Here is a 55,878-nt window from a genome sequence, read left to right on the forward strand (position 1 = left end):
CTCAGCTGCTCGTTCGCCGTGTCCTCGGCACCTGCCGGCGCAGCATCCGACACCGGCGCTGCATCCGATGACGCATCCGCAGCCGACGTTGACGCCGCGGCCTCATCGCCGGCGGCTGCCGCGTCCCCAGTCTCGGATGCGGTCTCAGTCTCCGAGGACGTCTCAGCCTCCGAGGACGTCTCGATGGCGTGCACCTGGGAATCGGCCCCATGGTCGTCGTTCGGCGCGACGTCGTCGCTCACGACGATGATCCCTGCGTCGGACTCGATCACGGTCTCGCCGTCATCCCCGGCCGCGTCAGCGGCCTCGGCCGCGTCAGAGCGCCCCACCGGTTCGGTGGGGTCCGCGTCTGCGTCGTCGCCAGGTCCACCGAACGCCGGAAGTGCCGTGTGGTCGCCAAACAGCTCCCCATCGGCCCCGGCGGGCAGTCCGTGCTGCTTGTCGTTCTCTCCGGAATCGGAGGTACGGTCGTTCTCGCTCTTCGTCTCTGCCATTTCTGGCACACTCCCTGCGGGCAACACCGCGCGTCGCCCGGCGAAATTCTCGTGCGGCGCCGCGCCTGGCGGTGCCGCGAACTCACTCGGTCTGCGACCGGCTCAGCGGCTCTGGTCGCGGAGGCCGTCTTGGCCTCGAAGTCTTCTTCACTGCGTTCACCGGCGCGGCCGGTGGGTGCAACGACCTTCATTATCGCACTATCGACCGGAAATGGGCCAGTAGCGGTTCATACGCATGTCGGCATATCACCGCTCCCAGGTTTTCTCCGGCCTCGTCGCATGACCCTGCGGGCATACTGAGGACATGATCGAAACCCGCAAGCGTCCCGTCGGCGTGGCCATCTGGCTGATCGTCAGTGGCATCATCGGCTGGTACGCCGCGTTCGCCCTCACGATCGAGAAGTTCGAGAAACTCGAGAACCCGGACTCGATCGCATCCTGCGACATCAGCCCGCTGGTGCAGTGCAGCACCAACCTCAACTCCTGGCAGGGCAGCGTCTTCGGTTTCCCCAACCCGCTGATCGGCATCGCCGCGTGGGTGGCGCCCATCGTGGTGGGCTTCGCCATTCTGGCCGGAGCGCGTTTCGCGCGGTGGTTCTGGACTTTCTTCTGGCTCGGCTACGTCTTCGCGATCGGCTTCGTCTTCTGGCTCGTGTTCCAGAGCATCTTCGCCCTGAACGTGCTGTGCCCGTGGTGCATGGTGACCTGGCTCATGGTGATCCCGTCGTTCTTCGTGGTCACCTTCACCGCCATGAAACAGGGTGCCTTCGGCTCTGGCGGCATCGCGCTGGGCGAGCGTCTGATGGGCTGGACGCCCGTCTTCGCCGTCGTGGTCCTCGCCATCATCGCCGTGCTCGCCGAGACCCGCCTGCACGTGTTGACCACCCTGTTCTGACACCGGCGCGTACAAAACGAGGCGTCCTCCCGCTCGGGAGGACGCCTCGTTTCCGTCTGGGATCAGCTGAACCAGATGCCGAGCTCGCGCTCGGCGGACTCCACGCTGTCCGAGCCGTGAACCAGGTTCTGCTGCACCTTCAGGCCCCAGTCGCGACCGAAGTCGCCACGGATGGTGCCCGGCGCCGCGGTGGTGGGGTCGGTGGTCCCGGCCAGCGAACGGAAGCCCTCGATGACACGGTTGCCGGCAAGGCGAATCGCCACCGACGGCCCCGACATCATGAACTCGAGCAGCGGCTCGTAGAAGGGCTTGCCCTCGTGCTCGGCGTAGTGCTGCTCCAGCAGCGTGCGATCCGGCTGCACGAGCTTGAGATCGACGAGCGCATAGCCCTTCGCCTCGATGCGCGCGAGGATCGCGCCGGTGAGTCCGCGAGCCACGCCGTCGGGCTTGACCAGGACGAGCGTTTCTTCGGTTGCCATGTCAGTCACTTTCTGTCGTGGAGGTGGCGGCCGGGCCCTTGCGGACCAAACGAGCCGACGTGATCATCGCATACGCCCACATCCCGCCGAAGACGAGAAAGACGAATACGAAGGCGAGGTTCAGGAATGCGGCGGCGAGGATGACGAACTGCAGCAGCCAACCCGCGATGATTCCCCAGCGGAAACGCGTGCATCCGGCAACGACCACCATGAGCAGCGCGACCGCGGCGCCGCCGACGATCCCCCACCAGGGAGCGATCGTCTCCGGCAGCGCCCGCAGTCCGTAGACCACCAGTCCGCCGAGGAAAGCGACGAAGGCCTCGAAGATGAGCACGATCGAGCCCAGCCGCGCCATCAGGGACGGAGTACGTGAGGAGGCGCTCATCGGGCGGTGTTCCCCTTCCAGTCCTCGTCCTCAGCAAGACGGATCGCCTCGCCGGCGAGCACCACCGATCCGACGATGATCACCGCGCGACGCGGCGCTTCCGCCGCCCAGTCGCGCGCGGATTCGGCGGCGTCATCGAGGTTGGGGTGAACGCTCGCGCGCAGTCCCGCAGCCTCGACGAGATCGGCCAGCACATCGGCTTCCAGAGCGCGATCCGATTCCGGCTCGGTAACGAAGACGTGCGCAGGGATCTCGCGCAGGGCGTCGATGATCCCGGCAGCGTCCTTGTCTCCCAGCACCCCGAGCACGAGACCCCACTCATCGAAGTCGAAGGACTCGCGCAACGCAGACGCCAAAGCACGCGCGCCGTGCGGGTTATGCCCGGCATCCACGAGCACGGTCGGCTCGATGCCGATGAGCTGCAACCGACCGGGAGAGGTGGCTTCGGCGAGCCCTTCGGTCAGGATGTCGTCGGCGATGGACTGTCCGCCGCCGCCGATCAGCGATTCCACAGCAGCGATCGCCAGCGCGGCGTTCTGGCCCTGATGGGCACCGTAGAGCGGCAGATAGACATCGTCGTAGGAACCGGAGATACCGCGCACGGTGACCTGTTGACCGCCCACAGCCAGCTGCTGACTGACCAGCGCGAACTCCGCGCCCTCGAACGCGAGACTCGCGCCGTGGGCGGCAGCGGCGGCCCGCAGCACCGCTTCGGCTTCGGGCGTCTGGCGGGCAGAGACCACAGCGGCGCCGTCCTTGATGATGCCGGCCTTGACTGTGGCGATCTTCTCGATCGTGTCGCCCAGCCGGTCCGCATGATCCAGGTCGATCGGAGTGAACACGGCGACGTCGCCATCCGCGGTGTTGGTGGAATCCCACGAACCGCCCATGCCGACTTCGAGCACGAGCACATCGATCGGGGCATCGGCGAACGCGACGAAGGCCAGCACGGTCAGCAGCTCGAAGAAGGTCAGCGCCGCGTCGCCCTTCGCGGCGAGCTCAGCGTCCACGATCCCGACGAACGGCGCGATCTCGTCCCACGCATCCGCGACGGCTGCGTCGGCGATCGGCTCCCCGTCCACCAGCATGCGCTCGGTGAAGCGCACCAGGTGCGGACTGGTGAACAGACCCGTGCGCAAGCCGTGGGCCCGCAGCAGCGACTCGATCGTGCGAGCCGTGGAGGTCTTGCCGTTCGTTCCTGTGATGTGGATCACCCGATACGTGCGCTGCGGATCATCCAGCAGCTCCAGCACACGGGCGGTGCGCTCAACGCGCGGCTGCACCCACTGCTCACCCTGGCGGGTGAGCAGCTCGGCGTAAACGGCGTCGGCCCTGTCGCGATCGCTCATCAGCGCTCTCCTCGCTCACCCGTGCGGGCCACCGAGACGGTGAACGCCGCGGTGTTCGCGTATGTGCCCGCGATGATGTCGGCAGTGTGCTCGAAGGAGGTGCCGGCCTCCCCCGATGCCAGCACCGCGGCGCCGTCGCCGAGCACGGTGTAGCTCGTCGCCAGCGTCTCGCCCGCGACATCCGCCACGTCGAACGCCCCAGCAACAGCCGCGGCCTCTTCGGCGCTCGCGAACGCAAGCTGCAGGCGGATGCGGTCGCTGACGTCGAAGTCCGCTGCACGGCGGGTGTCCTGCACCGCACGGATCACGTCGCGGGCGAGACCCTCGGCTTCCAGCTGAGGCGTGGTCGCGGTGTCGAGCAGCACGAACCCGCCGCCCGGGAGGAGCGCCAGCGCGGTGCCCTCGGCTCCACCGGCGACCTCCAGCGCGAGGTCGTACTCGTTCGGCTGCAGCGCGATGCCGCCGGCCGTCACGACGCCGTCCGCCTCAAACCAGTCGCCGCCCTTGGCCGCGCCGATGGCCTGCTGCACCTGCTTGCCGATGCGCGGGCCGGCGGCGCGGGCGTTCACAACCAGCCGTCGGCTGATGCCGTAGCGCTCCCCGATGCCCTCCTCGGCCTCCACGAGTTCGACGGCCTTCACGTTCAGCTCGTCGCGGAGGATGCCCTCGAACTGGGCGAGACCGGCCGAATCGGCTGCGACCACCGTGAGCTTGGCGAGGGGCAGCCGCACACGCAGACCGTGCTGCTTGCGCAGCGCGTTGGCGGTCGAGGAGATCTCGCGCACGGCATCCATGGCCGCACGGATATCGTCCGCCGGTGCGAACGCGGATGCGTCGGGGAAGTCCTGCAGGTGCACGCTTCGTCCCCCCGTGAGGCCCTGCCACACGCGCTCGGAGACGAGCGGGATCAGCGGCGCGGCCACACGGGTGAGCACCTCGAGCACCGTGTACAGCGTGTCGAAGGCCTCACGCGAGCTCTCGTCCTCGGTGACGCCGACCCAGAACCGGTCCCGCGAACGACGGATGTACCAGTTGGTCAGCGCCTCGGCGAAGTCGCGGAGCTTCTCGGTGGCGCTGGTCGAATCCAGGCCCTCGAGGTCCGCGGTCACGCCGGTGACCAGGTCTCCGAGCAGCGCCAGGATGTAGCGATCGAGCACGTTGGTCGAGTCCGTGCGCCACGTCGCCTGATAGCCGCCCGGCTGGGCGGCGTTGGCGTAGGTGGCGAAGAAGTACCACGAGTTCCACAGCGGCAGCAGGAACTCACGGACGCCGCCGCGGATACCCTCCTCGGTGACCGAGAGGTTGCCGCCGCGCAGCACCGAGCTGGACATGAGGAACCAGCGCATGGCGTCAGAGCCGTCACGGTCCAGGACCTCGGACACGTCGGGATAGTTGCGCAGCGACTTCGACATCTTCTGGCCGTCGGAGCCCAGCACGATGCCGTGGCAGGACACACCGGTGAACGCCGGCCGGTCGAACAGCGCGGTGGAAAGCACGTGCAGCAGATAGAACCAGCCGCGCGTCTGTCCGATGTACTCCACGATGAAATCGGCGGGCGAGTGCGAATCGAACCACTCGCGGTTCTCGAACGGATAGTGCACCTGCGCGAAGGGCATCGAACCCGAGTCGAACCAGACATCCAGCACGTCCTCGATGCGGCGCATCGTGGACTTCCCGGTGGGGTCGTCCGGGTTCGGCCGCGTGAGCTCGTCGATGTAGGGACGGTGCAGGTCCGGCTCGCCCCTCTCGTTGCGCGGCAGGCGCCCGAAGTCGCGCTCCAGCTCCTCGAACGAGCCGTACGCGTCTACACGCGGGTACTCGGGGTCATCGCTCTTCCACACCGGGATGGGTGATCCCCAATAGCGGTTGCGGCTGATCGACCAGTCGCGTGCGCCCTCCAGCCACTTGCCGAACTGACCGTCCTTGACGTTCTCCGGCACCCAGGTGATCTCCTGATTGAGATCCAGCATGCGGTCCTTGAAATCCGTGACGCGCACGAACCAGCTCGATACGGCCTTGTAGATGAGGGGGTTCCGGCAGCGCCAGCAGTGCGGGTAGGAGTGCAGGTAGGACGCCTCGCGCAGCAGGCGACCGTTCGTCTTGAGCAGGCGGATCAGGGGCCGGTTGGCATCCATCCACAGCTCGCCCGCGACATCGGTGACGGCGGGCAGGAAGCGGCCGCCGTCATCCAGCGACAGGATCGTGGGCAGGCCCGCGGCGTCCGCGAGGCGCTTGTCGTCCTCGCCGTAGGCGGGAGCCTGGTGCACGATGCCGGTACCATCGCCGGTTGACACGTAGTCGTCCACCAGGATGCGCCAGGCGGTGGCAGTGCCGTGCGCTTCCGCGTCGGCGTAGTAGTCGAACAGACGGTCGTAGTGCACGTCGGCGAGCTCGGCACCGCGCACCGTGCGCTCCACCGCTGCCTGCGCCTCATCGGCGGATGCGTAACCGAGGTCCTTGGCATAGCCGCCGAGCAGGGCGCCGGCCAGCAGATAGCGGTGTGCCACCGCGGATTCGGCGTCGTCTCCCCCGGCGACATCGGCGGCACCCGCAGGGCCACCCGGAACTACGACGTAGCCGATCTCCGGACCGACGGCGAGGGCGAGGTTCGTCGGCAGCGTCCACGGGGTGGTCGTCCACGCGAGAGCCCGAACGCCCGTGAGCCCGAGCGCCTCCGCCTTGGCGCCGACGAGCGGGAAGCTCACCGTCACCGACGGATCCTGGCGTTCCTTGTAGACGTCGTCGTCCATCCGCAGCTCGTGCGCCGACAGCGGCGTCTCATCCCGCCAGCAGTAGGGCAGCACACGGTAGCCCTCATAGGCCAGACCCTTGTCGTAGAGGGTCTTGAACGCCCACAGCACGCTCTCCATGTACGAGGTGTCGAGCGTCTTGTAGCCGCGCTCGAAGTCCACCCAGCGCGCCTGACGGGTGACATAGTCGCGCCACTCCTGCGTGTAGGTGAGCACCGACTCACGAGCCTTCGCGTTGAACGTGTCGATGCCCATGGCCTCGATCTCGCTCTTCTCGGTGATGCCGAGCTGCTTCATCGCCTCCAGCTCAGCCGGCAGGCCGTGCGTGTCCCATCCGAACACGCGGTCCACCTTCTTGCCGCGCATCGTCTGGAACCGCGGGAACAGGTCCTTGGCGTAGCCGGTGAGGAGGTGGCCGTAGTGCGGCAGGCCGTTCGCGAACGGCGGGCCGTCGTAGAACACCCACTCATCGGCATCGTCGCGCTGGGCGATGGACGCGCGGAAGGTGTCGTCGCTCTCCCAGAAGTCGAGGATGTCGCGCTCGATCTCCGGGAACCGCGGGCTCGGCATAACGGACGCTGCCTGATCGGCAGCGGGTCCGAAGGAGGATCGTGGGTAGGTCATCTCATCTCGCAGGTGCTCGTGATTCGCTCCTGCGGGGACGATCTCTCGACCGCGGTACCACCCCGCGTTGCCCTCCGCCCGGCGGGCGATGGACCACTTCGTACTTCGGCTGTGACGGGCCTGCCCCGTTCGGTTCTACTGGGGCCGCGGCCCGTTCTTCCGAATGCTCCCCGGTGATGCCGGATCGATGCGTGTTCCTCGATCATACCGTGCGCCTGTTCAGGACGCGCCGTCGTCCGCGGACGGAGGCAACGCGGCGCGCGATGCCAGAAGTTCCCGCGTGAACGCGTGGGTCGGTCTGGCAAAGATCTCCGTCGCCGCGCCCTCCTCCACGATGCGCCCGCCCTGCATCACCAGGATTCGATCGGCGAGTTCGCCGACGACCGCGAGATCGTGCGAAACCAGCACCATCGCGACGCCCTCGTCTCGGAGCCGACGCAGCAGCGCCAGAATTCGCGAGCCCACCGAGACATCGAGCGCCGACAATGGCTCGTCGAGCAGGAGCACGTCGGGCTCGGTCGCCAGCGCCCGAGCAATCGCCGCACGTTGCAGCTGTCCGCCCGAGAGGGTGCCCGGGCGACGCGCCGCAAAGGCAGGGTCCAACTCGACCCGCGCGAAAAGCTGCGCGACGCGATCGGGGCGCTGCGCACGCGGTACCCCAGCAGCCTCAAGTGCCTCAGCGATGGTCCGACCGATCGACCAGGTCGGCAGAAAAGCCGCGCGCGGGTCCTGCGCCACCAGCTGAATCCGGGTACGCCGCGCCCGACGCTGCGACTCCGCGAGCGGAGACCAGGGCGCGCCGTCGAGGGTCACCTCGCCCTCATCAGGATCTTCTGCCCCCAGCAGCATGCGGATCAGGGTGGATTTGCCGGAACCGGACTCGCCCACCACCCCCGCCACCTCGCCGCTGTGCAGCGTCAGCGAGACGTCGTGCACCGCGAGTGTCTTGGCGAAACGACGCGTTACGTTGCGCGCCTCGAGCAGCACCCGATCGCCCGTCGCACGGTGAGCGGGAGCCGCCCGCCGCGCCGCCGCGAGAAGTTCGCGCGTGTACGGGTGCGCCGGGGCCGAGAGGACCTCGCCCGTCGTCCCGCTTTCGACCACGCGGCCATCACGCATCACAACAACGCGGTCGGCGACGCTGGCGACGGCGGCGATGTCGTGGCTGATCAGAATCACCGCTCGCCCGTCATCGGCCAGGGAGCGCACCAGTTCGAGCACACGGCGCTGCACCGTGGCGTCCAGCGCCGTGGTCGGCTCATCGAGCGCGAGCACGGGAGGATCCGCGGCCAGGGCGGACGCGATCAGACTCCGTTGACGCATGCCACCGGACAGCTCATGCGGATACTGCTCGGCCCGCAGTGCCGGTCGATCGACCGCGACGTCGGTCAGCAGCTCGACGGCCCGCTGTCGACGCGCCGATCGGGGCAGGTCGGTATGGATCGCCAGTGGCTCGGCGACCTCGGCGCCCACGCGCCGCATCGGATCCAGTGCGACCAGTGCGTCCTGACTGACCAGCGCGATCTGTGCCCCGCGCAGTCGACGCAGATCTCGTCCCGAGGCCGCGGTCAGGTCCGTGCCGTCCACGTCGAGCCGCGTCGCCGTGGCACGCAGCGGTCGCGGCACGAGGCCCAGCAGCGCGCGCAGCAGCAGGGACTTGCCCGCACCGGACTCGCCGACGACCGCCACACACTCACCCGGAGTAACCAGCAGTCTCTCGACCCGAACGAGTTCGCGGGCGTTCGGTCCGGTGCCGTCGGTGATCACGAGGTCTCGCAGATCGATGCCGCTCATCGGACGCGCTCCCCCTCGACCAGATCACGCAACGCCCGACCGATCAGGCTGGCGCACACCACCGTGAGGGTGATCGCCAGGCCAGGAAACAGCGTCACCCACCACGCTCGCGCCAGCACATTGCGTCCGCCGGCGAGCATGAGTCCCCACTCCGGCGCGGGCTCCCCCGCGCCGAGGCCGAGGAAGCCGAGACCCGAAACGGCCAGAATCGTGCTGCCGATGCCGATCGTCGCGAGCACGGTGAGCCGCCGGGCGACCGCCGGCAGCACGTGCCGCAGCGACACCGTCACCGTCGAGAGGCCGAGCATGCGCGCCGCCTCCACGTGCTCCTCCGCCGCGATGGCCCGGGTGTGCCCGCGCGCGTAGCGAATGTAGATGGGAATCACGGCCAGGGTAACCGCGATGGCGACGTTTCCGGCACCGGGACCGAGGAGGGCCACCACGACGAGGGCGACCAGGAACTCGGGAACGGCCAGGGCGAGGTCGACGACGCGAATCACCACAGCGTCCACCGGCCGGGGTGCGCTGCCGATGAGCCATCCGAGCACGGTCCCGGCGAGCAGGGCGATGAGCACGGCGGACACGCCCACCCCGAGCGAAGCACGGGCACCGTGGACGACGCGCGCGAAGACGTCACGTCCGCTCTGGTCCGTGCCGAAGAGGTGCTCGGCACTCGGCGGCTGCAGGCGGGCCGACACGTCAGCCACAAGCGGATCGGCCGTTGTGAAGACCTGGGGGGCCACCGCCATGGCGATAAGCACCAGGAGCAGGGCGCCGGCGAGAGCGAGCAGCACGCGGCGCATCATGCCGACTCCTCGCCGTCCGGAACCGAAGCCGCGACGCGTGCCCGCCGTCGCGGATCCAGCAGCGGAATCGCGAGATCAGACAGCAGCGAGACCACGACGAACACCGCGCAACTGAGCAGGAGCACGCCACTCAGCACCGGCGCATCCCGATCGGTGATCGCGGCCAGGGTCACGCGCCCCAGGCCCGGACGCGCGAAGACGGTCTCGACGAGCACCGCACCACCCAGCAGCGAGCCGATGAGATACGCGAGCATCGGCAGGACCCCCACCGTTGCGTGCCTCAGGTTGTGATGCGCGAGCAGGCGGATATCGCCCGCGCCACGCGCGCGCACCGTCTCGGCGAAGTTCGAGCGCTCGGCCTGTTCCAACCCGTCACGAAGCAGCTGCCCGAGCAGCGCAGCGGTAGGCAGGGCCAGGGTGACAGCCGGCAGAACGAGCGAGCCGGGCCGTGATCCCGAGACCGGTAACCACCCGAGCCCGAACGCGAAGACGGAGAGCAGGATCAGTCCGATCCAGAACACCGGCATCCCGAGCACGACCTGCTCGATCGTGGCCGCCAACGCACGAGCGCGACGCGTGCGAGCCACGATCGCGACGACCAGCACCAGTGCCAGTGCGATGGCGAGCGCCGCGAGCGTGAGCTGGAGGGTCGCCCCGAGTTGACGCCCAATCACCTCGGTGACGGGAAGGCGCAGCTGGAACGATTCCCCGAAGTCGCCACGCAGCAGGCCGCCGAGATAGTCGGCGTACTGCTGCAGCACGGGTCGATCAAGCCCCAGCTGTTCTTGCAAGCGCTGCTTGACGTCCTCGGACACGTTCGCCTGTGGGCCGAGCATGACCGCGACCGGGTCGCCCGGAATCACCCGCATCAGCAGAAACGACGCGGTCGCTGCCGCCCACAGCAGGAGCACTCCCCCGGACACGCCGAGGGCGGCGCGACGGATCACTCCGTCGCGCCGCCGGGACGCGGTCGCTCGGACCAACTCAGTCGATCGAGGCGTCGTAGAAGAGCGGGCGACCATAGAGGTCGAAGGCGAGTCCGCTCACCTCGGGAGCGCTGGCGCTGATGAGGGCCGGAACGTAGAGCGGGACGATCGCGACATGCTCAGCGTTCCACTGCTGCAACTCGGTGTACGCGGCCGCGCGCTCGGTCGGATCCACCGTCTGCGCACCCGTGGTGACGAGAGCGTCGACGGTGGGGTCGGACACCTGCGAGGCGTTCTGGAAACCATCGGTCGCCAGGTGCGAGCGCAGGTAGTCCGGATCCACGCCAGAGAAGCCCCAGTCGGTGATGTCGTAGGTCTTCGGACCGTACTGCTCGTTGTAGGCGCCGGGCTCCAGAGCCTCACGGACCACCTCGAAGCCGATCTTCTTCAGATCCGACTGGATGGCGTTGCCGAGGGCCGTGCGGTCATCGGGAATCGGGGTCCACGCGATCCAGCGGGCGCTGAGTCGCTTTCCGTCCTTGGTGCGGTATCCGTCGGCGTCCCGGCCGGTCCAGCCGGCCTCGTCGAGGAGGGCTTCCGCCTTCTTCGGGTCGAACGCCCAGGTGCCCTCGATCGCCGCGTCATACATCGGAGTGGTGGGTCCGAGGACGCTCCAGGCGCGCTCGAACTGGCCGTCGAAGATCGAGGTGACGGCGCTGTCGACGTCGATTCCCAGTTCGAACGCCTGGCGTACCTTCTGATCGGCGAAGACACCGTACTTCTCGTTGAGGAACAGCGAGTACGGCATGCCCGGGTAGGCCTTCGTATCCACGGTGAGGTCCGGGTTCAGCTCCACGACGGAACTCGGCGGCAGTTCGCTGACCAGCTGTGCCTCGCCCGAGTTCGCCATTCCGGTTCGCACCGAGGGCTCCGGAACGAGGGCGACACGCAACGTCTGGATCGACGGGGTCTTCTGGCCCTGCGGTCCCCACGCGTAGTCGGGGTTCGCCGTGTAGACGATCTCCTGATCGGCGGTGTACTCGCTCAGGATGTACGGTCCGGTGCCGACCGTCACGTCCGGTCCACCGGCCTTCAGCTTGTCGAGGGATTCGTCGAGCACGCGCGGCGAGTAGAAGCCGAGCAGCGGAGTGCTGGCTGCCTGCAGGAACGGCGCGTATGGCTCGTGGAAGTCGACGCGCACGGTGGTGTCATCGACCACGGTGGTGCCGGCGTAGTTATCCCCGCCCAGCATGCTCGCGGCCTGCGCCGACGCAGTGTCGGGGGCGATGATCCGATCGAAGTTCGCCTTCACGGCCTCGGCGTTGAACTCCTCGCCGTCGGTGAAGGTGACATCGTCGCGGAGGGTGAACGTGTAGCTGCGGCCATCCGCGGAGACATCCCACTTGGTCGCCAACCAGGGCGAGAACGATCCATCCGCGTTCTGGAACACGAGCGAGTCGAACACGACCCGCTGAACCATCGCGGTGACGTCCATCTGGCTCGTCTGGGGGTCCATGTGACCTTCGGAGAGCGTCGCGCCGGCGATCGCCCAGGTGAGCTCGCCCGAGGACGTGCCGGAGGCGTCGCCGCCACCTGCGGTGGGAGCATCCGTTCCGGCACAACCGGCGAGGACGATCGTCGCAGCGACGGTCAGAGAGAGAGCGGCCAGCATTCGGCGGCCGACGGAACGAGCAGACATGCGGGATCCTCGGAGGTGCGGGTCAGGGATGACCCCAACCTACCGCATCTTCTAGGGTTGTTGGACGCGGTGCAATTACCGCACCGGTCCTCGAGTGGCCGGAGGTCGCGATGAGATCCTCCCGCGACCTGGTGCCGCGCCCGTTCGGGTCGGGCGCGGCACCCCTCTCCTCGTCCTCCTCCTTGGTGTCACCCGTTGGAGAGCCATTCGCGGCGGGCGGTGGCGAAAGAGGGCGATGTCCGACCCCGTCCCTAGACTTCCGACATGGCCCGCACCTCCCGCTCCCTCCGTCCGCCTCAGGCAGCCGCCCCCGACCTCCCCGATGAGTTCTCGACGGGACCCGAGCCTCGGCGCGGTGTGACGGCAGAGGACGCCGAATGGGCCGATGCCCGCGGATCCTTTGACGCGTCGTACGCGGACCTTGCCGGGTGCCGCTTCGTCGGCGGCGTGCTCGATCGCATCGACGCTGCGCACGGCAGTCTGCGTGACATCGAGTTCGACACGGTCCAGATCGCCTCCCTCTCGTTGCGGGGCGCGCACCTGCGGCGCGTGCGCATTCACTCCAGCCGCATCGGCAGTCTCGATCTCGCCGAGGCCGAGATCTCCGAGTTGATCATCGAGGATTCGCGTGTCGACTACCTCAGCGCCGGACGCGCTTCCGCCGCAGACGTCGAGGTAGCGCGCACCACGTTCGGTTCGCTCGACGCGCCCGCCGCCTCCCTCACCCGTGTTCGCTTCGCGTCCTCGCGGGTCGACGAACTGGACCTGCGCGAGGCCCGCAACACGGATGTCGATCTGCGTGGCCTGGACATCGCCCACCATCTCGATCCGCGCGGTCTCGCCGGTGCGACGATCACGTCACTGCAGGCTCAGCTGGCCGCGGCGGCGCTCGCGACGGCACTCGGGGTGCACGTCTCGGACTGAACGGGGCGCGCATTCGGAGAGCACGTAGACTGGTCTCTCCCAAACACTCAGGCACGCTCACACGGTGCCGCACATATCGCCTCTGGAGACCCCATGGCCGACGCGCAGATTCCCGACAAGCCCGCCCTCGAAGGTCTCGAGGCCAAGTGGTCCGAGCAGTGGGAGCAGACCGGTGTCTTCCGCTTCGATCGCGCCGCCGCGTCCGCGCAGGGTCGCGGATCCGTGTACTCGATCGACACCCCGCCGCCCACCGCCTCCGGCAGCCTCCACATCGGTCACGCGTTCTCGTTCACCCACACCGACATCAAGGCGCGCTTCGAGCGCATGCGCGGGAAGAGCGTGTTCTACCCGATGGGCTGGGACGATAACGGACTGCCCACCGAGCGCCGCGTGCAGAACTACTACGGTGTGCGATGCGATCCGTCGCTGCCGTATGACCCGGACTTCACTCCCCCGTTCCGCGGCGGCGACAACAAGTCGTCCAAGGCGGCCGATCAGAAGCCGATCTCGCGACGCAACTTCATCGAGCTGTGCGAGGAGCTCACCGTCGAGGACGAGAAGCAGTTCGAGGCCGTGTTCCGCCAGCTCGGGCTATCGGTGGACTGGACCCAGACGTACCGGACGATCTCCGACGACACGATCCGCACCAGCCAGCTCGCGTTCCTGCGCAACCTGGAGCGCGGCGAGGCCTACCAGGATCTGGCCCCCACGCTCTGGGACGTCGACTTCCGCTCGGCCATCGCGCAGGCGGAGCTCGAGGACCGCGAGCAGCCGTCCGCCTACCACACCCTCGTGTTCCATGGCCCGAGCGGTGATGTGGAGATCGACACCACGCGCCCGGAGCTGCTCGCGGCGTGCGTCGCCTTGGTTGCCCACCCCGACGATGAGCGGTACCAGCCGCTGTTCGGCACCACTGTCACCAGCCCGGTGTTCGGCGTGGAGGTGCCGGTGCTCGCGCATCACCTGGCTCAGCCGGACAAGGGCAAGGGCATCGCGATGGTCTGCACCTTCGGCGATGTGACCGACATCATCTGGTGGCGTGAACTGGACCTCCCCAACCGCACGATCATCGGCAAGGACGGACGCATCGTCGCCGAGCGTCCCGACGCGATCACCTCCGAGACGGGCATCGCCGCGTACGGCGAGCTCGCCGGCAAGACGGTGTTCAGCGCCAAGAAGCAGATGGTGGACCTGCTGCAGGCCTCCGGTGAGATGATCGGCGACCCACGTCCGTTCACCCACCCGGTGAAGTTCTTCGAGAAGGGCGACCGGCCGCTGGAGATTGTCTCCACGCGCCAGTGGTACGTCCGAAACGGCGCCCGCGACTCGCAGTTGCGCGATCGTCTCGTGGAGCTCGGTCGTGAGCTGGACTGGCACCCGGACTTCATGCGCGTGCGCTACGAGAACTGGGTAGGCGGGCTCACCGGTGACTGGCTGGTGTCGCGTCAGCGATTCTTCGGCGTGCCGATTCCGGTCTGGTACGGCCTGGATGAGAACGGTGAGCGCGACTACGACCGCGTGCTGATCCCGGAGATCGCACGACTCCCGATCGATCCGACCAGCGATGTGCCGACGGGGTACACCGAGGACCAGCGCGGCCAGGCCGGCGGCTTCGACGGCGAGATGGACATCTTCGACACCTGGGCCACATCCTCGCTGACCCCGCAGCTCGCGGGCGGCTGGGAGCGCGACCCTGAGCTGTGGGATCTGGTGTCGCCCTTCGACCTGCGTCCGCAGGGTCAGGACATCATCCGCACCTGGCTGTTCGCCACCATGCTGCGCAGCGCCCTGGAAGACAACCGCTCCCCTTGGACCGACGCCGCCATCTCCGGTTTCATCGTGGACCCGGACCGCAAGAAGATGTCGAAGTCCAAGGGCAACGTCGTCACGCCGGCCGACATCCTGACCCAGCACGGAACGGACGCCGTCCGCTACTGGGCCGCCTCCAGCCGTCTGGGTGCCGATGCCGCGTTCGACCCGCAGAACCCGACGCAGGTGAAGATCGGCCGTCGCCTCGCCATCAAGGTGCTCAACGCCGCCAAGTTCGTGCTCTCCTTCGGCGACCCGGGCGATGCCCCCGTCACCGAGGCGCTCGACCTCAGCATGCTGGCGACGCTGGACACGGTCATCGCCGACGCAACGCGCGCCCTCGATCAGTACGACCACGCCCGCGCCCTGGAAGTGACCGAGTCGTTCTTCTGGACCTTCTGCGACGACTACCTCGAGCTGGTGAAGGAGCGCGCGTACGCGGGCGGCGCGGCTGGCGCCTCGGCCGTCGCGGCGCTGCGCACGGCGCTGTCGGTGCTGCTGCGCCTGCTGGCTCCGGTGATCGCGTTCGCCACGGAGGAGTCCTGGTCCTGGTTCAACGAGGGCTCGATCCACACGTCCGCCTGGCCCGTGCCGGGTGGGCGCGCCGGCGATCCCGCGGTGCTCACCGCGACCAGCGCGGCACTGATCGGAATCCGCCGGGCGAAGACGGAGGCGAAGGCTTCGCAGAAGACGCCCGTGGCGCGCGCCGTCGTGGCGGCCCCCGCTGAGGTGCGCGCCGCCCTCGCCGGTGCCGCGGCGGACCTCGCGGCCGTGGGCCGCATCGATGACCTGCAGTTCGTCGATGGCGCGGACCTCGCCGTCGTGCAGATCGAGCTCGCTCCTGCCCCGGAGGCATGATGCAGCTCGGTACACGCTGGGCGGCGGGCACGGTCCCGCCGCCCAGCGTGCCCGCACACCTGCGGGGCGCGATCGCCCAGGCCGACGCCGACGCTCCCGCGGGCTCGTACTGGACCCTCACCTGGCTTGAGGGCCGTGCGCTCGCTGAACTCGACGCCGGCATCGAGGTGGTCGAACTCCCCGACGGCTCCGTCACCGCCCGCCCCTGGCAGGACTAACCCACAACACGCGAGACTTCCGCCTGTGGGCGACAATCACCGCGTTGCATGGATTCTCACCCACAGACGGAAGTCTCGCGGTGAGTGGGGTGGCCTTGGCGTCGGGCTGGGGTAGGTAGCGGCGGGGCTGGGGTGGATAGGGTGGGCAGATGACTGCTGGCGCCAATCCTCTGCTCGTTCCGTCGTCACTGCCCTATGGTGTTCCGCCGTACGACCAGATCCGGCCGGAGCACTATCTCCCGGCCTTCGAGGCGGCGTTTGCTGAGCATCGGGCCGAGGTCTCCGCTCTTACGCGAGTCCGCTCCGCGCCGACGTTCGAGAACACGCTTGTCGCGTTGGAGCGCAGCGGATCGGCGTTGCGTCGCGTGGCCCACGCGTTCTTCACGGTCAGCTCCGCGGACGCGACCGATGAGATCCAGACCATCGAGGAGACGCTGGCGCCGCAGCTGTCCGCCCACCTCGACGCGATCACCCTGGACACGCACCTGTACCAGCGCATCAGCGCGCTCTGGGATCAGCGCGAGGGTCTCGGCCTCGAGGGCGAAGACGCTTACCTGCTCGAGCGGCGCTATCGCACCATGACTCACGCCGGTGCCGCGCTCGACGACGAGGCGAAGGCGACCCTCACGGCCCTCAACGCCCGCCTCTCCGTTCTGACCACGCAGTTCGAGAAGAACCTGCTCGCAGACACGAACGACCTTGCTGTTCGCTTCGCGGATGCCACGGAACTGGCCGGACTCACCGACGCCGAGATCACTGCGGCGAAGGCAGCGGCGGAAGAACGCGGTGTGTCAGGCTACCTGCTCAGCCTCATGAACTTCACTGGCCACCCGGCGCTGGCTGTGCTCACCGACCCGAACACGCGTCGACGCATCATGGCCGCCTCGCGCTCGCGCGGACATCGCGGCAATGAGTGGGACAACGCCGCCATCGTGCTGGAGATCGTCCGGCTTCGTGCGCGCCGCGCGGAGCTTCTCGGCTACGCCAGCCACGCGGCCTACGTCACCGCCGATGAGACCGCCGGCTCCCCCGAGGCTGTCACCGCCATGCTTCGGCGACTCGCCCCGGCGGCGGCACGCAACGCGCGTGCCGAGCAGGCTCGGCTGCAGCAGATGCTGGACGCGACGGAATCACCTCGTCCTCTGGAGGCGTCCGACTGGGCGTACTACACGGAGAAGGTCCGCGCGGCCGAGTACGACGTCGATACCGCCGCACTGCGCCCGTGGTTCGAGGCGACCCGCGTGCTGCACGACGGTGTGTTCTACGCCGCGACCCGCGCGTACGGCGTCACGTTCCACCGTCGCACTGACCTCCCGACCTACCACCCCGACGTCGAGGTCTACGAGGTCCGAGACGATGACGGCACCGCGGTGGGCGTGTACGCGCTCGATCTCTACACCCGCGATACCAAGCGCGGTGGGGCGTGGATGAACCCGATCGTGGAGCAGAGCGACCTCGAGGAGACGCTTCCGGTTGTGATGAACAACCTCAACGTCCCGAAGCCCACCAGCGGACCGACGCTGCTCACCTTCGACGAGGTGTCGACGCTGTTTCACGAGTTCGGCCATGCGCTGCACGGTCTGTTCGCGCGCACCCGCTACCCGATGTTCTCCGGAACCAACGTGTTCCGCGACTTCGTCGAGTTCCCGAGCCAGGTGAACGAGATGTGGATGCTGTGGCCCGAGGTGCTGGACAACTACGCCCGTCACGTCGACACCGGTGAACCGATCGATCCCGAGGTGGTCACGCGCCTGAATGCGGCCGAGACGTTCAACCAGGGGTTCCAGACCTCCGAGTACCTCGCCGCGGCGTGGCTTGACTTCGCCTGGCATTCGCTGACCTCTGCCGAGGCGGAGCGTGTGGAGGACATCGATGCGTTCGAGGCGGCGGCCCTCGCGGATATCGGCTTGGCCTCCGACGCCGTGCCGACCCGATACTCCACCGCGTACTTCTCCCACGTGTTCGCCGGCGGCTATTCGGCCGGCTACTACTCCTACATCTGGTCCGAGGTGATGGACGCCGACACAGTGCAGTGGTTCACGGAAAACGGCGGCCTCAGCCGCGCCGGCGGTGATCGCTTCCGCCGACGACTGCTGGGCGTCGGCGGTGCGCAGGATCCGCGCGAGGCCTACCGCGACTTCCGCGGCCGCGACCCGGAGATCGGCCCCCTGCTCGCCCGTCGCGGGCTCGCGGACTGAGGCTTCCCCCTCGCTCCGCTATCGCGTAGGGTCAGGCGCTGAGAGAGGACGATGATGACCCTGCTGCCTGCCGCCCACGAACCCTTCACAGCTCCGACGATCCTGGAGGTGTCCGAGATCGCCACTGCCGTCGTGCGCTTTCGCGGTATCACGATGGCGTCGCTCTCCTCGGTCTACGATCGCGCGTTTGGAGCACTTCGCCAGGCGATCGCGGAGGGCGCGATCACACCGAACGGCGCTCCGTTCGGCCGCTATCTTGGCGATCCGCAGGGCGAGTTCGATCTCGAAGTCGGCTTCCCCGTGGAAGGCATGCCGACGACGTACACGGCGGGCGACCTCACCGTCACGACCGGCTCGATCCCGGCCGCGCGCACGGCGGTCCTCTCGGCGGTGGGACCGTTCGATCGCCTGCCGTCGGCGTGGACGGCCCTGGCCGACTTCGCGGCATCCCAGGGCCAGTCCCGTGGGGACTGGACGGAGGTGTACGTGAGTGATCCCTCGTCGACCTCAGCGGAGCAACTGCGCACGGATCTCATGATGCCGTTGCGCTCATGATGCGTTGGGCTGAGACGAAACCACGCACGGGGCAGCCATCGCTGGCAGAGTGCCCGCGACGGGCCACGGCGCGTCATTCACGAGGAACCGGCCGGCGCATGCGATCAGCCGTTGCGGGCGAAGTACGCGAAGAGTGAGTCGAGAAGGTGCTCGTCGGCACACCCGAAGACCACCGATGAGCTGTCACGGAAGTATGCGAGCACCACGCCGGGACCGCCAAAGAACTCCACGCCGCCGTACAGGTCAGAGGTGACCTCGCGCGCGGGCAGGAAGTCTCGCAGTCGCGCCAGCGCCTCGTCGTCGATCGACAGGAACTCCTCGCTCCAGTCCTCATACGCGTAGAGGCGCTGCAGGTGCGCCTGAGCTATGAGAAAGGAACTCACAGTGTCAGCCGTGGGCTCCCACTCCTCATCGACAAGGATCTGAACCGTCGGATCATTCGCACCGCAGTCGGCGGCGAGAACGCCCCACTGCAACGCCAGCTGGTTCTCGACGTAGAACGCGAGAACGTCGGTCGCGTCGTCGCCATCCATTCGGTAGACGGTCCCCGGGGTGTCCGCCGGTGCGACCAGCTGGTCCTGAGTGTGGTTCAGCTCGGTGTGCGCGCCGAGGGTGGTGTAATACTCGCGGAGCGCCGCCGGCACATCGCCGAATCGCTGCCGCCAGTTGTCGAGCACCTCATCGGCATAGCCGATACGCGTGCCGGGATCGATCTCCCAGAGCGCTCGAATCGCCGCGTACCGATCGCTCATGCGCTCTTGCGGTTCTCCTTGAGGATGACCGTGGGAGCGTCGCCCTCCTCAACCGAGGCGCGGGTGACGATGACCTTCGCCACATCGTCCGCGGAGGGGATCTCGAACATGATGGGTCCGAGCACGTCTTCGAGGATGGCCCGCAACCCGCGCGCCCCGGTCTTGCGCTCCACCGCAAGGTCAGCGATGGCGCGCAGCGCGTCCTCGTCGAAGTCGAGCTCGACGCCGTCCAGCTCGAACATGCGCTGATATTGCTTCACCAGCGCGTTGCGCGGCACCGTAAGGATCTCCATCAGCGCCTGCTGGTCCAGCGGCGACACCGAGGCCACCACCGGCAGACGACCGATGAACTCCGGGATCAGGCCGAACTTGTGGAGGTCTTCCGGGAGGACGTCGGCGAAGATGTCCTGTGTCGCGCTCTTGTCTTGCAGCGGGGCGCCGAATCCGACGCCGTGCTTGCCCACGCGAGAGGACACGATGTCCTCCAGCCCGGCAAAGGCGCCCGCCACGATGAACAGCACGTTCGTGGTGTCGATCTGGATGAACTCCTGGTGCGGGTGCTTGCGGCCGCCCTGCGGCGGCACGGAAGCCACCGTGCCCTCCAGGATCTTCAGCAGCGCCTGCTGGACTCCCTCACCGGAGACGTCACGGGTGATGGACGGGTTCTCCGCCTTGCGCGCGATCTTGTCGACCTCGTCGATGTAGATGATGCCCGTCTCGGCCCGCTTGACGTCATAGTCGGCGGCCTGGATGAGCTTCAGCAGGATGTTCTCGACATCCTCGCCCACATAGCCTGCCTCGGTGAGCGCCGTGGCGTCGGCCACGGCGAACGGCACATTGAGCCGCTTGGCGAGGGTCTGCGCAAGATACGTCTTGCCACAGCCCGTTGGACCGATCATCAGGATGTTGCTCTTGGCGATCTCGATATCGTCGGCCTTCTGCTCGGCCGGCTGCAGCGCGCTGCGTGCGCGAACGCGCTTGTAGTGGTTGTACACCGCTACCGACAGCGCCCGCTTAGCCTGCAGCTGACCGATGACGTACTCGTCCAAGAACGAGAAGATCTCGCGAGGCTTGGGCAGGTCGAACTCGGCCACCGTGCCGGAGGCGGACTCCGCCATCCGCTCCTCGATGATCTCGTTGCACAGCTCCACGCATTCGTCGCAGATGTACACGCCGGGACCGGCGATCAGCTGTTGCACCTGCTTCTGACTCTTTCCACAGAACGAGCACTTGAAGACATCGGCGCTTTCACCGATCCGTGCCATGTCGCCTCCCTGATAACGATTGTTTCGAGCCTAACCGCACCCTCGGACATCCGACGGGATATCCGACACGAAACGACAGATGCCCGGCCACACGGGCCGGGCATCTGTCGGAACTCACCGGGTGAGTGCGGGCGTCGTGCGCTTGCGCGACGTGAGGACCTGGTCCACGATGCCGTACTCCAGCGCCTGCTGCGCGGAGAGGATCTTGTCGCGGTCGATGTCCTTGTGCACCTCAGCGGCCGGACGACCGGTGTGGCGTGCCATGGTCTCCTCGAGCCAGGTACGCATGCGGAGGATCTCCGCCGCCTGGATCTCGATGTCGGACGCCTGGCCGTGTCCGGCCTCGCCGACAGCGGGCTGGTGCATCAGCACGCGGGCGTTCGGCAGCGCCAGACGCTTGCCGGGCGTTCCCGCCGCCAGCAGCACGGAGGCCGCGGAAGCCGCCTGACCCAGCACGACGGTCTGGATGTCGGGCGCGACGTACTGCATGGTGTCGTAGATCGCCGTCATCGCCGTGAACGAGCCGCCGGGCGAGTTGATGTACATGGTGATGTCGCGGTCCGCGTCCTGGCTCTCCAGGACGAGCAGCTGCGCCATCACATCGTCGGCGGATGCGTCGTCGACCTGCACGCCGAGGAAGATCACGCGATCTTCGAACAGCTTGTTGTAGGGGTCCTGACGCTTGTAGCCGTAGGCCGTGCGCTCCTCGTACTGCGGGAGGATGTAACGCGAGGACGGCATGGCCACGCCCTGCGGGAGGCCGAAGGTCGGCATGTTCATAGGAGTGTTCCTTCTCTCGGTCTCAGGCCTGGGTTCCGCCGCCGCCGTGCACGTCGGTGGCGTGCTCGCGCATGTGATCGACGAATCCGTACTCCAGCGCCTCGTCGGCGGTGAACCAGCGGTCGCGGTCACCGTCCTCGTTGATCTGCTCAACCGACTTACCCGTCTGCGCCGCGGTGATCTCGGCGAGGCGGTTCTTCATCGACATGATCAACTGCGCCTGCGTCTGGATGTCGCTCGAGGTGCCGCCGAAGCCACCGTGCGGCTGGTGCAGCAGCACGCGGGCATTCGGGGTGATGTACCGCTTGCCCTTGGTGCCACTGGTCAGCAGTAGCTGGCCCATCGAAGCCGCCATGCCGATGCCGACGGTGACGATGTCGTTCGGCACGAACTGCATCGTGTCGTAGATCGCCATGCCGGCGGTGATCGAGCCACCGGGCGAGTTGATGTAGAGGTAGATGTCCTTGTTCGGGTCCTCGGCCGCGAGCAGCAGGATCTTGGCGCAGATCTCGTTGGCGTTCTCGTCGCGGACTTCGGCGCCGAGCCAGATGATGCGGTCCTTCAGCAGCCGGTCGAAGACGCTGGTCGCCATGAGGGGTTCAGCCATGAGTGCTCCCGTTTCGTGTTGGTGATAACGAATCTACCGGCGCGCTCGGGCGGCACCGGCCGTGTTCGCCGTCGGCAGACGTGCGTGGCGCGGTCAGTCGCTCGAGCCCTCCCGCAGCTCCGTCGCGTAGCCGGTGACCGAGCGCCGGTAGAGCTCGAGATGCGGCGCGAGCGCCGACAGAGCGACGGCGAGCGCGTCGGTGGGCTGTCCGGCGGAGGCGAGGGCCAGCGCATAGAACGCCGACGCCTCATCGTGAAGGTCACCACCGCGCGTGAGGTCGTGCTCGGCTGCCAGCAGCGCCAGCGCCTCATCGATCTTCCCCAGGTTGCGGATCGTGCTCGCGAGCTGGATGACGGCACGCGTGCGGCGGCGAGGATCGAGCCCGGCGGCGAGCGCGGCGCGGTAGAGCGGCTCCGCATCGCCCTCGTGACCGGCGCTGTCTCGAGCCCCGGCACGCTCGAAGAGGGCGACCGGGTGATCGTCACCCAGTTCCGACGCGAGCTGATCGATCCGCTCGATGCGCTCCTCGTCCGACCGCGAGCGATCCTGCCACACGCCGTCCACGCGCGCCTGCCATGCGGCGAACTCCGCCGAATCGATGTCGATCATCGTCTCCTCCTCCAGATACGACGAGGGGTGGATGACGATGTCATCCACCCCTCGATCACTCGTTCGTGATTACTCGGCGTCCTTCTTGGGCGCCGCCTTCTTGGCCGGAGCCTTCTTGGCGGGAGCCTTCTTCGCGGGCTCCGCGTCGGCAGCATCTTCCGCTGCCGCGGCCTTCTTGGCCGGAGCCTTCTTGGCCGGAGCCTTCTTCGCGGGCTTCTCCTCGGCCGCTGCCTCCTCAGCCGGAGCCTCCTCCGCGACATCCGCGTCGTCCTCGGTGTCGTCCTCGACAGCGACGAAGTCGCTCAGGTCGACGGCCTTGCCGTCGGAATCGACGACCGTGACCTTGCCGAGCGCGACGGCCAGAGCCTTGTTGCGCGCGACCTCACCCACGAGCGAGGGCAGCTGGTTGCCCTGCTGGAGGACCTCGACGAACTCCTGCGGAGCCATGCCGTACTGAGCGGCGGACTGCACCAGGTACTGGGTCAGCTCGTCCTGCGAAACCTGGACCTTGGACTGCTCGGCGATGCGGTCGAGGATGACCTGCGTGCGGAACTGCTTCTCGCTCGCCTCCGTCACCTCGGCGCGGTGCTCGTCGTCCTCCAGGCGTCCCTCCTGCTCCAGGTGCTGGTGCACCTGGTCCTCGACGAGGGAAGCGGGAACGGGGATGTCGATGGCCTCGATGAGCGCCTCGACCAGCTTGTCGCGAGCGGCGGAGCCCTGCGAGAACGCACCCTGGGACGCAACGCGCTCCTTCAGGCTGTCGCGCAGCTCGGCGATCGTGTCGAACTCGCTGGCGATCTGGGCGAAGTCATCGTCAGCCTCGGGCAGCTCGCGCTCCTTGACAGCCTTGACCGTGAGGGACACCTCGGCCTCGGAGCCGGCGTGCTCGCCACCGATGAGCTTCGAGCGGAACGTGGTGTCCTCGCCCGCGGTCAGCGACTCGACAGCCTCGTCGGTGCCCTCGAGCAGCTCACCGGAGCCGACCTCGTAAGACACGCCCTCGGCGCGGTCGATCTCGTTGCCATCGATGGTGGCGACCAGGTCCAGCTCGACGAAGTCACCCGACTTCGCGGGACGGTCCACCGTCACCAGCGTGCCGAAGCGGCTGCGCAGGCGATCCAGTTCCTCGGAGACGGCGCTCTCGTCAACCTCGACAGCGTCCACCGTCAGGGTGATGCCGGACAGCTCCGGCAGCTCGAAGTCGGGGACGACGTCCACCTCGACGTCGACGATCAGGTCGCCGGAGAAGTCCTTCTCCGCCGGCCACTCGATGATCTCGGCAGCCGGGCGACCGACGATGCGCACCTCGTGGGCAGTCACGGCCTCACGGTAGAAGGTGTCGAGGCCCTCGTTGACAGCGTGCTCGATGACGGCGCCGCGACCGATGCGCTGGTCGATGATCGGAGCGGGCACCTTGCCCTTGCGGAAGCCGGGGATCTGCACGTCCTGGGCGATGTGCTCATAGGCGTGCTTGATCGAGGGCTGGAGCTCCTCGGGCGTGACCGTGATGTGCAGCTTCACCCGGGTCGGGCTGAGCTTCTCGACGGTGCTCTTCACCATGCTTGTGCGTCTCTTCCTTGTAGCGTTCCCGCACGCGTGGACGTGCGGGTTCTTCGTGCTGAGTCTTGAGGGGGCCGTTGGTCGGGGCGACAGGATTTGAACCTGCGACCTCCCGCTCCCAAAGCGGGCGCTCTACCAAGCTGAGCTACGCCCCGGGATTCCACGCCTACGCGTGGGCACGAAACGGCCTCCAAAAGTCTAGCCGACGAGGTGGCTTCCAGCTCACACCCCCTCAACCGGGCGATTCGCACCCGACGCGCCCGGCCGTCGGCCGCGTGCGAGAGCATTCATCGGGATCGGGTAGAGTGGTCCCGCTGCTCATGCAGTGCGGGGATGTAGCTCAATGGTAGAGCCCCAGTCTTCCAAACTGGCCACGCGGGTTCGATTCCCGTCATCCCCTCTCGTCCCGATCCGGCTCCACCTGGATCGGGACGTTTTCGTTTCATCACGAAGAATGACGACACACGGCGAACCGGCGGCGTAGCGACGCTAGCGTCGAGACATGCCGGCCCTCAGCGACATCGACCCCACGCATCCGCTCGCCATCGTCACGGGAGCGTCCTCCGGCATCGGCGCGGAGATCGCCGTGGACCTCGCACGCGATCGCACCGTGATCGCGATCGGACGCGACCATGAGCGCCTCACCGAGGTCGCCGCACGCGCCGCGGACGGCACGATCATCCCCCTCGTGCTCGACCTGAGCGATCCGACCCGCATCGAGACCGCGCTGGCGGACCTCCACCGCGTGGACGCTCTCGTGCACGGTGCAGCGCTCCTCCCCCACAGCACGGCGGCGACCGCCACGGTGAGTCTGTGGCGCGAGATGCTCGATGTGAACGTGGTCGCCCCCGCGGAACTGACGCGCGTCCTCCTGCCCCGCCTTCGTGAGAAGCGCGGCACGGTGGTGTTCATCGGATCCGGCGCTTCGCGACGCGCGGCCGCCGGTCACGTCGTCTACGGCGCGACCAAACACGCGCTCCAGGCTCTCGCGGATGCGCTGCGCCAGGAGCTCGAGCCCGACGGCGTACGCGTCAGCACCGTCTCACCTGGGCCTACGGCCACCGCGGGCGCACTCGCCGCGGAGGGCCTGACGCGGGATGAGGACAACCGGCGCATCCTGCCCACCACGGTCGCGCGATCAGTGCGTCACGTGATCGACGCGCCGGCTGACACGCAGATCACGGAGGTGTGGGTGCGCCCTCGCGCAGAACTTCGCTGAATCACGACGGTCACGGTGGACCGAAACCGGATCGAGACACGCGCGTAACGCGTGTGGGCGATGGGTGCCGCTATGCTCAGGCAACAAATCTCCCGATGATCACCCAAGAGGTACACCATGAAGTTGCGTCAGTCCCTTCTCGCGATCGCCGTGCTCACCGCAGCTGGCTCGCTCGCACTCACCGGCTGCAGCACCGGCAGCACCGACGCCGGTGGCGACACCGGATCCACCGCATCGTCCGGCACTGACTCGGGCACCGACACCGGCCTGAAGACCGTCGTGGATGGCAAGCTCACGGTCTGCTCGGACATCCCGTACGAGCCCTTCGAGTTCATGAAGGACGGCAAGGCGGTCGGCTTCGACATCGACATCACCGCGGCCATCGCGAAGGACCTCGGTCTGGAGCTCAACGTGGTGGACTCCTCGTTCGATGCCATCACCTCGGGCCTGTTCAAGACCGACTGCGACATCGCGGCATCGTCGATCTCCATCACCGACGAGCGCAAGCAGAACGTCGACTTCTCCGACCCCTACTACGACGACGACCTGGTCCTCATCGCCAAGAAGGGCTCCGGCATCACGTCGATCGACACGGCCAAGGGCAAGGACATCGGCGTGCAGACGGCGACGACCGGTGAGGCTTACGGCAAGGACAACGGCCTGTCCACGATCGGCTACGAGGACTCGGGTCTGCAGATCCAGTCGCTGAAGTCCGGCGCCACGGCGGGTTCGCTCGGCAACCAGTCGGTGCTGAAGTTCGCCATCAAGGACGAGAGCGACTTCGAGGTCGTCCAGGAGATCAAGACGGGCGAGCAGCTCGGAATCGCTGTCCCCAAGGGCAACGCGGACATGCTGGCAGCGGTCAACAAGACGCTTGGCGAGCTGAAGAGCTCGGGCGACTTGGACAAGTTCGAAGCCGAGTGGTTCGGCAACTGACCGCATGACGGGCCGGTCCGCAATGGCGCGGACCGGCCCTCTTTCAGAAAGGCACAGCCGTATGGCTATGACAGCCCGTCAGCGGCGCACGGTCAGTCGATGGATCCAGATCCTCGTCTTCGTGCTCGCGATCGTCCTGCTCGCATTCCTGGTCAACTGGAAGCTCGTCGCGGACTCGTTCTTCCAGTTCAACAAGACGCTGCCGATGTTCCCGGACATCATCCTCGTCGGCCTTCGCAACACCCTGCTGTATACGATCACGTCGTTCATCTTCGGTCTCGCGCTGGGCCTCGTGCTCGCGCTGATGAAGACCGCGTCCTTCGCCCCCTACCGGTGGGTCGCGACGATCTACATCGAGTTTTTCCGTGGCATCCCCGCTCTGCTGGTGCTGCTCGCACTCGGCTACGGCCTCCCGCTGGCGTTCTCCGGGCTCAAGTGGGAGTTCTGGGTGACCGTCATGGTGTCGCTCGGACTCGTCTCGGCCGCCTACATGGCCGAGACACTGCGTGCGGGCCTGCAGGCGGTGCCGAAGGGCCAGATGGAGGCCGCACGCTCACTCGGCATGCCGCAGTGGCGCGCGATGATCTCGATCATCATCCCGCAGGCGTTCCGCATCGTCCTCCCGCCGCTCACGAACGAGCTCATCCTGCTGACCAAGGACACCTCCCTGGTGCAGGTGCTCGGCATGACGGCGCTGGTTGTGGACCTGACCAAGATGGGACGCGACGGGATGCTCTCCCTCGGCGGCGGCATGACGCCGCTGCTGGTGTCCGGTCTGTTCTACCTCTGCATCACGATCCCGCTGACGTTCCTCGCCCGCTGGTTCGAGAAGCGAACCGCACAGGTGTCCCGACCGAAGCGACAGAAGAAGGAGGTCGCAGCATGAGCGCGCCGATCACCGCCCCGATCGCCACCGCCGCCGGTGTGACGATCACGGATCTGCGGAAGTCCTACGGTTCCAACGAGGTCCTGAAGGGCATCTCCCTGGACGTCGCGCCGGGTCAGGTCGTCTGCCTGATCGGGCCGTCCGGTTCGGGTAAGTCCACCCTGCTGCGCTGCGTGAACCTCCTCGAGACCCCCAACGCGGGCTTCATCGAGGTGGGTGGTTTCGTCACGACCGATCCCGACGTGGATGTCGATGACATGCGTCGCCACGTCGGCATGGTCTTCCAGCAGTTCAATCTGTTCCCGCACCTCACCGTGCTGGAGAACTGCGCGGTCGCGCAGCGCACCGTGCTGAAGCGTGATCGCGCCGAGGCGAACCGGATCGCGCACGGGCACCTCACCTCCGTGGGCCTCGCCGACCTCAGCCACCGCTACCCCGGCGAGCTCTCCGGCGGGCAGCAGCAGCGCGTGGCGATCGCACGGGCGCTGTCGATGGACCCGGGACTCATGCTGTTCGATGAGCCCACCTCCGCCCTCGACCCGGAGACCGTCGGCGACGTCCTCGCGATCATGCGCAAGCTCGCCCGCAAGGGCATGACGATGATCGTGGTGACCCACGAGATGGGCTTCGCCCGCGAGGTGGCTGACCGCGTCGTGTTCATGGACGGCGGCGTGGTCGTCGAGGAAGGGCCGGCGGAGAGCGTCATCGGCGCTCCGCAGCACGAGCGCACGAAGAACTTCCTGCGCCGGGTGCTCGATCCCACCAATGTCGATCTCGCCGATGAGGACTGACACTCACGAGGATTGACACTCACGAGGTTTGACGCCTCCGAGGTTTGACGCCGACAGAAGCGGCGCCCGGCGTCAGCCGGGCGCCGCTTCTGTCGGTTCAGTGAGCGTCGGCGTGCTCCGCGGAGAGTTCGAGATACACCGCGGCGTTGCGCAGCAGTCCGGCGGCCTCTTCGTCGGTGAGGGAACGACGCACCTTCGCCGGGACACCCGCCACCAGAGAGCCGGGAGGAATCACGTCACCGGCGAGGACCATCGCTCCGGCAGCAACGAGGCTGCCGGCGCCGATCACCGCGCCGCTCAGCACCACGGCACCCATGCCGATGAGCGATCCGCTCTCGATCGTGCAGCCGTGCACGACCGCATTGTGACCGATGGACACGTCCTCGCCGATGGTGACCGGGGAGCCCTCGTCGACGTGGATGGAGACGTTGTCCTGCACGTTGCTGCGCGCGCCGATGCGGATCTCCGCACGATCGCCCCGCACCACCGCGTTGTACCAGACGCTGCCCCGCTCCGCGATGGTGACGTTGCCGATGATGCGAGCGCCGCCGGCGACGAACACGCTGTCGTCGAGCCGAGGCGTTCCGCTGGCTGTACTGAGGGTCTGAGCTGCTTGGCTGACGGTCATGGCCCTCACCCTAACGCCCGGTAAGCCGAGCCTCAGCTTGCTTGCGCGGGAATGTCAGATGAGTAGCGTGGGTTCTACACGACGAACCCCAACGGAGGCAACCATGAGCAAGACCACCACCGTCACCGCCACTGCCAGCGACCCGACCGTCGCCGCTGCCGCCGCGCAGTTCCTCTCGCCGCTGGTGATCGGCCTGCAGGCCCTCACCCTGAACGGCAAGCAGGCGCACTGGCACGTCCGCGGCGCCAACTTCATTGGCGTGCACGAACTTCTCGACACCGTCGTGGCTCACGCCAGCGAGTGGGCCGACACCGCCGCAGAGCGCATCGTCGCCCTCGGCCTGCCCGTCGATGCCCGCGCCGCCACCGTGGCTGCCAAGGCCGCCAACACCCAGGTGGGCGACGGCTTCGCCCAGTCCGACGAGATGATCGCGGCCATCGTCGCCGACATCGACGCCGTCCTCGCCCACACGCAGGAGGCGATCGACGGCCTGGACGAGATCGACCTCACCAGCCAGGACGTAGCCATCGAGATCCGTCGTGGCCTGGAGAAGGACCGCTGGTTCCTCACCGCGCACGTCGCGCACTGAGCATCACGCAGAACACGCGAAAGGGCGGGCCGGATGGCCCGCCCTTTCGCATTCGGTGAGGCTCACACGTGAGTGAAACGGCCGCCGAGCATCGTGGCACCCACCGTCATCGCGCGCAGCCCCTCCACATCCGCAGCGAACGGATCCGCGTCGCAGAAGGCGATGTCGGAGCGAGATCCCGGCAACAGCTCGGCCGCCGCGCGCGAGCCGCGTTCGGTGGATGCACCCAGCGCCGTCGTGACATCGATGCCTTCTGCGTCCTGGGGGCCCGGCTCGCCCGCGCGAGAGCGGCCCACCGCGGTCGCGACCGTACCCCATGGATCGAGGGCCGCCACGGGCGCGTCCGATCCGAGGGTGAGGTTGGCACCGGCATCGGAGAGGGAGCGCAGGGGGTAGGCCGCGGCGTGCTGAGCGGCCCATTCGTGGCGAGCGAGCTCGCGATCGTCCACGGCGTGCTGCGGCTGCACACTGGCCGTGACATCAAGCCGGGCGAAGCGCGGGAGATCGGTGCGACCGACGAGCTGAGCGTGCTCCAGAGAACCATGCGCGCCACTCAGCGCGAAGGCGTCCAGCGCGCGCGTGTTGGCGACGTCACCGATCGCATGCACGGCGACGGAGAACCCGGCGCCGGTGGCCCGCGTGAGCAGTTCGACGAGCGCTTCGAGCTGGACGGTCAGCTCACCGTGTCCGCCCGACGGGTACGCCACCGAGCAGGCGGCAGTGCGGGTTCCCAGCGACCCATCTGTGATCACCTTCAATGACCCCACTTCGAGCAGGCCCGAATCGTGCAGCAGATCGCCGCTCACCCGTCCCTCCGCGATCGCGCGATCAAGGTACTGCGGGTACACCCCGGCGCGAACACGCCAGGTGTCGAATCCCGCCGCACCCCTCCGCTGCCAGGCGCCGAGGTTCCACGCCATGTCGAAGTCCACAACGCCGACGATGCCCTGGCGCACCGCTCGCGTCGCCGCCGCCGACACCGCGGCGTCCAGCTCGTCATCGCTGATCGCGTCCAGCGATGCGTGGACACGGAAGGCCGGCGCTTCACGCAGCATGCCGTCCACGGGCACCGTGATTCCCTCGCGTCGCGCGGCGGCGGAGTTGAGCAGCACGCAGTGCAGGTCGGCACCGATCACATACGTCGGAATGTCACCCGTGACCTCGTCCAGTTCGGCCAGCGTTGGCGGACTCTGCCAGAGGCCGTCTCTCATCCCGACTCCGACGCGCACGCCGCGACTGTCCGGCGCGACCGCCGCCATCCGAGCCGCGACCTCGCGCGCACTCGTCGCGTCGTGGACGTTCTCCCGCACCGCGAACAGAGCCCACGGACTGACGTGAACGTGGTGGTCCCAGAGGCCCGGGATTGCCCAGCGCCCCTCGGCGTCCCAGATCGGACCTGTCGTGCGCAGCGCACCGGCGGGCGCGATGTCGGCGATCCGATCCCCCTCAAGCAGCAGGTCGAGCGGCCCGCTGACGGGGATGAACCGCGCGCTCGGCCCGCTGATCCGCACGTTCCGCACCAGCGTCGGCCGAAAGGCCGCGTCGGCGCTCACGGGTTTCCCGTCGCGGCGCGGCGCGCGGCCTCGCTGCGCCGCATCTCGGCCGCGAGCTCCGCGTTCGCGTACGGTCCGTCGGCTTCGAGCCCGGTGAGGATCGTCTCCATGATCTCCGGTGTGCGGTTCTGGCTCAGCTTGCGCTTGGCTGTCACCGAGGTCGGAGTCAGGCGAATGCCGACCGTCCCGCGCTCGAGCCGGCGCACGAACGCCTCGTCGTTCGGCGCCTGCCACATGCCACGGGGATCGGGATCGGCCCCCTCGAAGTGCGCGACCAGACGATCCAGCACGGCGAGGTTCTCCTCGGTGCTGAGGATCTCCGGGACGCCGCGCAGATGAACAGCGACGTAGTTCCAGGTCGGAACCGCCGGCGTGTCTCCGTACCAGCGCGGGGTGATGTAGCCGTGCGGGCCCTGAAACACCAGGAGCAATTCGCGCTCCCCCAGCCCGTGCAGCAGGTCATCCGGTCGGCCGACATGGGTGACGACCGTCAGATCGTCGCGCGCGTCGTCGAGCAGCACGGGATAGTGCGATGCGATCAGTCCGTCGGGACCGTCACTCATCAGCGTCGCCCACGGGTTGCGCGCGATCACACGACGCAGTTCGGCGACGTCCGTCATCGCGAAACTCGGATTCTGTCTCATCGACGTTCCTTTCGTGTGATCAGGTCTGGCAGGTAGGGCACCAGTAGAGCTTGCGCCCGACCATGTCCTCCATCACGATGTTGGTGCCGCAGGTGCGGCAGGGCAGCCCCTCGCGGTGGTAGACCCAGTGGCGATCGTCCCGACTGGCCATGGCGCGTCGGTAGGCCTCCGGATCCAGATCATCCATCGTCATCATCTGACCGGTCTCGACCCCGACGTCCAGCAGCTCCACCCAGTCGCGCCAGAGCGCTCGGAGATTCTCCGCCGGGATCGACTTGCCGGGCTTGTGAGGGTTGAGCCCGGCACGATACAGCAGCTCGGCGCGGTAGACATTGCCGATGCCGCTCACCACCGCCTGGTCCATCAGCAGCTGCCCGATCGAGACGTTGCGACGTCGCACGGACGTGACGAAGCGCTCTTCGCCCTCGGTGGTGTCTCCCACCAGCGGGTCGGGTCCGAGCTTGGCGATGGTGGCGAGCATCTCATCCGGTGTCTGGATCTGACATGCGGTCGGCCCGCGCAGATCCGCGCAGGTCAGCTCGGTGAGCAGCCGAAGACGCACCGCGCCCACGGGCGGTGGCGGCCACTCGGTGAGCTCGGAGGCGAGCCCCTTGGTCTGTTCCGACATGCGAACATTGACCCGAGAGCGGCGCGGAGCCCCGATCGAATTCAGCGAGTTCTCCCCGGCGTCATCGAGGATCGTGTCATCGTCGAGGTCGGTGCCCCGCTGGTTGGTCTGGCCCATACGTCCGTTCGCGGACGCAATGGTCGGGTCCACGAGGATCTCGCCGGCGAAGTCCCAGGCACCGTAGAGGCCGAGATGCACCCGCAACCACAGGTCACCCTCGAACTCGGTGAACATCTGCTTGCCCACCGCCTGCACACCGACCAGCTCACGGCCGCTCAGCAGTGCGGCGCCCTCGGCGAAGCGTCCCTGCGGGGAGGATGCCGTGATGGCGTGCCCCACGAAGTTGCGGTCGATCTGGCGGGCGATGCGGTGGACAGAGTGCCCTTCGGGCATCAGTTCTCCCGTGCCGCGCGAGGGTCAGGCAGCAGCGAGCCGTCGCGCTCGAAGTCCGCGATCTGCGCGATACGACGGATGTGGCGTTCCTCATCGCTGAAGGGCGTCGCGATGAAGGTGTCGATGAGGAAGACGACCTCCTCGAACGTGTGCTGGCGGGCGCCGATCGAGATCACGTTGGCGTCATTGTGCTCGCGGGCGAGCTTCGCCGTCGCCTCGTTCCAGGCCAGAGCCGCGCGAATGCCAGCCACCTTGTTCGCCGCGATCTGCTCGCCGTTGCCCGATCCGCCGAACACGATGCCCAGCGCCTCGACGCCTGCGCTCTGATCGGCCACGACGGCCTGGGCTGCACGAATGCAGAAGGCGGGGTAGTCGTCGACGGCGTCGTACTCGATCGGGCCGTGGTCCACGACGTCGTGACCTGCCGTGCGCAGGTGATCCTGGAGGCGGGTGGAGAACTCGAGACCGGCGTGATCGGTGGCGATGTGGATGCGCATGGCTCAATCCTAGAGAGGCCGCGGGGCGTAGGCTGGTTTTCGTCTCCGCCCGCGCCACCGCGCCGGGCGCATCCGAGCGGCGCTCGCCGCAGAACCCCACAACACGGGAGTAACCCAGTGCCTGGAGAGAACCTCACACGCATCGAGGCGCAGGAGCGTCGCGCGATCGTCGACACGCAGACGTACGACATCGTCCTTGACCTCACCACCGGAGCGGAGGTGTTCCGTTCCCGCTCGACGGTGCGCTTCACCGCGACAGAAGGTGCCTCGACCTTCATCGATCTCATTGCGCAGACGGTGCACTCGATCACGCTGAACGGCCGCACGATCGACCCCGCCACCGCATTCGCGGATTCCCGCATCACCCTCGACGCTCTCGCCGCCGAGAACGAGCTCGTGATCGACGCCGACTGCCTCTACACCAACACGGGTGAGGGTCTGCACCGCTTCGTCGACCCGGTCGATGGCGAGGTCTATCTGTACTCGCAGTTCGAGGTCCCCGACTCCCGGCGCGTGTTCGCCGTGTTCGAGCAGCCCGACCTCAAGGCGGAGTTCACCTTCACCATCACGGCGCCCGCGGCATGGAAGGTCATCTCCAACTCCCCCAGCGCTGAGCCCGTGCCCGCGGGCGACGGCATCGCCACCTGGAGCTTCGAGCCCACCCCGAAGATGTCCTCGTACATCACCGCGATCATCGCCGGTCCGTACGAGTCGACGCACTCCGAGCTGCTCAACGGCGACGGACGCACCATCCCCCTCGGCATCTATGCGCGCAAGAGCCTGTGGGAGTACATGGACGCGGACTACATCTTCGACAAGACGCGCGAGGGCTTCGCCTACTACGGCGAGAAGTTCGACTATCCGTACCCCTTCGCGAAGTACGACCAGCTCTTCGTGCCGGAGTTCAACGCCGGCGCGATGGAGAACATCGGCGCGGTCACCTTCACCGAGGTGTACGTCTTCCGCAGCAAGCAGACCGATGCCGTCAAGGAGCGTCGCGTCGTCACGATCCTGCACGAGCTCGCCCACATGTGGTTCGGCGATCTCGTGACCATGAAGTGGTGGAACGACCTGTGGCTGAACGAGTCGTTCGCCGAGTGGGCATCCACCATCGCGACCGCCGAGGCCACGGAGTGGAAGGAGGCCTGGACCACCTTCAACGCGATGGAGAAGACCTGGGCCTACCTGCAGGACCAGCTCCCCTCCACGCACCCGGTGGTCGCCGAGATCAACGATCTCGAGGACGTCCAGGTGAACTTCGACGGCATCACCTATGCCAAGGGCGGATCGGTGCTCAAGCAGCTCGCCGCCTGGGTGGGAATCGAACAGTTCTTCGCCGGTGTCGCCGCCTACTTCAAGAAGCACGCGTACTCCAACACCGAGGTCGGCGACCTGCTCGTCGAGCTGGAGGCCACCAGCGGCCGTGACCTGTCGACGTGGGCGAAGAAGTGGCTGGAGACGGCCGGCGTCAACACGCTCGCGCCGGTCATCGACACCGACGTCGACGGCAAGATCACGCGCTTCGCGATCACGCAAACCGCCCCCGCGGACTACCCCACCATCCGTCCGCACCGCCTCGGTGTCGGCTTCTACGACGTCGTGGACGGCGAACTGCGCCGCACGCATCACGTGGAGCTGGACGTCGACGGCGACCGCACGGACGTCGCGGAGCTGAAGGGTCTCACGCAGCCCGATCTCGTGCTGCTCAACGACGAGGACCTCGCCTACGCGAAGATCCGTCTCGACGACCGCTCGCTGCGCACCGCCATCGAGCACCTCGGTGACATCGCCGACCCGCTGGCGCGCTCGCTGGTGTGGGGTGCCGCCTGGGACCAGACCCGTGACGCCGAGTCCAGTGCCACCGACTACATCGAACTGGTGCTTGGCAACATCGGCCGCGAGACCGAGTCCACCACGGTGCGCACGACCCTCGCGCAACTGCGTCTGGCCGCAAACTCCTACGTGGATCCCACGACTCGCTCCGCGGCACGCAGCCGCGTGGGCGAAGGCCTGTGGGAGCTCGCCCAGGCCGCCGAGGCCGGCAGCGACAGCCAGCTGCAGTTCGTGCAGGCTCTCGCCGCCAACGCCGCGACACCCGAGCAGGTCGAGCGCGTGCGTGCGATCCGCGACGGTGAGATCGTGTTCGAGGGCCTGAGCATCGATACCGACCTGTCGTGGCAGCTTCTCGTGGCCCTTGCCGCGGCCGGGGCGGTCACCACCGCCGAGATCGACGTGGCGCTGGCCGCCGACAACACCGCGAAGGGCGGCGAGTTCGCCGCGCAGGCCAAGGCCGCGCTGCCCGGCGAGGAGGCCAAGCGCGCCGCGTGGACCTCGCTGATCGACAACGCCGATCTGCCCAACACCATCGTCCGCTCCGCCGCACTCGGCTTCGTGAACCCGACGACCCGCGACGACCTCGCCGCCTTCGTTCCGGCGTACTTCGAGATGCTGCTGCCGATCTGGGAATCGCGCACCTACCAGATCGCCAACTACCTCATCACGGGGCTGTATCCGGCATCGCTCGCCAGCCGCGAGCTGCGTGACGCCACGCGCGCGTGGCTGGCCGCGAACGCCGAGGCTCCGGCCGCGCTTCGCCGCCTGGTGAACGAGAACCTGGCCGTCGTCGAGCGTGCGCTCGCCGTTCAGGAACGCGACGCCGAGTAACTCCGCGAGAAACCCATCCAAGTCCGAGAAACCCCGCATTGCGGGGTTTCTCGGACTTGTTTGGGTTTTTCGGAGGTGAGTCATCCTCTGGGATGACGCCGGGGCCGGGAACCCATACCTCGGAGGGATTCGGCGCCATACAGGCGGTTCATAGCCTGGGTACATGATCGTCGCAGAAAACCTCACGAAGCGGTATGGCACGCGCACCGCGGTGTCCGACGCCTCCTTCGCTGTCCGTCCCGGTATGGTGACCGGCTTCCTCGGCCCCAACGGCGCCGGCAAGTCCACCACCATGCGCATGATCGTGGGGCTGGACCGCCCCACGTCGGGTCGCGCAACCGTGAACGGCCGCGCCTATGCCACCTCACCTTCGCCACTGACCGAGGTGGGAACGCTGCTGGACGCGAAAGCCGTCCACACCGGACGCTCCGCCCGCAATCACCTCCGTGCGATGGCCGCCACCCATGGCATCCCGCTGTCGCGCGTGGACGAGGTCCTGGAAATCACTGGCATCGCGAGTGTGGCTCGCAAGCGGGCGGGCGGATTCTCCCTCGGCATGGGGCAGCGGCTCGGCATCGCCAGCGCGATCCTGGGCGATCCCACCACGCTCATTCTCGACGAACCCGTCAACGGCCTCGACCCCGAGGGCGTGCGGTGGGTGCGCGACTTCGTGCGCAGCTACGCGGCCGCCGGCCGCACGGTGCTGCTGTCCAGCCACCTGATGAGCGAGATGGCACTGACCGCCGATCACCTCATCGTGCTGGGTCGTGGACGGGTGCTCGCCGATGCGTCGGTCGCCCAGCTCGTCGCCGCGTGGACGAAGGAGGACGTCGCGGTCGAGACTCCGAATCCCGACGCGCTGGCGTCCGCTCTCGCGAGCGACAGCGTCGCGGTCCAGCGCACCGGCACGAACGCGCTGGCCGTGAGCGGCGCTCCGGCAGCCTGGATCGGTGACCGTGCGGCCGCGGCCGGTATCGCGATCCACCAGCTCACCACCCGCACCGGTTCGCTGGAAGAGGCCTACATGGCCCTCACCGGCGACGCCGTCGAGTACAAGACCAAGGAGCTCGCATGACCCTCACCGCCACGCAGCAGGCACCAGCCGCTGCCCCTGTCGTCCGGCCTTCCGCCTACCAGCTCAGCATCGGCCGCGTGATCCGCAGCGAGGGGATCAAGCTGATCTCGCTGCGCTCCCCGTGGATCTCCGGGGCGCTGACCATCGCGATCTCCCTGGGTATCACCACGCTCATGGCCATCTCCATGCGCAACTTCCTGGACCAGGTCCCCGCCTCCGGCGGCGGCAACGAGATGATCGCCCAGGCGGTCACCATGCCCCTCGCGTTCACGGCGCTGCTGGTGACCATCACGGGTTCGATGCTCATCACCGGTGAGTACTCCACCGGCATGATTCGCTCCACGCTGACCGCCGCACCGGATCGTCTGCGGACCCTCTTCGCGAAGGCGATCGTGCTCGTCGGCTACACCGTGCTGGTCTCGGTGGTGACCAGCATTCTCGGCGTGGCGCTCGTGAGCGCGCTGTTCGCCGGGACCGACGTCGCGCTGGACTTCGGCGACCTCTCCGGAGCGGTTCTGCCCTACGTGTACTCCGCTGTCTATCTCGTGGCTGCGGCCCTGCTCGGACTCGGCTTCGGATACCTGCTGCGCAGCGGTGCCGGAGCGATTGCTGTCGCCGTGGGCATCCTGTTCATCCTGCCGATCGTCCCGCAGGTTCTCGCCATGGCACCCGGAATGGAGTGGGTCGCCGAAGCGGCGCGTTATCTTCCGAGCAACGCCGGCAGCGCGCTGGTCCAGGGCAGCGGCGATGAGGTATGGCAGGGTGCTCTCATCCTCGGCGGCTGGGTCGTGGCGGTGCTCGGCCTCGGTGCCGTGGCACTGAAGGCCCGCGACGCCTGAAGCCTCGCAGTATCGACGCGATCGGCTCCCGCCATTCGGCGGGGGCCGATCGCGTCCTCATGCTCTGCCGAGATTCGGCTCGTAGGATCGAAGGGTGACTCCCCTCGCCGAGACAACCCCGCCCCCATGGGCAGACTGGTTCCCCACCTGGGACAAGGTTCTGCTGTTCCTCGGGGACGCCGGCTGGAACATCGTGCAGGTCCTCATCACGATCGTCGTGTGCGGGGTCATCGGCTACCTGCTGAAGTTCGTGATCCGACGTGTCGTCTCGCGCATCGTCAACGGCGCGAAGAGCAAGGCCAACGTCGACGACACGCAGGCACTCGATCGCTCGCCGTTGGCGGCGGTCCGGCTCGTGCAGCGCACCCGCACTCTCGGCTCCATCCTGCAGAACATCGTCAACATCACCCTCGTGATCATCGCGATCGTCCTGACCGTGCAGATCCTGGCTCCGAACATCCTCGGCTCCCTGACGCTGCTGACGGCGGCGATCGGTGCCGGCCTCGGTTTTGGCGCGCAGAACATCGTCAAGGATGTACTCAATGGCATCTTCATCGTGGTGGAGGACCAGGTGGGCATCGGCGACGTCGTCGACCTCGGACTCGCCACGGGCATCGTGGAGTACGTCAGCGTGCGCGTCACCCACGTGCGCGACGTGAACGGCACACTCTGGTACGTCCGCAACGGTGAGATCACCCGCATCGGCAACATGTCCCAGGGATGGTCGCGCGTCATCATCGACGTCTCCGTGCCCCGCGGTGTCGACCTCGAGCCGGCCGAGGACGTGCTGCACGAAGCCGCGACTCTCCTGGCCAAAGAGCCGCGTTGGCGCTCGCGCATCGTCGGCAAGCCCGAGACCTGGGGTCTCGAGGCTGTCACCGCCGACGCACTGATCATCCGCGTGGTGATGCGAACGCGCTCCGCATCCCGCGACGATGTGGCCCAGGAGCTGCGCGCGCGACTGCTCGCCGCCGCCGACGGCCTCGACGTGCCGGAGAACGAGGACGGAGTCGTCCGCCCGGCTCTCGCATCGGTCGTCCTGACCGGCAGCGAGGGCGCGTTCCGAGTACGTGGCGCAAACCCCCCGAAGACGAAGCCCCAGCCGGTTCAGGACTCCGAGCCGAGCCGTCCGTCCTGGAAGCCGCGCAAGCGCCCCAAGACAATCCCCGAGGAGACACCGTGACCGATGCACCCCTGAGCTTCTACCAGGAGATCGGCGGGCACGAGACGTTCGTGAAGCTGGTCGACGTGTTCTACGCGGGCGTCGCCGAAGACGAGGTCCTGAAGCCGATGTACCCGGAGGAGGACCTCGGACCGGCCGCCGAGCGACTCACGCTGTTCCTCGAGCAGTACTGGGGAGGTCCGGGCACGTACTCCGAGCGTCGCGGTCATCCGCGCCTGCGGATGCGGCACATGCCGTTCCACGTCAATCCCGATGCGCGCGATCGCTGGCTGATGCACATGCGTACGGCTGTCGATGCCCTCGAGCTGGCACCGATCCACGAGGCCGCGCTGTGGGACTATCTCGAACGCGCGGCCCACGCGATGGTCAACACCTTCGAGCCGACGGGTGTCGGTCCGGCAGCTCAGGGCCGCACCGACCTGGGGCTCACGCACTGACGGTGGGGCACCGCCGCCGCAGTGCCCCACACCATCACGCCGAGCGGAGGGCTTCGCGCGCCGCGGCGAACGCGGCGACACAGCGCCGGATCTCGTCGTCCGTATGCGCGGCGGAGAGCTGCACGCGGATGCGCGCCTGCTCTCGCGGCACCACCGGGAAACTGAACGCGGTCACATACACACCGCGACGCTGCAGTTCATCAGCCATGTCGGCCGTGAGCCGGGCGTCACCGAACATCACGGGAACGATGGCGTGCTCCCCCGGCAGCAGCTCGAACCCCTCCGCCGCCATCAACTCGCGGAACAGTGCGGCGTTGCGTCGCAGCGTCACGCGCAGATCGTCAGATTCGGTGAGCAGCTCCAGTGTGCGCAGCGTGCCCGCCACGATCGACGGTGCCAGGGTGTTGGAGAACAGGTACGGGCGCGCTCGCTGACGCAGCAGCGCGATGATCTCGGCGTGACCACTCACGTAGCCGCCCGATGCACCGCCGAGCGCTTTGCCGAACGTGCCGGTGGTGATGTCCACGCGGCCCTCGACGCCGCACAGCTCTGGCGTGCCCCGCCCCTTGTCGCCGACGAAGCCGACCGCGTGCGAGTCATCGACGAACACGAGCGCGTCGTAGCGCTCCGCGAGGTCGCAGATCTCCTGCAGCGGCGCGATGTAGCCGTCCATGGAGAACACCCCATCGGTGACGATGACGCGGCGGCGGGCGTCTGCAGCCTCCTGCAGCTTCGTCTCCAGATCGGCCATGTCGCGGTTGCGGTAGCGCAGGCGGGCCGCTTTCGACAGTCGAATGCCGTCGATGATCGACGCGTGATTCAATTCGTCCGAGATGATCGCGTCCTGCGGACCGAACAGCACCTCGAACACGCCGCCGTTCGCGTCGAAGCACGACGAGAACAGGATGGTGTCGTCGTAGCCGAGGAAGTCCGACAGCGAACGCTCCAAACGCAGGTGCTGCTCCTGAGTTCCGCAGATGAACCGGACGCTCGCGAGGCCGTAACCCCAGTCGTCGAGGCCCTCCTTGGCCGCCGCGACGATGCGCGGATCGTCGGCGAGACCGAGATAGTTGTTGGCGCAGAAGTTCAGCACCTCGGTGCCGCCCACCTCCACGAGAGCGCCCTGCGGCCCGCGGATCCCGCGCTCCCGCTTGGTGAGGCCCGCCTGTTCGATGCCGTCCAGTTCTTCCTGAAGCTGTGCTCGCATGCTCGTGTACACGTCAGATCTCCGTCCAATCGATGATGACCTTGCCCACGCCGCCCGTCGCGGCCACGTCGAATGCGTCGCGCCACCGCGACGCCGGATAGCGGTCCGAGATGATGGACGCCAGGCGTTCGCGCAGCTGCGGACTCGACTGGAGCATCGCGCTCATCGAGTTCCAGGTCTCGAACATCTCGCGCCCGTAGATGCCGGACAGGGTGAGCATGTGGGTGACCACCTTGCTCCAGTCGATCGGGAAGGGCTCCGCGGGCAGTCCCAGCATGGCGATTCGCCCGCCGTGATTCATGTTCTCGATCATCTCGCCGAGGGCCGCGGGCGAACCCGACATCTCGAAGCCGACGTCGAAGCCCTCCTTCATCCCCAGTGAGCGCTGCACGTCGGCCACCCGCTCCCGCGACACGTCCACGGCAGCATCGGCACCCATGCGCAGCGCCATCTCCAGACGTGGCCGGGAGATGTCGGTGGCCACGACGAAACGCGCGCCCACGTGACGAGCCACGGCGATCGCCATGAGACCGATCGGACCGCAGCCGGTGACGAGTACGTCCTCTCCCACGACGCCGAACTTCAGGGCGGTGTGAACGGCGTTGCCGAACGGATCGAAGATCGCGGCGACATCAGGATCTGTGCCGGGCTGATGGACCCACACGTTCTTGCCCGGGATCACGACGTACTCCGCGAACGCACCATCGCGATTGACGCCGACGCCCTTCGTGCGGATGCACATGTGGGCCCGCCCAGCGCGGCAGTTGCGGCACATGCCGCACACGACATGTCCTTCACCCGAGACGAGGTCACCGACGGCGACGTCGTGGACGAGGGATCCGACCTCCACCACCTCGCCGCTGAACTCATGGCCGGGAATGATCGGCGGCCGCAGCGTGCTGGCCGCCCAGTCATCCCACTTCTCGATGTGCAGATCCGTGCCGCAGATACCCGTGCGCAGCACCCGGATCTTCACGTCCGATGCTTCGATCACCGGCTCCGGCACGTCGATCAGCGCCAGCCCGGGTCCTGGTTCGTTCTTGATGAGCGCCTTCATTGCCGCATCCATCTCCCATGTCTTGTGAACAGTTCGTCGTGCGCGCGAGCGCGAGCGCGTGGTGGGCGCATACGACGAGTGGAACGACGTCGATCGTATCGCGCGAGGCGTGTTCCTCTGGGCGCCCACACCCGATAGCGTCAGGGTGAGCAGCCACGGCCGAAGGAGTATCTGTGAGCGTTCACCGCACCGACGTCCTCATCATCGGCTGGGGTCTTGCCGGCCTCGTGGCCGCCCGCGAAGCCGCTCGCGCCGGCAAGCGCGTCACGATCGTCGATCAGGAGCCGCGCTCCAATCTCGGCGGCCAGGCCTGGTGGTCCTTCGGCGGACTGTTCTTCGTCGATTCCCCCGAGCAGCGGCGCATGGGCATTCACGACAGTCTGGAACTCGCGCGACAGGACTGGTTCGCCACCGCCGGTTTCGATCGCGCCGAGGATCGGTGGCCGCGGGCATGGGCCGAGGCCTACCTGCAGTTCGCCGCGGGCGAGAAGCGATCCTGGCTGCGTTCGCTGGGCGTCGGCTTCTTCCCCATCGTCGGTTGGGCCGAGCGCGGTGGTTACACCGCGCTCGGGCCGGGCAACTCGGTGCCGCGTTTCCACATCACGTGGGGCACGGGGCCGGGTGTCGTGCAGCCGTTCGCCGACTTCGTGGACGAGGCGGAGATCGCGGGCTCGATCACCGTTCTGCCTCGCCACCGAGTGACGGGGATCACCGTGACCGATGGGGCCGTCGCCGGTGCGACGGGAGACATTCTCGCTCCCAGTGGCGCCGCGCGCGGCATCGCGACATCGCGCGACGTCGTGGGCGACTTCGAGATCGCGGCGGACGCCGTCGTGATCGCGTCCGGCGGCATCGGAGGAAACCACGACCTCGTCCGCGCCCAGTGGCCCGAACGACTCGGCGCGCCCCCGACGGAGATGCTCACCGGTGTCCCCGCGTATGTGGACGGCTCGATGTACGCCGTCGGGCGCGCGGCCGGCGGCAACCTTATCAACGGTGACCGCATGTGGCACTACGTGGAGGGCATCCGCAACTGGGATCCGGTCTGGCCCGGACACGGCATCCGGATTCTGCCCGGCCCGTCGTCGTTATGGCTGGACGCGACCGGTCGCCGCCTGCCCGTGCCGCTGTTCCCGGGATTCGACACCCTCGGCACACTGGATCACCTGCGTCGCACGGGACACGATCACTCGTGGTTCATCCTCACGCAGAAGATCGTGGAGAAGGAGTTCGCGCTCTCCGGCAGCGAGCAGAACCCCGATCTCACCGGGAAGGATGTCAAGCTGCTGGCCACGACGCGGCTCTCCGGCGGCGCACCCGGGCCCGTGCAGGCGTTCCTCGACAAGGGCGAGGACTTCGTCGTCGAACGCTCGCTCGACCGGCTCATCGACCGGATGCAGGCGCTCCCCGGCGGCGACGCCCTCGATCGGGATCAGGTGATTCGCGAGGTCGAAGCCCGCGACCGCGAGATGGCCAACGACTTCACCAAGGACGCGCAGATCGCCATGCTCCGCTCGGCGCGGGCCTATCGCGGTGACCGACTCATCCGCACGGCCGCGCCGCACCGGCTGACGGACCCGTCAGCCGGACCACTGATCGCGGTCAAGCTGCACGTGCTGACCCGCAAGTCCCTGGGCGGCTTCGAGACGGATCTCGATGGCCGAGTGTTGGACGCCGCCGGCGACCCGATCCGTGGTCTGTTCGCCGCGGGTGAAGCCAGCGGCTTCGGCGGTGGCGGCGTGCACGGCTACCGCGCGTTGGAAGGGACCTTCGTGGGCGGCTGTCTGTTCTCCGGCCGCCAGGTAGGTCGGGCATTGGCGCAGCGCTGACACGCCACATCCTCACACGAACGCGTGGTGGGGTGCCGATTTCGCCGTAGGTGCGGAGCGTTTTCGCGGACAGCTTCCGCGCCGAGGCACGTCGGTGCCGACACGTGGCCGCACACGCGCAGCTCCCCGCGTTCTCCGGATATCCGCGTTCTCGGGATATCCGCGTTCTCCGGATATCCGTCAGACGACAGCGCCGGTGCGTCGAACGTCGGTCAAGCCGACCCGCGCCGGACCGCGCGAGAGCACGTGCCCACCCGGCGTGGAGAATCGGGTCCAGCGCCCGACGCGGAAGACCGCAGCCTCCTCGGCAGGACGGCGCGATGAGATGAGCCCCAGTGCGTCTGCAGTGAACGCAACGCCTCGCGGGGCGTCGAAGAGGGTGTCATCGAGCGGGCCCCACACGGAGGCGCGCACCGATCGAACGATCTCCTCACCGGTGCCGGTGGGCACTCGGCCGGCCACGATCGAGATGCCGTGCGCGGCGAGCGCTGAGAGGTGCTCGGCGGTCACGGTTCCGACGTGCTCCCATCCGCTCTGTGGTGGGGCAACCCCGGTCCACGCCGGATTCAGGGCGGTCGCGGGCAGCGTGATGGCTGCCTCGTTCCCGGGATCACGCTGCAGCGATTCAGCGGGAACCGTGATGTCACATACGAGTTCGGGATCTGAGGCGAGAATGCGCATGCCGATCACGGTGGGTGTGGCATCCAGCAGCCCCTGTGGTGCGAGGGTCGCGGCTGACATGCGCAGCACTCCCCCGGCTGCCTGCAGTCGAATGCCCTCGTCGGCGATCCGGGCCGCACGACCAGCGAAGGTGAGGAAATCGGCTGCGGTCTGAGCGTCGGCGAGAAGGAGGCTGTGGGGCACCTGTCTACACTAACAACGGTGCCCGGTACGGGCTCCGAAGGAGGACGAGTGAGCGACTACGACCCGGCGGCGTCCGTCGCCGCGATGATCGACGTACTGGATCTGGCGGGTTCAGAGGCCCGCACGACGGAAGACATCTTCACCGGACATTCGCTGCCGATGCCGCACGGTCGCATCTTCGGCGGACAGGTGCTCGCGCAGTCCGTCGTGGCTGCGCAGCGCACGCTGGATCCGGGCCGCGCGGTGCACTCCATGCACGGCTACTTCCTGCGCCCGGGCGACGCCGCTCAGGGCCTCACGCTGGCGGTCGATCGCATCCACGACGGTCGGTCGTTCTCGACGCGTCGCGCGCAGGCGTATCAGGATGGGCATCCGATCTTCTCGATGATCGCGTCGTTCCAGGACCCCGGCCCGGGCCTCGAACACCAGGAGGAGATGCCATCCGACATCACCCCACCGGAGGATCTCCCGGACGCCTTCGCGCTGGTCCGCGAGCTGAACCCCGCCGATGGCCGTCACCGCTTCTTCACCGAGCATCCCATCGAGACACGCTATGTCGACGCGCCGATCCATCTGCGCGTCGACGGCGCTCATGTTCCCCACCAGGCCCTGTGGTTCCGGGTCCGCTCGGCGATGCCGGACGACGCCTGGCTGCACCGCGCGACCCTCGCGTTCATGAGCGATCTCACCATCCAGGACTCGGTCCTCCGCGCCCATGGCGTCCCGTGGGCCACGCCCGGGTTGAAGGTGGCGAGCCTGGATCATGCGATGTGGTGGCATCGTGATGCTCGCGTCGATGACTGGCTGCTCTACGCCCAGGAGTCACCGAGCGCGCGCGGCGGGCGAGGGCTGTCGACCGGTCGGATCTACACCCGCGACGGGCTGCTCGTCGCCACGGTGGCGCAGGAGCTCATGGTGCGCGTTCCCGACGCCGACGGGCATTGATCCCATCCCACCTCAGAAACGCCGAACCCCCGGATCGCCTCGATCCGGGGGTTCGTGCAGGTGTCAGCGACGATGCGTGTACGTGATCGGCTCGCCGAGGTAGGGATTCCACGCCGCACGCTGCTCGTCGTCCAGCCGAACCGGCTTGCCGGTCTCCGCATCGACCATCACCACGACCGATGTGGCCCGTGCGTACAGCGTCTGGTCACCGCCGACTGCCGGCGAGTAGACCTCGTAGCAGATCTCCATGCTCGATCCGCCGAGCTTCGAGAACCACATCTGTACATCGAGCGGGTTGCGCTGATACGGCACCGGAGCGAGGTACTCGATCTCCTGGCGCGCGATCAGCGTGAGCAGGCCCGCCGAGATTCCCGAATCCAGCACCGCGGTGTCCGGCGCTTCCTCGCCCGGGCCCGGCCGCCAGAACGCCCGAACCCGGACCTCTTCGAGGAGCTTCAGCATCGACGTGTTGTTCACGTGATTGAAGGCGTCGAGGTCGCCCCATCGCAGGTGGATGGGAACGTGCAGGCGCACGCTGTCAGTCACGCGTGAGCTTACGGTGCGTGGAGCGGTGCGGCTTGGCCGCGTCGGCACCGAGGCGGGCGATCTTATTCTCCTCGTAGGAATCGAAGTTGCCCTCGAACCAGTACCACTGGTCGGGGTTCTCATCCGTGCCCTCGTAGGCCAGGATGTGCGTGGCGATGCGGTCCAGGAACCACCGGTCGTGGGTGATGACCACGGCGCAACCGGGGAACTCGAGCAGCGCGTTCTCCAGGCTGGACAGCGTCTCGACATCCAGGTCGTTAGTGGGCTCATCGAGCAGCAGCAGGTTGCCGCCCTCCTTGAGCGTCAACGCCAGGTTCAGACGGTTGCGCTCACCACCGGAGAGCACGCCGGCCTTCTTCTGCTGGTCCGGTCCCTTGAAACCGAACTTGGACACGTAGGCACGCGAGGGGATCTCGGTCTTGCCGACGGTGATGATGTCGAGGCCATCGGAGACGACCTCCCACAGCGTCTTCTCCGGGTCGATGTTCGAGCGCGACTGGTCAACGTAGCTGATCTTGACCGTCTCACCGATCTTCAGGTCGCCGCCGTCGAGGGGCTCCAAGCCTACGATCGTCTTGAACAGCGTGGTCTTACCCACACCGTTGGGGCCGATGACGCCGACGATGCCGTTCGGCGGCAGCGAGAAGCTGAGGCCGTCGATCAGCGAACGACCGTCGAAGCCCTTCTTGAGGTTCTTCGCCTCGATGACGATGCTTCCCAGGCGCGGACCCGCGGGGATCTGGATCTCCTCGAAGTCGAGCTTCTTCGTCCGCTCCGCCTCTGAGGCCATCTCCTCGTAGCGCGCAAGTCGCGCCTTCGACTTGACCTGGCGCCCCTTGGCGTTGGAGCGCACCCACTCGAGCTCCTCGGAGAGGCGCTTGGCGAGCTTGGCGTCCTTCTTGCCCTGGATGGCCAGACGCTCCTGCTTCTTCTCCAGGTACGTCGAGTAGTTACCCTCGTAGCCGATCAGACGGCCGCGGTCGACCTCGGCGATCCACTCGGCGACGTGGTCGAGGAAGTACCGGTCGTGGGTGATGGCGATGACGGCGCCGGGGTACTTCTGCAGGTGCTGCTCCAGCCACAGCACGCTCTCGGCGTCCAGGTGGTTGGTGGGCTCATCGAGCAGCAGCAGGTCGGGCTTCTGCAGAAGCAGCTTGGCCAGGGCGACGCGGCGCTTCTCACCACCCGAGAGGTTCTTGATGTCGGCATCGCCCGGCGGGGTGCGCAGCGCGTCCATTGCCTGCTCGAGCTGTGCATCCAAGTCCCAGGCGTCAGCGGCGTCGATCGCCTCCTGGAGCTGTCCCATCTCGGCCAGCAGCGCGTCGAAGTCGGCGTCCGGGTCAGCCATGAGAGCGGAGATCTCGTTGAAGCGGTCAAGCTTCGCCTTGATGGCGACACCGGACTGGACGTTCTCCAGCACCGTCTTGTCCTCGTCCAGCTCCGGCTCCTGCATGAGGATGCCAACCGTGAAGCCGGGCGTCAGCGTCGCGTCGCCGTTGGACGGCGTGTCAAGCCCGGCCATGATCTTGAGGATCGTCGACTTACCGGCGCCGTTCGGGCCGACCATGCCGATCTTGGCGCCCGGCAGGAACGCCATCGTCACGTCATCGAGAATGAGCTTCTCGCCGACGGCCTTGCGAGCTCGCACCATCTGGTAGATGTATTCAGCCAAACCTGGTTCACGTCCCTTTGTGTGATGGGTGTTGATCGCGCCGCGTGTGTCACGGCGAAGTCTGTGTGTGCGCGACGAATCGCGCACCGTCTTCGAGTCTACCGGCGTGGGCAGGGAAAGGCCCGGTGAGCCGAGCGCGCGTTCCTGCCTGCGCCGCATCGTCCAGCCGCGTGGAGCTCACAGCTGAGCCGACCCGCGCGCCTCTGCGTTCCTGCCGGCCGCGAAAGTGCCGGATAGTGGGTCGCCGGCCCGTCCAGTCACCAGTCGATGGGACGAGTGCCACCCACCAGGCAGGCACCCGTACTCAGCACGGGCGCAACCACCGTGTGCGGTTCCCCGGTGGCCGGCCCCACCTGACCGATGAGGCACTCTCCGGCGAACACAACCGAGAACTGGATACTCTCGGCCTGATCGCCGATCGTCGTGCGATCGGCGGTCACCTGCATCGCCGCCTTGTCGAAGCCGACTCCCACCAGCGCATCGATATACGCCCGCCCCTGGTCTTTGCTGTCCGACGCCCAGATGCTCTGCACGGTCTGTGTGAAGATCGGCAGGTTCGCAGCAGCGTTGCCATCCGGAACGAAGACGGCAGGGGCGGCCGGCTCCTGGGGAGCCGCGGGCGCGTCCTCGCTCGGCGCCGTTGTAGCGCCGGGCTCGAGTGCAGTGGTGTCTGACGCCACGGGCGCGGGATCGACGGGTTCCGTCGGCGTGCAGCCGGCGAGCATCATCGCCGCGGCGATGGCGATCACAGCAGGGAGGGCAGTGGCGGTCAGCGTGCGGCGCGGGAGACGAGTCACCCACCGAGTCTATGGTTCCCACCCGGCAACCCGCTGAGCGCCGCGACGTCTGCGCCACCAGATGACGCGCAACCGCGCGACCCGCAGATCACGCCCGCCCCAGCTATCTGCGACCCCGTTACTCCTCGCATGTCGTATCTGTCCACCGCGTACACCCAGCAGGCCGCCGCGCTCACTCAGGCCTCCGCGCCCACTCAGCCCTCCGCTCTGTCTGCCGTTGGTCGCCCCGGCCCGCCGTTGCTCGCCCTCGCCCGCCGTTGCTGCCCCCGCCGACCGTGGGCGTCAGAACGGTGTCGCGGTCGCCGCCCACTGCTCCCCTTGCCCGCCACTTGAAGGCTCGTCTTGGGCATCGAGCGGCGGAGCCTCGGTGTCGGTCAGCGCCATCGGCGCGGGCGGCACCTCGATCCCGTTGTCCGGATCCGTCGCCGCAAGACGGCGCGCACGGTGGAAGGTCGTTGTCCCCCATCGCAGATCGGGACCCATCGCGTCCGCATCGATCTCCGCCGCCGTGCCACGACGATCACCGTCCGTCCACGCCCGCAGACGCAGCCTGCCCGAGATCAGGACGCGGTCTCCGGTGCGCACAGACGCCAGAGCGTTCTCCCCGAGCGCTCGCCACACGTAGACCGTGAACCAGTTGGGCGTGCCGTCCACCCATTCCCCGGTTGCCCGATCGAACCTCCTGTTATCGGTGGCGAGGCGGAACGAGGTGTAGGGCGCCCCGGCCCCGCTCGTGGCCTGACGCGGCTCCGAGGCGACGTTGCCGACCACCGTGATGTTCTCCGTCATTTCTCTCCCTTCTGGGCGGACCATCCGCCGGGCGATCCGGCGCCGTCGTGCCCGAACCGGCGCCGGATCTGTTCCATCGTGTGGCGAGCGCGGCAGCCGCGAGACGGGATTTCACGAACGGAGAATCGATCGGCTCCAATCGGGCCCTGGGGAGGAACGACCGGCCGTTCGAATCCAATGTCGGTGGCCCGGTCTAGCGTTCCTGTCAGAAGGGAGACGCACATGTCCATCACCATCAGTACCGCCCGGTTCGCACCGCATCTGGAGACCACCGTCCGAGAGCGCCTGCTGCCCGTATCGGAGAACGCGTGGCGAGTCATCGCCACCGATGGTCGCGTGCTGGGTCAGATTCGTGCCGTTCCTTCCGCCGCTGGCATCCGCTACCAAGCACGCCGCTTCGACGCGGCGGTGTCGGGCTTCCGCGAAGTGGGCGAGTTCTGGAGCGCCGACGAAGCCTGCGACTGCCTGCGTTGGATGTGAGTGATGTCTCGCTCTCTGCTGGCGCTGTCCACGACTGGCGTGACACCGGTTCTCGCGCCGTTCACCCGACCCGATACTCTGGTGGATAGACCCCCAGTAGCTCAGTGGATAGAGCAGCGGCCTTCTAATCCGCCGGTCAGGTGTTCGAATCACCTCTGGGGGACTATCCGGCGAGTGCCTCCCCTCCTCAGCCCCGGCCTCCCGCGGCTGAGCGAATATGCCGCGACTAGGATGTGACCATGGTTTCTGCTGCCGAGAATGACCGGCTCGTCTGGATCGACTGTGAGATGACGGGCCTCGACCTCGCCGTCGATGAACTCGTCGAGATCGCGATCGTCATCACCGATTTCGAGCTCAATCTCATCGATCCGGGTTTCCGAGTGGTCATCAAACCGAACGATTCGGCACTGGCCAACATGAACGATTTCGTCACCACCATGCACACGACCTCCGGGCTGATCACGGAGATCCCCGATGGCGTGAGCGTTGCCGAGGCGGAGTACCTCTCTCTGGAGTACATCCGCCGTTTCGTGCCGCTGGAGGGCAAGGCGCCTCTCGCGGGCAACACGATCGGCACCGACCGCATGTTCATCGCGAAATACATGCCGCGTGTGGATCGCCACCTGCACTACCGCAACGTCGATGTCTCCAGCATCAAGGAGCTCTCGCGTCGGTGGTACCCACGGGCGTACTTCCAGGCACCAGAGAAGGATGGCGGCCACCGCGCACTCGCCGACATCCTCGAGTCCATCCGAGAGCTCGAATATTATCGTCGTGCCGTATTCGTCCCTGATCCGGGCCCAACTTCGGATCAGGCGAAGGCGGTGTCGGAGGCGGTCGTGTCATCGTTCGCTCCGAACCTGTGACAGAATAGATGAGTTGCCCCGCTGAGGTGGGGACACGGTGGGTATAGCTCAGTTGGTAGAGCGCCTGGTTGTGGTCCAGGAGGTCGCGGGTTCAAGCCCCGTTACTCACCCGGATGAGATCCCCGGAGCCGTCAGGCCCCGGGGATCTTCTGTTTGTCTGCGGCTGCTCGCTCAGCACGAGCCGGGACGCGCCTCGGGGCAACGCACGCACGCGGTATCCGGCCGACACCAGCCGCGGGACCAGGCGGCCGCCGAGGTACCCTGTCGCACCCAGCACAAGAACGCGCGGAGCGACACCCTCCGAGGCGACGCTGGCGCGCTAGAGAGGTTCCGCACCGCTGGGCGCGCCCAGCGTCGCCGCGGTCTCTGTTTCCACTTCCCGCGCTGTCATCGAGCCATGGTCGCTGGACGAGCCGTCGGTCGCGGGGTGGGGCCGCGGACGCGGGAGTGCCGAAAGTGGGTACGCTCGAAGGATGATTGACCTCGACGCAGCGGCGTTTGAAGCGCTCGTCATCGAAGAACTCGATCTGCTCCCCGATGACATGATCGACGGGCTCGACAACGTGGTGTTCGTCGTTGAAGATCGCCCCGAGGACGGTTCGCTCGACCTCCTCGGACTGTACGACGGGCTCGCACTCACGGAACGCGACCGTTACGGCATGGGTGACCTCCCCGATCGCATCATCGTCTACCGCGAACCACATCTGCACGTGGTCGAATCGCTTGACGACCTGCGCGATGAAATCCACACCACGCTCGTCCACGAGATCGCTCACTTCTACGGCATCGACGACGAACGCCTGCATGAACTGGGGTGGGCATGACTCCGCTCGCTGTTCCCGACATCGCGCAGGAGCGCGACTACCGGCTGGACGAAGCCGCCGCCCCGAACCGACCGTGGCAGACCGTGGTGTGGGATGATCCCGTGAACCTGATGAGCTACGTGGTTCGCGTGTTTCGGGACTACTTCGGCTTCAGCCCCGAAAAGGCCAACGCCCTGATGCTCCACGTCCATAACGACGGTCACGCCGTCGTGGCGGAAGGAGCCAGAGAGCAGATGGAACTGCACGCACAGGCGATGCACGACTACGGGCTGTGGGCGACCGTGCGGCAGGCCCCGCAGTGACCGGCGGCCGATTCATCCTCTCGGCGCAGGAACGGGCGGTGCTCTCCGACCTGCTGTCCCAGTTCACCGAGGTGCTTGAGCAGGGTTCAGCCGCGAGCGATCCCGCGCTCGCGAGGCTGGCGCCGAGCGTATACCCGGACGACGACGAGTCCAGCCGCGAGTTCCGCCGACTCACGGAGGCTGACAGCATCGCCCGACGACAGGCGGATGCCGCCGTGATCGCGGATGCCCTCGCGCGTGCGGACCACGTTTCGGGGCAGCACCCCGCCGTGATCCCACTCGACGAGGAGACCGCGCCCGCGTGGATGCGTGGGCTCGCGGCGCTCCGGCTCGTCTTGGCCTCCCGCCTCGGCATCGCCGTCGGCGGTCCTGAACACGAGACAGTCATCTCGGAGCCTGACCCGAACAATCCGGTGGTGGGAATCTACGAGTGGCTCGGGTACCAGCTGGAGCAGGTCGTCGTCGTCAGTTCGTGAGCGTCGCGGCGGCGTATGTCGAACGACCGGGCCGAGTCCGCCAAAGCTACGGAAGCGAGATCACGAGATCTGCGCGTGTCTGCGGATCATGGCGGCGAATGTGCTCGTGCTCCTGCGCGGCCCACCGATCCCAGTACGGGCGGTACGCGTCGCCGTCGCGGCTCAGCGCGCGCTCTCGTCGCGTCCCCGCGGGAGCTTCCAGCCAGACGGTCACGTCCGCGAGCGGCGCGGACTCCGCTCGCAGAATGCCGCACCCTTCGACGATCAGGCCACGACCGTGTGGCGCCGCGGAGTAGCCGGCGGGGCGACTCCGCACCCAGTCCCACCCGCTCACCCGCCCGTCGCGCCCGTCGGCGCGGGGCATCAGGATGTCACGAATCACCGCCTGAGCGCCGGCTTCCAGCCCGTCCCACCCCGGATAGACAGCATCGAGCGGCAGCACAACAGGTTCCGGACCCGGCCAGGCATCGGCCAGCCGACGCGACAGGCTGCTCTTGCCCGCACCGCTGCGTCCGTCGATCAGGATCGTGGATCGTAACCGATCCCCCACGACCGCCATCACGGACGCGACCGCGTCACGCAGCGCGTGATCGAGCGGGTCTGCTGCCTCGGCGGCGATGTCAGCGCTTGAGCGCACGAATGATGCGCGCAAGAGAGCGCCCGGCCACCCAGACGAACGGGATGCCCACCACGAGCAGCGAGATCAGGTTCGCCTCGAAGCGGATGTCATCGCCGCGCCGAATGTAGGCGCCGACGGGAAGCGAGACACCGCCGCCACCGCCGCCCGAGCCCTTGCCCTCTTCCTCGCCCGCGCCGAAGCCGCTCCAGGTGGCGGCAACCGGGATGACACGAACGCCATCGACGTCCTGCTGCTCTCCGTAGACGCTGGTGACGCCCGCGGAGGCCGTCAGCTTGCCGAGTTCCAGTGCGAGGTTGGGCATGCGTCCACCGTACCCCGCGGCTGGCCGCACCGCATCCGTCGGCGCGGACTGCACAGCCTCCGAGCGTCTCACCTGGGGCCAAGCCAGATGGCAATCCGCGCGCTGCACCCACGCGCAGCAGTCATCGATGCCTGCTCGCGCTGATTCATCCTCATCGCGCTCATTCATCCTCATCCCTCGTCGAGGCTTCGAGCCTTCGGCTCCGCGTAGCGATCGTGTCGCCCCAGTGCCGATGCCCGGGTGAGCGCGCCGCTGCCGAAACGGGCTGTGGCGCCGTCCAGCGCCGTGTCGACGGCACGCCAGTCCGCATCGTCATCCCACAGGCCCATTCCTCCCCCGCCCGCCGGCTGCAGTCGTTCGGCGCGGACGCCGATCAGCCGAACGGGTTCTCGCGCGTCGATGGAGGCGAACAGCTCGCAGGCGGCCTCCCCGATGCGGCGTCCGACGTCGGTGGGCTCGGCGAGGGTCTGGGATCGGCTCAGCGTGGTGAAGTCCTCGAAACGGACTTTCACGGCCACGGTTCGCGCTTCGAAGGATCCGGCGCGCAGGCGCGCGGCCACGCGATCTGCGAGGCGGCGGAACTCGCTGCGCAGCAGCGAATGGTCGGTGACGTCCTGCTCGAACGTCTCCTCGTGACCGATGCTCTTCTCCACGCGCTCTGTCGACACGGGCCGCGCGTCGATCCCGTGCGCCAGTCGCCAGACCTGCTCCCCCATCGCCTGACCGAGTGCTCGCACGAGCTGGTGCTCCGTGCCGGCGCGGATGTCGGCCACGGTGCGAATGCCGCGAGAGGAGAGCGTCTCGGCAGCCTTCGGTCCGACACCCCAGATGGCGCTCACCGGGCGCGGAGCGAGAAACTGATCGGTTGCCCAGTCCGGCACCACGAGAAGTCCGTCGGGCTTAGCCACCGTGGACGCCATCTTCGCGACGTGTTTCGTCGCGGCAACGCCGATGCTGCAGGTGATTCCCGCTTCGCGCTCCACACGCGCGCGAAGCTTCTCGGCGATCTCCCGTGGTGAGCCCCACAGCCGACGAGCACCACGCACGTCCAGGAACGCCTCGTCAATCGACAGCGGCTCCACCAGCGGGGTGACGTCCCGAAACATCGCCATGACCTGACGCGAGACCTCGACGAACCGGTGAAAATCCGGCGACACGACGATGGCTGACGGGCACAGCCGGAGAGCCTGGCTGACGGGCATCGCAGCTCGAATGCCGAACCGACGCGCCTCATAGGACGCGCTGGACACGACCGAGCGCCCCTCGGGAGCACCGATGATCAGGGGCTTGCCCGCCAGAGAAGGATCGTCGAGCACGGCGACGGACGCGTAGAAGGCATCCATGTCGACATGGAGGATGCCGGCACCGGTGTCGTCGGCACCGGGACCCGAGACCATGCGTCCGCTGCCATCACCTCGACCCATGTCTCCATCTTCCCCCGAGCCACCGACATTCGGTTCCGCCCGGGAGCAGCGATGCCGGGCTCGTCGATGAGACGAGCCCGGCATCGTGACGAGAGGTCAGATCTGACCCGCACGCTCCAGCACGAGCTCACGCACGCGCGCGGCGTCGGCCTGGCCCTTCATGGCCTTCATGACAGCACCGATGACAGCACCAGCAGCCTGCACCTTCCCGTCCCGGATCTTCTCCAGCACGTCCGGCTGCGAGATCAGCGCGTCGTCGATGGCCGCGATCAGCGCTCCGTCGTCCGAGACGACCGCGAGGCCGCGCGCATCGACGACGGCCTGCGGATCGCCCTCGCCGGCGATGACGCCTTCAAGCACCTGGCGCGCCAGCTTGTCGGTCAGCGTGCCGGCGTCCACCAGCTGCTGCAGGGCCGCCACGTGCTCGGGCGACACCAGATCGGCGGCCTCCCGCTCCGAGGCGTTGGCGACACGGGTGATCTCGCCGGTCCACCACTTGCGTGCGGCAGCCGGTGCGGCACCAGCGGCGATCGTCGCCGCCACCTGGTCGAGCAGGCCGCCATTGTTGACGTCCTGGAACTCGAGGTCGGTGAAGCCCCACTCCGCCTTCAGGCGGCGACGACGCGCGACCGGAGCCTCGGGCAGAGCGGCGCGGAGTCGTTCGATCAGCTCGGTGGCGGGCTGCACAGGAACGAGATCCGGCTCCGGGAAGTAGCGGTAGTCATCGGCGTCGGACTTGGGGCGTCCGGCCGACGTCTGACCGGTGTCCTCGTGCCAGTGGCGCGTCTCCTGAGTGATGGTCCCGCCGTCGGCGAGAATCGCAGCCTGCCGCTGGATCTCGTAACGGACAGCACGCTCGACCGACCGCATCGAGTTGACGTTCTTCGTCTCGGTGCGGGTGCCGAGCTTCTCCTGCCCGCGCGGGCGCAGGGAGACGTTCGCATCACAGCGCAGGTTTCCACGCTCCATGCGCGCCTCGGAGATGCCGAGTGCCTTCGCGATATCGCGAATGGTGGAGACATACGCCTTGGCGTACTCGGGGGCGCGGTGCTCGGCACCGAAGATCGGCTTGGTGACGATCTCCACCAGCGGGACGCCCGCCCGGTTATAGTCCACCAGCGAGTATTCGGCCCCCTGGATGCGACCGGCGGACCCGCCGACGTGCGTGAGCTTGCCGGCATCCTCCTCCATGTGCGCGCGCTCGATCGGGATCGTCACGAGCGTGCCGTCTTCGAGTTCGATCTCCACGGATCCTTCGAAGGCGATCGGCTCGTCGTACTGCGAGATCTGGTAGTTCTTGCCGAGGTCGGGATAGAAGTAGTTCTTCCGAGCGAACCGGCTCGACGGGGCGATCGAGCAGCCGAGCGCCAGACCGAGGCTGATCGAGGACTCGATCGCCTGCGCGTTCACCACCGGCATCGACCCCGGAAGCCCCATGTCCACCGGGGCGACCAACGTGTTCGGGCCGGCGTCGTGGTTGTCCGGGTGCGCGGGGTTCGGCGCGGACGAGAACATCTTCGTCCGCGTGTTGAGCTCGACGTGCACCTCGAAGCCGAGCACC

53 protein-coding genes, 4 tRNA genes and 2 pseudogenes (1 of these 59 only partly in view) are annotated in these 55,878 nt (G+C 67.5%); 26 read left to right on the forward strand and 33 right to left on the reverse strand.

Features of this window, described 5'->3' with window-relative positions; all coding sequences use genetic code 11:
• Positions 1-494: pseudogene (locus tag ACI3KU_RS10245) on the reverse strand (hypothetical protein); the annotation flags it as partial.
• Positions 495-798: 304 nt separating this feature from the next.
• Between ACI3KU_RS10245 and ACI3KU_RS10250 the strand changes: the two are divergent.
• On the forward strand, positions 799-1,389 hold the full coding sequence (locus ACI3KU_RS10250) for a vitamin K epoxide reductase family protein (RefSeq protein WP_404922216.1): 591 nt from the start codon (positions 799-801) through the stop codon (positions 1,387-1,389).
• A 62-nt stretch (positions 1,390-1,451) separates the two neighbouring features.
• On the opposite strand, the gene ndk is transcribed toward ACI3KU_RS10250, so the two are convergent.
• From ndk to ACI3KU_RS10290, 8 genes are all read right to left on the reverse strand, one after another.
• Complete coding sequence (gene ndk, locus ACI3KU_RS10255; protein WP_404922217.1) at positions 1,452-1,868, reverse strand: nucleoside-diphosphate kinase; 417 nt, start codon at positions 1,866-1,868, stop codon at positions 1,452-1,454.
• Between the two features lies 1 nt (position 1,869).
• Positions 1,870-2,253, reverse strand: coding sequence for a DUF4233 domain-containing protein (locus tag ACI3KU_RS10260; RefSeq protein ID WP_404922218.1), 384 nt, complete (start codon positions 2,251-2,253; stop codon positions 1,870-1,872).
• Complete coding sequence (locus ACI3KU_RS10265) at positions 2,250-3,602, reverse strand: bifunctional folylpolyglutamate synthase/dihydrofolate synthase (protein WP_404922219.1); 1,353 nt, start codon at positions 3,600-3,602, stop codon at positions 2,250-2,252. The genes ACI3KU_RS10260 and ACI3KU_RS10265 overlap by 4 nt, the downstream gene beginning before the upstream one ends.
• A complete protein-coding gene (ileS, locus tag ACI3KU_RS10270; RefSeq protein WP_404922220.1) occupies positions 3,602-6,976 on the reverse strand; it encodes an isoleucine--tRNA ligase in 3,375 nt (1,124 codons plus the stop codon). Before ileS ends, ACI3KU_RS10265 begins: the two co-directional genes overlap by 1 nt.
• 219 nt (positions 6,977-7,195) lie before the next feature.
• The gene (locus ACI3KU_RS10275) at positions 7,196-8,770 is read right to left on the reverse strand and encodes an ATP-binding cassette domain-containing protein (RefSeq protein WP_404922221.1); all 1,575 of its coding nucleotides are present in this window, start codon (positions 8,768-8,770) and stop codon (positions 7,196-7,198) included.
• Positions 8,767-9,576 carry an ABC transporter permease gene (locus ACI3KU_RS10280; RefSeq protein ID WP_404922222.1) on the reverse strand — a complete coding sequence of 270 codons (810 nt, stop codon included), beginning with the start codon at positions 9,574-9,576 and terminating at the stop codon, positions 8,767-8,769. Before ACI3KU_RS10280 ends, ACI3KU_RS10275 begins: the two co-directional genes overlap by 4 nt.
• Positions 9,573-10,523: an ABC transporter permease gene (locus ACI3KU_RS10285; protein ID WP_404922223.1), complete on the reverse strand. Its 951-nt coding sequence runs from the start codon at positions 10,521-10,523 to the stop codon at positions 9,573-9,575. Before ACI3KU_RS10285 ends, ACI3KU_RS10280 begins: the two co-directional genes overlap by 4 nt.
• A 37-nt stretch (positions 10,524-10,560) precedes the next feature.
• Positions 10,561-12,201 (reverse strand): ABC transporter substrate-binding protein, encoded by a 1,641-nt coding sequence (locus tag ACI3KU_RS10290; protein ID WP_404922224.1) that lies wholly within the window; start codon positions 12,199-12,201, stop codon positions 10,561-10,563.
• 264 nt (positions 12,202-12,465) lie between these two features.
• Here ACI3KU_RS10290 and ACI3KU_RS10295 point away from each other — a divergent pair, with 264 nt between their 5' ends.
• From ACI3KU_RS10295 to ACI3KU_RS10315, 5 genes are all read left to right on the forward strand, one after another.
• On the forward strand, positions 12,466-13,125 hold the full coding sequence (locus tag ACI3KU_RS10295; protein WP_404922225.1) for a pentapeptide repeat-containing protein: 660 nt from the start codon (positions 12,466-12,468) through the stop codon (positions 13,123-13,125).
• Between the two features lie 93 nt (positions 13,126-13,218).
• The gene (valS, locus tag ACI3KU_RS10300; RefSeq protein ID WP_404922226.1) at positions 13,219-15,792 is read left to right on the forward strand and encodes a valine--tRNA ligase; all 2,574 of its coding nucleotides are present in this window, start codon (positions 13,219-13,221) and stop codon (positions 15,790-15,792) included.
• A complete protein-coding gene (locus ACI3KU_RS10305) occupies positions 15,789-16,010 on the forward strand; it encodes a hypothetical protein (RefSeq protein WP_404922227.1) in 222 nt (73 codons plus the stop codon). Before valS ends, ACI3KU_RS10305 begins: the two co-directional genes overlap by 4 nt.
• A gap of 149 nt (positions 16,011-16,159) precedes the next feature.
• The gene (locus ACI3KU_RS10310) at positions 16,160-18,208 is read left to right on the forward strand and encodes a M3 family metallopeptidase (RefSeq protein ID WP_404922228.1); all 2,049 of its coding nucleotides are present in this window, start codon (positions 16,160-16,162) and stop codon (positions 18,206-18,208) included.
• 54 nt (positions 18,209-18,262) lie between these two features.
• A complete protein-coding gene (locus ACI3KU_RS10315; protein ID WP_404922229.1) occupies positions 18,263-18,763 on the forward strand; it encodes a GyrI-like domain-containing protein in 501 nt (166 codons plus the stop codon).
• A gap of 104 nt (positions 18,764-18,867) precedes the next feature.
• Here ACI3KU_RS10315 and ACI3KU_RS10320 read toward each other — a convergent pair whose 3' ends face one another.
• The 7 genes from ACI3KU_RS10320 to ACI3KU_RS10350 form a co-directional block, all read right to left on the reverse strand.
• On the reverse strand, positions 18,868-19,515 hold the full coding sequence (locus ACI3KU_RS10320) for a hypothetical protein (protein WP_404922230.1): 648 nt from the start codon (positions 19,513-19,515) through the stop codon (positions 18,868-18,870).
• Positions 19,512-20,780, reverse strand: a complete 1,269-nt coding sequence (clpX, locus tag ACI3KU_RS10325) for an ATP-dependent Clp protease ATP-binding subunit ClpX (RefSeq protein WP_404922231.1) — start codon at positions 20,778-20,780, stop codon at positions 19,512-19,514. The genes ACI3KU_RS10320 and clpX overlap by 4 nt, the downstream gene beginning before the upstream one ends.
• A gap of 114 nt (positions 20,781-20,894) precedes the next feature.
• Complete coding sequence (locus tag ACI3KU_RS10330) at positions 20,895-21,560, reverse strand: ATP-dependent Clp protease proteolytic subunit (RefSeq protein WP_404922232.1); 666 nt, start codon at positions 21,558-21,560, stop codon at positions 20,895-20,897.
• Positions 21,561-21,582: 22 nt separating this feature from the next.
• Complete coding sequence (locus ACI3KU_RS10335) at positions 21,583-22,167, reverse strand: ATP-dependent Clp protease proteolytic subunit (protein WP_404922233.1); 585 nt, start codon at positions 22,165-22,167, stop codon at positions 21,583-21,585.
• Between the two features lie 93 nt (positions 22,168-22,260).
• Positions 22,261-22,824 (reverse strand): tetratricopeptide repeat protein, encoded by a 564-nt coding sequence (locus ACI3KU_RS10340; RefSeq protein WP_404922234.1) that lies wholly within the window; start codon positions 22,822-22,824, stop codon positions 22,261-22,263.
• 21 nt (positions 22,825-22,845) lie between these two features.
• Entirely contained in the window at positions 22,846-24,336 is a 1,491-nt protein-coding gene (gene tig, locus ACI3KU_RS10345; protein WP_404922235.1) for a trigger factor, read from the reverse strand.
• A 78-nt stretch (positions 24,337-24,414) separates the two neighbouring features.
• A tRNA-Pro gene (locus ACI3KU_RS10350) sits at positions 24,415-24,491 on the reverse strand.
• Between the two features lie 174 nt (positions 24,492-24,665).
• Here ACI3KU_RS10350 and ACI3KU_RS10355 point away from each other — a divergent pair.
• From ACI3KU_RS10355 to ACI3KU_RS10375, 5 genes are all read left to right on the forward strand, one after another.
• Positions 24,666-24,736: transfer RNA gene (locus tag ACI3KU_RS10355), tRNA-Gly, on the forward strand.
• 102 nt (positions 24,737-24,838) lie between these two features.
• Positions 24,839-25,555 (forward strand): SDR family oxidoreductase, encoded by a 717-nt coding sequence (locus ACI3KU_RS10360; protein ID WP_404922236.1) that lies wholly within the window; start codon positions 24,839-24,841, stop codon positions 25,553-25,555.
• Positions 25,556-25,672: 117 nt separating this feature from the next.
• Complete coding sequence (locus ACI3KU_RS10365) at positions 25,673-26,491, forward strand: ABC transporter substrate-binding protein (protein ID WP_404922237.1); 819 nt, start codon at positions 25,673-25,675, stop codon at positions 26,489-26,491.
• A 61-nt stretch (positions 26,492-26,552) separates the two neighbouring features.
• A complete protein-coding gene (locus ACI3KU_RS10370) occupies positions 26,553-27,377 on the forward strand; it encodes an amino acid ABC transporter permease (RefSeq protein ID WP_404922238.1) in 825 nt (274 codons plus the stop codon).
• On the forward strand, positions 27,374-28,168 hold the full coding sequence (locus ACI3KU_RS10375; RefSeq protein ID WP_404922239.1) for an amino acid ABC transporter ATP-binding protein: 795 nt from the start codon (positions 27,374-27,376) through the stop codon (positions 28,166-28,168). Before ACI3KU_RS10370 ends, ACI3KU_RS10375 begins: the two co-directional genes overlap by 4 nt.
• Positions 28,169-28,265: 97 nt before the next feature.
• Here the strand turns inward: ACI3KU_RS10375 and ACI3KU_RS10380 are convergent, their stop codons facing one another.
• Positions 28,266-28,796: a gamma carbonic anhydrase family protein gene (locus ACI3KU_RS10380; RefSeq protein WP_404922240.1), complete on the reverse strand. Its 531-nt coding sequence runs from the start codon at positions 28,794-28,796 to the stop codon at positions 28,266-28,268.
• A 103-nt stretch (positions 28,797-28,899) separates the two neighbouring features.
• Here ACI3KU_RS10380 and ACI3KU_RS10385 point away from each other — a divergent pair, with 103 nt between their 5' ends.
• Entirely contained in the window at positions 28,900-29,385 is a 486-nt protein-coding gene (locus ACI3KU_RS10385) for a Dps family protein (protein ID WP_404922241.1), read from the forward strand.
• Between the two features lie 62 nt (positions 29,386-29,447).
• On the opposite strand, the gene ACI3KU_RS10390 is transcribed toward ACI3KU_RS10385, so the two are convergent.
• From ACI3KU_RS10390 to ACI3KU_RS10405, 4 genes are read right to left on the reverse strand one after another with little or no spacing between them, the layout of a single operon-like run.
• A complete protein-coding gene (locus tag ACI3KU_RS10390; RefSeq protein ID WP_404922242.1) occupies positions 29,448-30,938 on the reverse strand; it encodes an amidohydrolase in 1,491 nt (496 codons plus the stop codon).
• Positions 30,935-31,582, reverse strand: coding sequence for an FMN-binding negative transcriptional regulator (locus ACI3KU_RS10395; RefSeq protein ID WP_404922243.1), 648 nt, complete (start codon positions 31,580-31,582; stop codon positions 30,935-30,937). The genes ACI3KU_RS10390 and ACI3KU_RS10395 overlap by 4 nt, the downstream gene beginning before the upstream one ends.
• 19 nt (positions 31,583-31,601) lie before the next feature.
• The gene (locus ACI3KU_RS10400) at positions 31,602-32,603 is read right to left on the reverse strand and encodes an Fpg/Nei family DNA glycosylase (RefSeq protein ID WP_404922244.1); all 1,002 of its coding nucleotides are present in this window, start codon (positions 32,601-32,603) and stop codon (positions 31,602-31,604) included.
• Positions 32,603-33,100, reverse strand: a complete 498-nt coding sequence (locus ACI3KU_RS10405; RefSeq protein ID WP_404922245.1) for a ribose-5-phosphate isomerase — start codon at positions 33,098-33,100, stop codon at positions 32,603-32,605. The genes ACI3KU_RS10400 and ACI3KU_RS10405 overlap by 1 nt, the downstream gene beginning before the upstream one ends.
• 117 nt (positions 33,101-33,217) lie before the next feature.
• Between ACI3KU_RS10405 and pepN the strand changes: the two genes are divergently transcribed.
• From pepN to ACI3KU_RS10430, 5 genes are all read left to right on the forward strand, one after another.
• Positions 33,218-35,764 (forward strand): aminopeptidase N, encoded by a 2,547-nt coding sequence (gene pepN, locus ACI3KU_RS10410; RefSeq protein ID WP_404922246.1) that lies wholly within the window; start codon positions 33,218-33,220, stop codon positions 35,762-35,764.
• A 163-nt stretch (positions 35,765-35,927) separates the two neighbouring features.
• Positions 35,928-36,839 carry an ATP-binding cassette domain-containing protein gene (locus ACI3KU_RS10415; protein ID WP_404922247.1) on the forward strand — a complete coding sequence of 304 codons (912 nt, stop codon included), beginning with the start codon at positions 35,928-35,930 and terminating at the stop codon, positions 36,837-36,839.
• Complete coding sequence (locus tag ACI3KU_RS10420; protein WP_404922248.1) at positions 36,836-37,678, forward strand: ABC transporter permease; 843 nt, start codon at positions 36,836-36,838, stop codon at positions 37,676-37,678. Before ACI3KU_RS10415 ends, ACI3KU_RS10420 begins: the two co-directional genes overlap by 4 nt.
• A gap of 94 nt (positions 37,679-37,772) precedes the next feature.
• Entirely contained in the window at positions 37,773-38,861 is a 1,089-nt protein-coding gene (locus tag ACI3KU_RS10425; RefSeq protein WP_404922249.1) for a mechanosensitive ion channel family protein, read from the forward strand.
• Positions 38,858-39,298, forward strand: a complete 441-nt coding sequence (locus ACI3KU_RS10430; protein ID WP_404922250.1) for a globin — start codon at positions 38,858-38,860, stop codon at positions 39,296-39,298. The genes ACI3KU_RS10425 and ACI3KU_RS10430 overlap by 4 nt, the downstream gene beginning before the upstream one ends.
• 34 nt (positions 39,299-39,332) lie before the next feature.
• On the opposite strand, the gene ACI3KU_RS10435 is transcribed toward ACI3KU_RS10430, so the two are convergent.
• Together ACI3KU_RS10435 and tdh are read right to left on the reverse strand one after the other, a co-directional pair.
• A complete protein-coding gene (locus tag ACI3KU_RS10435; protein ID WP_404922251.1) occupies positions 39,333-40,517 on the reverse strand; it encodes a glycine C-acetyltransferase in 1,185 nt (394 codons plus the stop codon).
• Position 40,518: 1 nt separating this feature from the next.
• Positions 40,519-41,562, reverse strand: coding sequence for an L-threonine 3-dehydrogenase (tdh, locus tag ACI3KU_RS10440; RefSeq protein ID WP_404922252.1), 1,044 nt, complete (start codon positions 41,560-41,562; stop codon positions 40,519-40,521).
• 173 nt (positions 41,563-41,735) lie between these two features.
• On the opposite strand from tdh, the gene ACI3KU_RS10445 reads away from it, so the two are divergent.
• Positions 41,736-43,391: an FAD-binding dehydrogenase gene (locus ACI3KU_RS10445; RefSeq protein WP_404922253.1), complete on the forward strand. Its 1,656-nt coding sequence runs from the start codon at positions 41,736-41,738 to the stop codon at positions 43,389-43,391.
• Positions 43,392-43,571: 180 nt separating this feature from the next.
• Here the strand turns inward: ACI3KU_RS10445 and ACI3KU_RS10450 are convergent, their stop codons facing one another.
• Positions 43,572-44,255 carry a hypothetical protein gene (locus tag ACI3KU_RS10450; protein WP_404922283.1) on the reverse strand — a complete coding sequence of 228 codons (684 nt, stop codon included), beginning with the start codon at positions 44,253-44,255 and terminating at the stop codon, positions 43,572-43,574.
• An 84-nt stretch (positions 44,256-44,339) separates the two neighbouring features.
• On the opposite strand from ACI3KU_RS10450, the gene ACI3KU_RS10455 reads away from it, so the two are divergent.
• On the forward strand, positions 44,340-45,200 hold the full coding sequence (locus ACI3KU_RS10455) for an acyl-CoA thioesterase (protein WP_404922282.1): 861 nt from the start codon (positions 44,340-44,342) through the stop codon (positions 45,198-45,200).
• A gap of 63 nt (positions 45,201-45,263) precedes the next feature.
• On the opposite strand, the gene ACI3KU_RS10460 is transcribed toward ACI3KU_RS10455, so the two are convergent.
• From ACI3KU_RS10460 to ssb, 4 genes are all read right to left on the reverse strand, one after another.
• A complete protein-coding gene (locus ACI3KU_RS10460; RefSeq protein ID WP_404922254.1) occupies positions 45,264-45,746 on the reverse strand; it encodes an acyl-CoA thioesterase in 483 nt (160 codons plus the stop codon).
• Positions 45,739-47,418, reverse strand: coding sequence for an energy-dependent translational throttle protein EttA (gene ettA, locus ACI3KU_RS10465; RefSeq protein WP_404922255.1), 1,680 nt, complete (start codon positions 47,416-47,418; stop codon positions 45,739-45,741). Before ettA ends, ACI3KU_RS10460 begins: the two co-directional genes overlap by 8 nt.
• 257 nt (positions 47,419-47,675) lie before the next feature.
• Entirely contained in the window at positions 47,676-48,215 is a 540-nt protein-coding gene (locus tag ACI3KU_RS10470; RefSeq protein WP_404922256.1) for a DUF6993 domain-containing protein, read from the reverse strand.
• A gap of 282 nt (positions 48,216-48,497) precedes the next feature.
• Positions 48,498-49,004 (reverse strand): single-stranded DNA-binding protein, encoded by a 507-nt coding sequence (gene ssb / locus ACI3KU_RS10475; RefSeq protein ID WP_404922257.1) that lies wholly within the window; start codon positions 49,002-49,004, stop codon positions 48,498-48,500.
• Between the two features lie 222 nt (positions 49,005-49,226).
• Between ssb and ACI3KU_RS10480 the strand changes: the two genes are divergently transcribed.
• From ACI3KU_RS10480 to ACI3KU_RS10495, 4 genes are all read left to right on the forward strand, one after another.
• Positions 49,227-49,484, forward strand: a complete 258-nt coding sequence (locus ACI3KU_RS10480) for a hypothetical protein (protein WP_404922258.1) — start codon at positions 49,227-49,229, stop codon at positions 49,482-49,484.
• A 90-nt stretch (positions 49,485-49,574) separates the two neighbouring features.
• A tRNA-Arg gene (locus ACI3KU_RS10485) sits at positions 49,575-49,647 on the forward strand.
• Positions 49,648-49,723: 76 nt separating this feature from the next.
• Positions 49,724-50,350, forward strand: a complete 627-nt coding sequence (gene orn / locus ACI3KU_RS10490) for an oligoribonuclease (RefSeq protein ID WP_404922259.1) — start codon at positions 49,724-49,726, stop codon at positions 50,348-50,350.
• A 37-nt stretch (positions 50,351-50,387) separates the two neighbouring features.
• Positions 50,388-50,460 (forward strand) — tRNA-His (locus ACI3KU_RS10495).
• Positions 50,461-50,528: 68 nt separating this feature from the next.
• On the opposite strand, the pseudogene ACI3KU_RS10500 reads toward ACI3KU_RS10495, so the two are convergent.
• A pseudogene (locus tag ACI3KU_RS10500) lies at positions 50,529-50,741 on the reverse strand (NmrA family NAD(P)-binding protein); the annotation flags it as partial.
• 82 nt (positions 50,742-50,823) lie between these two features.
• On the opposite strand from ACI3KU_RS10500, the gene ACI3KU_RS10505 reads away from it, so the two are divergent.
• From ACI3KU_RS10505 to ACI3KU_RS10515, 3 genes are read left to right on the forward strand one after another with little or no spacing between them, the layout of a single operon-like run.
• On the forward strand, positions 50,824-51,174 hold the full coding sequence (locus ACI3KU_RS10505; RefSeq protein WP_404922260.1) for a metallopeptidase family protein: 351 nt from the start codon (positions 50,824-50,826) through the stop codon (positions 51,172-51,174).
• Entirely contained in the window at positions 51,171-51,476 is a 306-nt protein-coding gene (gene clpS, locus ACI3KU_RS10510; protein WP_404922261.1) for an ATP-dependent Clp protease adapter ClpS, read from the forward strand. Before ACI3KU_RS10505 ends, clpS begins: the two co-directional genes overlap by 4 nt.
• Positions 51,473-51,952, forward strand: a complete 480-nt coding sequence (locus tag ACI3KU_RS10515; protein ID WP_404922262.1) for a DUF2017 family protein — start codon at positions 51,473-51,475, stop codon at positions 51,950-51,952. Before clpS ends, ACI3KU_RS10515 begins: the two co-directional genes overlap by 4 nt.
• 46 nt (positions 51,953-51,998) lie before the next feature.
• Here the strand turns inward: ACI3KU_RS10515 and ACI3KU_RS10520 are convergent, their stop codons facing one another.
• The 4 genes from ACI3KU_RS10520 to gatB form a co-directional block, all read right to left on the reverse strand.
• Complete coding sequence (locus ACI3KU_RS10520; RefSeq protein WP_404922263.1) at positions 51,999-52,589, reverse strand: hypothetical protein; 591 nt, start codon at positions 52,587-52,589, stop codon at positions 51,999-52,001.
• A complete protein-coding gene (locus tag ACI3KU_RS10525; RefSeq protein ID WP_404922264.1) occupies positions 52,573-52,893 on the reverse strand; it encodes a hypothetical protein in 321 nt (106 codons plus the stop codon). Before ACI3KU_RS10525 ends, ACI3KU_RS10520 begins: the two co-directional genes overlap by 17 nt.
• A 170-nt stretch (positions 52,894-53,063) precedes the next feature.
• Entirely contained in the window at positions 53,064-54,317 is a 1,254-nt protein-coding gene (locus ACI3KU_RS10530; RefSeq protein WP_404922265.1) for a DNA polymerase IV, read from the reverse strand.
• 96 nt (positions 54,318-54,413) lie between these two features.
• Positions 54,414-55,878: the 3' portion of an Asp-tRNA(Asn)/Glu-tRNA(Gln) amidotransferase subunit GatB gene (gatB, locus tag ACI3KU_RS10535; RefSeq protein ID WP_404922266.1), read on the reverse strand. Its footprint extends 50 nt past the window's final position; 1,465 of the gene's 1,515 nt are visible here — the last part of the coding sequence; the start codon falls outside the window, past its right edge — the gene reads right to left on this strand; it ends in the stop codon at positions 54,414-54,416.

The sequence above is a fragment of the Microbacterium sp. ZW T5_56 genome, assembly GCF_044987425.1.
Lineage (GTDB): Bacteria > Actinomycetota > Actinomycetes > Actinomycetales > Microbacteriaceae > Microbacterium.

Bases quoted from the DNA above. Each gene is read 5' to 3' on its own strand.
- ACI3KU_RS10420 (WP_404922248.1), top strand. From the start codon at position 36,836: ATGACCCTCACCGCCACGCAGCAGGCACCAGCCGCTGCCCCTGTCGTC.
- ileS (WP_404922220.1), bottom strand. From the start codon at position 6,976: ATGACCTACCCACGATCCTCCTTCGGACCCGCTGCCGATCAGGCAGCG.
- ACI3KU_RS10360 (WP_404922236.1), top strand. From the start codon at position 24,839: ATGCCGGCCCTCAGCGACATCGACCCCACGCATCCGCTCGCCATCGTC.
- ACI3KU_RS10310 (WP_404922228.1), top strand. From the start codon at position 16,160: ATGACTGCTGGCGCCAATCCTCTGCTCGTTCCGTCGTCACTGCCCTAT.
- clpX (WP_404922231.1), bottom strand. From the start codon at position 20,780: ATGGCACGGATCGGTGAAAGCGCCGATGTCTTCAAGTGCTCGTTCTGT.
- ACI3KU_RS10290 (WP_404922224.1), bottom strand. From the start codon at position 12,201: ATGTCTGCTCGTTCCGTCGGCCGCCGAATGCTGGCCGCTCTCTCTCTG.
- ACI3KU_RS10480 (WP_404922258.1), top strand. From the start codon at position 49,227: ATGTCCATCACCATCAGTACCGCCCGGTTCGCACCGCATCTGGAGACC.
- ACI3KU_RS10375 (WP_404922239.1), top strand. From the start codon at position 27,374: ATGAGCGCGCCGATCACCGCCCCGATCGCCACCGCCGCCGGTGTGACG.
- ACI3KU_RS10405 (WP_404922245.1), bottom strand. From the start codon at position 33,100: ATGCGCATCCACATCGCCACCGATCACGCCGGTCTCGAGTTCTCCACC.
- ACI3KU_RS10295 (WP_404922225.1), top strand. From the start codon at position 12,466: ATGGCCCGCACCTCCCGCTCCCTCCGTCCGCCTCAGGCAGCCGCCCCC.
- orn (WP_404922259.1), top strand. From the start codon at position 49,724: ATGGTTTCTGCTGCCGAGAATGACCGGCTCGTCTGGATCGACTGTGAG.
- ACI3KU_RS10415 (WP_404922247.1), top strand. From the start codon at position 35,928: ATGATCGTCGCAGAAAACCTCACGAAGCGGTATGGCACGCGCACCGCG.
- ACI3KU_RS10365 (WP_404922237.1), top strand. From the start codon at position 25,673: ATGAAGTTGCGTCAGTCCCTTCTCGCGATCGCCGTGCTCACCGCAGCT.
- ACI3KU_RS10320 (WP_404922230.1), bottom strand. From the start codon at position 19,515: ATGAGCGATCGGTACGCGGCGATTCGAGCGCTCTGGGAGATCGATCCC.
- ACI3KU_RS10395 (WP_404922243.1), bottom strand. From the start codon at position 31,582: ATGAGACAGAATCCGAGTTTCGCGATGACGGACGTCGCCGAACTGCGT.
- ACI3KU_RS10370 (WP_404922238.1), top strand. From the start codon at position 26,553: ATGGCTATGACAGCCCGTCAGCGGCGCACGGTCAGTCGATGGATCCAG.
- ssb (WP_404922257.1), bottom strand. From the start codon at position 49,004: ATGACGGAGAACATCACGGTGGTCGGCAACGTCGCCTCGGAGCCGCGT.
- ACI3KU_RS10335 (WP_404922233.1), bottom strand. From the start codon at position 22,167: ATGGCTGAACCCCTCATGGCGACCAGCGTCTTCGACCGGCTGCTGAAG.
- ACI3KU_RS10305 (WP_404922227.1), top strand. From the start codon at position 15,789: ATGATGCAGCTCGGTACACGCTGGGCGGCGGGCACGGTCCCGCCGCCC.
- clpS (WP_404922261.1), top strand. From the start codon at position 51,171: ATGACTCCGCTCGCTGTTCCCGACATCGCGCAGGAGCGCGACTACCGG.
- ACI3KU_RS10265 (WP_404922219.1), bottom strand. From the start codon at position 3,602: ATGAGCGATCGCGACAGGGCCGACGCCGTTTACGCCGAGCTGCTCACC.
- ACI3KU_RS10525 (WP_404922264.1), bottom strand. From the start codon at position 52,893: ATGCCCAACCTCGCACTGGAACTCGGCAAGCTGACGGCCTCCGCGGGC.
- ACI3KU_RS10380 (WP_404922240.1), bottom strand. From the start codon at position 28,796: ATGACCGTCAGCCAAGCAGCTCAGACCCTCAGTACAGCCAGCGGAACG.
- ACI3KU_RS10455 (WP_404922282.1), top strand. From the start codon at position 44,340: ATGATCGACGTACTGGATCTGGCGGGTTCAGAGGCCCGCACGACGGAA.
- ACI3KU_RS10400 (WP_404922244.1), bottom strand. From the start codon at position 32,603: ATGCCCGAAGGGCACTCTGTCCACCGCATCGCCCGCCAGATCGACCGC.
- tig (WP_404922235.1), bottom strand. From the start codon at position 24,336: ATGGTGAAGAGCACCGTCGAGAAGCTCAGCCCGACCCGGGTGAAGCTG.
- ndk (WP_404922217.1), bottom strand. From the start codon at position 1,868: ATGGCAACCGAAGAAACGCTCGTCCTGGTCAAGCCCGACGGCGTGGCT.
- tdh (WP_404922252.1), bottom strand. From the start codon at position 41,562: ATGAAGGCGCTCATCAAGAACGAACCAGGACCCGGGCTGGCGCTGATC.
- ACI3KU_RS10280 (WP_404922222.1), bottom strand. From the start codon at position 9,576: ATGATGCGCCGCGTGCTGCTCGCTCTCGCCGGCGCCCTGCTCCTGGTG.
- ACI3KU_RS10385 (WP_404922241.1), top strand. From the start codon at position 28,900: ATGAGCAAGACCACCACCGTCACCGCCACTGCCAGCGACCCGACCGTC.
- ACI3KU_RS10275 (WP_404922221.1), bottom strand. From the start codon at position 8,770: ATGAGCGGCATCGATCTGCGAGACCTCGTGATCACCGACGGCACCGGA.
- ACI3KU_RS10505 (WP_404922260.1), top strand. From the start codon at position 50,824: ATGATTGACCTCGACGCAGCGGCGTTTGAAGCGCTCGTCATCGAAGAA.
- ACI3KU_RS10250 (WP_404922216.1), top strand. From the start codon at position 799: ATGATCGAAACCCGCAAGCGTCCCGTCGGCGTGGCCATCTGGCTGATC.
- ACI3KU_RS10530 (WP_404922265.1), bottom strand. From the start codon at position 54,317: ATGGGTCGAGGTGATGGCAGCGGACGCATGGTCTCGGGTCCCGGTGCC.
- ACI3KU_RS10315 (WP_404922229.1), top strand. From the start codon at position 18,263: ATGACCCTGCTGCCTGCCGCCCACGAACCCTTCACAGCTCCGACGATC.
- valS (WP_404922226.1), top strand. From the start codon at position 13,219: ATGGCCGACGCGCAGATTCCCGACAAGCCCGCCCTCGAAGGTCTCGAG.
- ACI3KU_RS10260 (WP_404922218.1), bottom strand. From the start codon at position 2,253: ATGAGCGCCTCCTCACGTACTCCGTCCCTGATGGCGCGGCTGGGCTCG.
- ACI3KU_RS10330 (WP_404922232.1), bottom strand. From the start codon at position 21,560: ATGAACATGCCGACCTTCGGCCTCCCGCAGGGCGTGGCCATGCCGTCC.